49 protein-coding genes and 2 pseudogenes (1 of these 51 only partly in view) are annotated in these 56,467 nt (G+C 71.3%); 16 read left to right on the top strand and 35 right to left on the bottom strand.

What is annotated here, in order from left to right:
* From dxs to EAO72_RS10400, 15 genes are all read right to left on the bottom strand, one after another.
* Window positions 1-863, bottom strand: partial view of a 1-deoxy-D-xylulose-5-phosphate synthase gene (gene dxs / locus EAO72_RS10470; protein WP_148016980.1) — the beginning only. The gene continues 1,066 nt to the left of window position 1, outside the view; 863 of the gene's 1,929 nt are visible here — the first part of the coding sequence; it begins with the start codon at window positions 861-863; its stop codon lies off the left edge, out of view.
* 176 nt (window positions 864-1,039) lie between these two features.
* Complete coding sequence (gene hpnH / locus EAO72_RS10465) at window positions 1,040-2,059, bottom strand: adenosyl-hopene transferase HpnH (protein ID WP_148016979.1); 1,020 nt, start codon at window positions 2,057-2,059, stop codon at window positions 1,040-1,042.
* Window positions 2,060-2,064: 5 nt separating this feature from the next.
* The gene (locus tag EAO72_RS10460; RefSeq protein ID WP_148016978.1) at window positions 2,065-2,724 is read right to left on the bottom strand and encodes a phosphorylase family protein; all 660 of its coding nucleotides are present in this window, start codon (window positions 2,722-2,724) and stop codon (window positions 2,065-2,067) included.
* Entirely contained in the window at window positions 2,724-4,727 is a 2,004-nt protein-coding gene (gene shc, locus EAO72_RS10455; RefSeq protein ID WP_148016977.1) for a squalene--hopene cyclase, read from the bottom strand. Before shc ends, EAO72_RS10460 begins: the two co-directional genes overlap by 1 nt.
* Before the next feature lie 107 nt (window positions 4,728-4,834).
* Window positions 4,835-5,938 carry a polyprenyl synthetase family protein gene (locus tag EAO72_RS10450; protein ID WP_187285000.1) on the bottom strand — a complete coding sequence of 368 codons (1,104 nt, stop codon included), beginning with the start codon at window positions 5,936-5,938 and terminating at the stop codon, window positions 4,835-4,837.
* Window positions 5,935-7,323, bottom strand: a complete 1,389-nt coding sequence (gene hpnE, locus EAO72_RS10445; protein ID WP_148016976.1) for a hydroxysqualene dehydroxylase HpnE — start codon at window positions 7,321-7,323, stop codon at window positions 5,935-5,937. The genes EAO72_RS10450 and hpnE overlap by 4 nt, the downstream gene beginning before the upstream one ends.
* A 119-nt stretch (window positions 7,324-7,442) precedes the next feature.
* Window positions 7,443-8,363, bottom strand: a complete 921-nt coding sequence (gene hpnD / locus EAO72_RS10440) for a presqualene diphosphate synthase HpnD (RefSeq protein WP_187284999.1) — start codon at window positions 8,361-8,363, stop codon at window positions 7,443-7,445.
* A gap of 29 nt (window positions 8,364-8,392) precedes the next feature.
* Complete coding sequence (hpnC, locus tag EAO72_RS10435) at window positions 8,393-9,313, bottom strand: squalene synthase HpnC (RefSeq protein WP_148016974.1); 921 nt, start codon at window positions 9,311-9,313, stop codon at window positions 8,393-8,395.
* Window positions 9,314-9,759: 446 nt separating this feature from the next.
* A complete protein-coding gene (locus EAO72_RS10430; protein WP_148016973.1) occupies window positions 9,760-10,545 on the bottom strand; it encodes an ABC transporter ATP-binding protein in 786 nt (261 codons plus the stop codon).
* Window positions 10,538-11,467 (bottom strand): ABC transporter permease, encoded by a 930-nt coding sequence (locus EAO72_RS10425; RefSeq protein WP_148016972.1) that lies wholly within the window; start codon window positions 11,465-11,467, stop codon window positions 10,538-10,540. Before EAO72_RS10425 ends, EAO72_RS10430 begins: the two co-directional genes overlap by 8 nt.
* Before the next feature lie 107 nt (window positions 11,468-11,574).
* The gene (locus EAO72_RS10420; protein WP_187285015.1) at window positions 11,575-12,447 is read right to left on the bottom strand and encodes a glycosyltransferase family 2 protein; all 873 of its coding nucleotides are present in this window, start codon (window positions 12,445-12,447) and stop codon (window positions 11,575-11,577) included.
* A gap of 8 nt (window positions 12,448-12,455) precedes the next feature.
* The gene (locus EAO72_RS10415) at window positions 12,456-13,235 is read right to left on the bottom strand and encodes a CDP-alcohol phosphatidyltransferase family protein (RefSeq protein ID WP_148016970.1); all 780 of its coding nucleotides are present in this window, start codon (window positions 13,233-13,235) and stop codon (window positions 12,456-12,458) included.
* A complete protein-coding gene (locus EAO72_RS10410; RefSeq protein ID WP_148016969.1) occupies window positions 13,213-14,274 on the bottom strand; it encodes an iron-containing alcohol dehydrogenase family protein in 1,062 nt (353 codons plus the stop codon). Before EAO72_RS10410 ends, EAO72_RS10415 begins: the two co-directional genes overlap by 23 nt.
* A complete protein-coding gene (locus EAO72_RS10405) occupies window positions 14,262-14,999 on the bottom strand; it encodes a phosphocholine cytidylyltransferase family protein (protein WP_148016968.1) in 738 nt (245 codons plus the stop codon). The genes EAO72_RS10410 and EAO72_RS10405 overlap by 13 nt, the downstream gene beginning before the upstream one ends.
* The gene (locus EAO72_RS10400) at window positions 14,996-16,828 is read right to left on the bottom strand and encodes a DUF5941 domain-containing protein (RefSeq protein ID WP_148016967.1); all 1,833 of its coding nucleotides are present in this window, start codon (window positions 16,826-16,828) and stop codon (window positions 14,996-14,998) included. Before EAO72_RS10400 ends, EAO72_RS10405 begins: the two co-directional genes overlap by 4 nt.
* 374 nt (window positions 16,829-17,202) lie before the next feature.
* On the opposite strand from EAO72_RS10400, the gene galE reads away from it, so the two are divergent.
* The 4 genes from galE to idi all read left to right on the top strand — a co-directional run bounded on the left by galE (window position 17,203) and on the right by idi (window position 20,512).
* Window positions 17,203-18,216: a UDP-glucose 4-epimerase GalE gene (gene galE / locus EAO72_RS10395; RefSeq protein ID WP_148016966.1), complete on the top strand. Its 1,014-nt coding sequence runs from the start codon at window positions 17,203-17,205 to the stop codon at window positions 18,214-18,216.
* Between the two features lie 137 nt (window positions 18,217-18,353).
* The gene (locus tag EAO72_RS10390) at window positions 18,354-19,295 is read left to right on the top strand and encodes a cation diffusion facilitator family transporter (RefSeq protein WP_148016965.1); all 942 of its coding nucleotides are present in this window, start codon (window positions 18,354-18,356) and stop codon (window positions 19,293-19,295) included.
* A 70-nt stretch (window positions 19,296-19,365) separates the two neighbouring features.
* Window positions 19,366-19,770 carry a hypothetical protein gene (locus EAO72_RS10385; protein ID WP_261991406.1) on the top strand — a complete coding sequence of 135 codons (405 nt, stop codon included), beginning with the start codon at window positions 19,366-19,368 and terminating at the stop codon, window positions 19,768-19,770.
* Between the two features lie 148 nt (window positions 19,771-19,918).
* The gene (gene idi, locus EAO72_RS10380; protein WP_148016964.1) at window positions 19,919-20,512 is read left to right on the top strand and encodes an isopentenyl-diphosphate Delta-isomerase; all 594 of its coding nucleotides are present in this window, start codon (window positions 19,919-19,921) and stop codon (window positions 20,510-20,512) included.
* A gap of 24 nt (window positions 20,513-20,536) precedes the next feature.
* On the opposite strand, the gene EAO72_RS10375 is transcribed toward idi, so the two are convergent.
* The gene (locus EAO72_RS10375; protein ID WP_148016963.1) at window positions 20,537-20,992 is read right to left on the bottom strand and encodes an ATP-binding protein; all 456 of its coding nucleotides are present in this window, start codon (window positions 20,990-20,992) and stop codon (window positions 20,537-20,539) included.
* A 134-nt stretch (window positions 20,993-21,126) separates the two neighbouring features.
* The gene (locus EAO72_RS10370; protein ID WP_148016962.1) at window positions 21,127-21,756 is read right to left on the bottom strand and encodes an HdeD family acid-resistance protein; all 630 of its coding nucleotides are present in this window, start codon (window positions 21,754-21,756) and stop codon (window positions 21,127-21,129) included.
* Between the two features lie 80 nt (window positions 21,757-21,836).
* Here EAO72_RS10370 and EAO72_RS10365 point away from each other — a divergent pair, with 80 nt between their 5' ends.
* Window positions 21,837-22,595, top strand: coding sequence for an enoyl-CoA hydratase/isomerase family protein (locus tag EAO72_RS10365; RefSeq protein WP_148016961.1), 759 nt, complete (start codon window positions 21,837-21,839; stop codon window positions 22,593-22,595).
* Between the two features lie 34 nt (window positions 22,596-22,629).
* On the opposite strand, the gene EAO72_RS10360 is transcribed toward EAO72_RS10365, so the two are convergent.
* Window positions 22,630-23,268: a DJ-1/PfpI family protein gene (locus tag EAO72_RS10360; RefSeq protein WP_148016960.1), complete on the bottom strand. Its 639-nt coding sequence runs from the start codon at window positions 23,266-23,268 to the stop codon at window positions 22,630-22,632.
* Between the two features lie 135 nt (window positions 23,269-23,403).
* Window positions 23,404-24,357, bottom strand: a pseudogene (locus EAO72_RS10355) (GlxA family transcriptional regulator); the annotation flags it as partial.
* A gap of 133 nt (window positions 24,358-24,490) precedes the next feature.
* On the opposite strand from EAO72_RS10355, the gene EAO72_RS10350 reads away from it, so the two are divergent.
* Window positions 24,491-25,348 carry an SCO6745 family protein gene (locus EAO72_RS10350; RefSeq protein ID WP_148016958.1) on the top strand — a complete coding sequence of 286 codons (858 nt, stop codon included), beginning with the start codon at window positions 24,491-24,493 and terminating at the stop codon, window positions 25,346-25,348.
* Between the two features lie 155 nt (window positions 25,349-25,503).
* A complete protein-coding gene (locus EAO72_RS10345) occupies window positions 25,504-27,945 on the top strand; it encodes a Tex family protein (protein WP_148016957.1) in 2,442 nt (813 codons plus the stop codon).
* 160 nt (window positions 27,946-28,105) lie between these two features.
* Here the strand turns inward: EAO72_RS10345 and EAO72_RS10335 are convergent, their stop codons facing one another.
* Window positions 28,106-29,743, bottom strand: a complete 1,638-nt coding sequence (locus EAO72_RS10335; protein WP_148016955.1) for an ABC-F family ATP-binding cassette domain-containing protein — start codon at window positions 29,741-29,743, stop codon at window positions 28,106-28,108.
* Between the two features lie 66 nt (window positions 29,744-29,809).
* Window positions 29,810-30,030 (bottom strand): annotated as a pseudogene (locus EAO72_RS10330) (oxidoreductase); the annotation flags it as partial.
* Between the two features lie 66 nt (window positions 30,031-30,096).
* Here EAO72_RS10330 and EAO72_RS10325 point away from each other — a divergent pair.
* Complete coding sequence (locus tag EAO72_RS10325) at window positions 30,097-31,059, top strand: FAD-dependent oxidoreductase (protein ID WP_148016954.1); 963 nt, start codon at window positions 30,097-30,099, stop codon at window positions 31,057-31,059.
* A 97-nt stretch (window positions 31,060-31,156) separates the two neighbouring features.
* Here EAO72_RS10325 and EAO72_RS10320 read toward each other — a convergent pair whose 3' ends face one another.
* Together EAO72_RS10320 and EAO72_RS10315 are read right to left on the bottom strand one after the other, a co-directional pair.
* Window positions 31,157-32,902, bottom strand: a complete 1,746-nt coding sequence (locus tag EAO72_RS10320) for a BCCT family transporter (protein ID WP_187284998.1) — start codon at window positions 32,900-32,902, stop codon at window positions 31,157-31,159.
* 74 nt (window positions 32,903-32,976) lie between these two features.
* Window positions 32,977-34,293: a M14 family metallopeptidase gene (locus EAO72_RS10315; protein ID WP_148016953.1), complete on the bottom strand. Its 1,317-nt coding sequence runs from the start codon at window positions 34,291-34,293 to the stop codon at window positions 32,977-32,979.
* A 170-nt stretch (window positions 34,294-34,463) separates the two neighbouring features.
* On the opposite strand from EAO72_RS10315, the gene EAO72_RS10310 reads away from it, so the two are divergent.
* Together EAO72_RS10310 and EAO72_RS10305 are read left to right on the top strand one after the other, a co-directional pair.
* The gene (locus EAO72_RS10310; protein WP_148016952.1) at window positions 34,464-34,988 is read left to right on the top strand and encodes a GNAT family N-acetyltransferase; all 525 of its coding nucleotides are present in this window, start codon (window positions 34,464-34,466) and stop codon (window positions 34,986-34,988) included.
* Window positions 34,989-35,050: 62 nt separating this feature from the next.
* Entirely contained in the window at window positions 35,051-36,094 is a 1,044-nt protein-coding gene (locus tag EAO72_RS10305; RefSeq protein ID WP_148016951.1) for a LacI family DNA-binding transcriptional regulator, read from the top strand.
* A 71-nt stretch (window positions 36,095-36,165) separates the two neighbouring features.
* On the opposite strand, the gene EAO72_RS10300 is transcribed toward EAO72_RS10305, so the two are convergent.
* Window positions 36,166-37,056 (bottom strand): oxygenase MpaB family protein, encoded by an 891-nt coding sequence (locus EAO72_RS10300; protein ID WP_148016950.1) that lies wholly within the window; start codon window positions 37,054-37,056, stop codon window positions 36,166-36,168.
* A gap of 283 nt (window positions 37,057-37,339) precedes the next feature.
* Between EAO72_RS10300 and EAO72_RS10295 the strand changes: the two genes are divergently transcribed.
* Complete coding sequence (locus EAO72_RS10295) at window positions 37,340-38,314, top strand: oxygenase MpaB family protein (protein WP_261991405.1); 975 nt, start codon at window positions 37,340-37,342, stop codon at window positions 38,312-38,314.
* On the opposite strand, the gene EAO72_RS10290 is transcribed toward EAO72_RS10295, so the two are convergent.
* The 4 genes from EAO72_RS10290 to EAO72_RS10275 form a co-directional block, all read right to left on the bottom strand.
* Window positions 38,232-38,864, bottom strand: coding sequence for a TetR/AcrR family transcriptional regulator (locus tag EAO72_RS10290; protein ID WP_148016949.1), 633 nt, complete (start codon window positions 38,862-38,864; stop codon window positions 38,232-38,234). The two genes, EAO72_RS10295 and EAO72_RS10290, sit on opposite strands and share 83 nt — an antisense overlap.
* Window positions 38,865-39,002: 138 nt before the next feature.
* Window positions 39,003-41,696 (bottom strand): M4 family metallopeptidase, encoded by a 2,694-nt coding sequence (locus tag EAO72_RS10285; RefSeq protein ID WP_148016948.1) that lies wholly within the window; start codon window positions 41,694-41,696, stop codon window positions 39,003-39,005.
* Window positions 41,697-41,827: 131 nt separating this feature from the next.
* Window positions 41,828-42,925 (bottom strand): helix-turn-helix transcriptional regulator, encoded by a 1,098-nt coding sequence (locus EAO72_RS10280; RefSeq protein ID WP_148016947.1) that lies wholly within the window; start codon window positions 42,923-42,925, stop codon window positions 41,828-41,830.
* Window positions 42,926-42,992: 67 nt separating this feature from the next.
* Window positions 42,993-43,469, bottom strand: a complete 477-nt coding sequence (locus EAO72_RS10275; protein WP_148016946.1) for a macro domain-containing protein — start codon at window positions 43,467-43,469, stop codon at window positions 42,993-42,995.
* A gap of 127 nt (window positions 43,470-43,596) precedes the next feature.
* Between EAO72_RS10275 and EAO72_RS10270 the strand changes: the two genes are divergently transcribed.
* A complete protein-coding gene (locus tag EAO72_RS10270) occupies window positions 43,597-44,328 on the top strand; it encodes a MerR family transcriptional regulator (RefSeq protein WP_148016945.1) in 732 nt (243 codons plus the stop codon).
* 55 nt (window positions 44,329-44,383) lie between these two features.
* Here the strand turns inward: EAO72_RS10270 and EAO72_RS10265 are convergent, their stop codons facing one another.
* Genes EAO72_RS10265 through EAO72_RS10250 form a run of 4 tightly spaced genes read right to left on the bottom strand, consistent with a single transcriptional unit; the run spans window position 44,384 to window position 50,154 of the window.
* A complete protein-coding gene (locus EAO72_RS10265) occupies window positions 44,384-46,555 on the bottom strand; it encodes a 3-hydroxyacyl-CoA dehydrogenase NAD-binding domain-containing protein (protein ID WP_148016944.1) in 2,172 nt (723 codons plus the stop codon).
* Window positions 46,556-46,586: 31 nt separating this feature from the next.
* On the bottom strand, window positions 46,587-47,801 hold the full coding sequence (locus EAO72_RS10260) for an acetyl-CoA C-acetyltransferase (RefSeq protein WP_148016943.1): 1,215 nt from the start codon (window positions 47,799-47,801) through the stop codon (window positions 46,587-46,589).
* A gap of 50 nt (window positions 47,802-47,851) precedes the next feature.
* A complete protein-coding gene (locus EAO72_RS10255; RefSeq protein ID WP_148016942.1) occupies window positions 47,852-48,994 on the bottom strand; it encodes an acyl-CoA dehydrogenase family protein in 1,143 nt (380 codons plus the stop codon).
* Window positions 48,994-50,154: a CaiB/BaiF CoA transferase family protein gene (locus EAO72_RS10250; protein WP_148016941.1), complete on the bottom strand. Its 1,161-nt coding sequence runs from the start codon at window positions 50,152-50,154 to the stop codon at window positions 48,994-48,996. Before EAO72_RS10250 ends, EAO72_RS10255 begins: the two co-directional genes overlap by 1 nt.
* Before the next feature lie 205 nt (window positions 50,155-50,359).
* On the opposite strand from EAO72_RS10250, the gene EAO72_RS10245 reads away from it, so the two are divergent.
* Window positions 50,360-51,550: a saccharopine dehydrogenase family protein gene (locus EAO72_RS10245; protein ID WP_148016940.1), complete on the top strand. Its 1,191-nt coding sequence runs from the start codon at window positions 50,360-50,362 to the stop codon at window positions 51,548-51,550.
* Between the two features lie 23 nt (window positions 51,551-51,573).
* Here EAO72_RS10245 and mmpA read toward each other — a convergent pair whose 3' ends face one another.
* Both mmpA and EAO72_RS10240 read right to left on the bottom strand, forming a co-directional pair.
* Complete coding sequence (gene mmpA / locus EAO72_RS41890) at window positions 51,574-51,717, bottom strand: morphogenic membrane protein MmpA (protein ID WP_187284997.1); 144 nt, start codon at window positions 51,715-51,717, stop codon at window positions 51,574-51,576.
* Between the two features lie 48 nt (window positions 51,718-51,765).
* A complete protein-coding gene (locus EAO72_RS10240; protein ID WP_148016939.1) occupies window positions 51,766-52,476 on the bottom strand; it encodes an endonuclease V in 711 nt (236 codons plus the stop codon).
* A gap of 44 nt (window positions 52,477-52,520) precedes the next feature.
* On the opposite strand from EAO72_RS10240, the gene EAO72_RS10235 reads away from it, so the two are divergent.
* Window positions 52,521-52,814 carry a YciI family protein gene (locus tag EAO72_RS10235; protein ID WP_148016938.1) on the top strand — a complete coding sequence of 98 codons (294 nt, stop codon included), beginning with the start codon at window positions 52,521-52,523 and terminating at the stop codon, window positions 52,812-52,814.
* Window positions 52,815-52,821: 7 nt separating this feature from the next.
* On the opposite strand, the gene EAO72_RS10230 is transcribed toward EAO72_RS10235, so the two are convergent.
* A complete protein-coding gene (locus EAO72_RS10230; protein WP_261991404.1) occupies window positions 52,822-53,913 on the bottom strand; it encodes a WD40/YVTN/BNR-like repeat-containing protein in 1,092 nt (363 codons plus the stop codon).
* A 167-nt stretch (window positions 53,914-54,080) separates the two neighbouring features.
* Between EAO72_RS10230 and ssgD the strand changes: the two genes are divergently transcribed.
* Both ssgD and EAO72_RS10220 read left to right on the top strand, forming a co-directional pair.
* Entirely contained in the window at window positions 54,081-54,497 is a 417-nt protein-coding gene (gene ssgD, locus EAO72_RS10225) for a spore wall synthesis regulator SsgD (protein ID WP_148016937.1), read from the top strand.
* Window positions 54,498-54,799: 302 nt separating this feature from the next.
* Window positions 54,800-56,377 (top strand): ABC-F family ATP-binding cassette domain-containing protein, encoded by a 1,578-nt coding sequence (locus tag EAO72_RS10220; protein WP_187284996.1) that lies wholly within the window; start codon window positions 54,800-54,802, stop codon window positions 56,375-56,377.
* Window positions 56,378-56,467 lie beyond the last annotated feature (90 nt).

Here is a 56,467-nt window from a genome sequence, read left to right as displayed (position 1 = left end):
GCGGGGAGGTAGCCGCGGCCCTTCTCGGTGATGCAGTGCACGAGCACGGGGCCGTGGAAGCGTGTGGCGCGGCGGAGTGCGGACTCGACGGCAGCGGTGTCGTGGCCGTCGATCGGTCCGACGTACTTCAGGCCGAGGTCCTCGAACAGGCCCTGCGGGGCGAAGGTGTCCTTGAACCCCTTCTTTGCGCCGTGCAGCGACTCGTACAGCGGCTGCCCGATGACGGGTGTCTGCTGCAGGACGCCCTTGCCCCACGCAAGGAAGCGTTCGTATCCGTCGGTGGTCCGCAGCGTGGAGAGGTGGTTGGCGAGGCCGCCGATCGTCGGGGCGTAGGAGCGCTCGTTGTCGTTGACGACGATGATCAGCGGGCGGTCCCCGGCGGCGGCGATGTTGTTCAGCGCCTCCCAGGCCATCCCGCCGGTGAGCGCCCCGTCGCCGATGACCGCGACGACGTGGCCCGTGCGGCCGAGGAGTTCGTTCGCCTTGGCGAGACCGTCGGCCCATCCGAGCACGGTGGAGGCGTGCGAGTTCTCGATGACGTCGTGCTCGGACTCGGCGCGCGAGGGGTATCCGGAGAGGCCGCCCTTGCCGCGCAGCTTGGAGAAGTCCTGCCGCCCGGTGAGGAGCTTGTGGACGTAGCTCTGGTGGCCGGTGTCCCACAGGATCCGGTCCACGGGTGAGTCGAAGACCCGGTGCAGGGCGATGGAGAGCTCCACCACTCCGAGGTTGGGGCCGAGATGGCCACCGGTCCTGGCCACTGCCTGGACGAGGAACTTCCTGATGTCCTCGGCGAGTTCGCCGAGCTGCGGTTCGTTCAGTGCCTTGAGATCGTGTGGCCCCCGGATGGACTGCAGCAGCGTCATGCCCGGGCCCCCTCTCTGGTCCTGTTGTCGGCTCACGATGACGGCTGTGACCCCCGGTGCGCGTTCCCACCGGCTGCCGCCGGCCCGGCCCGGACGTGCCCCGCACGGGGCGGCGTCCGGGCCGGGCCCGCGGAACGGGGAGAGCCGGTGCGGCCGGCTCTCCCGCGGACCTCACGTCACCGGTTCCCGCCGATGGTCTCCCGCGCCGCGCGCAAGGACTCCTTGAGCGACCCCATGGTGGCGAGGACGGCGGTGGGCTCGTAGCCGCAGTGCGCCATGCAGTTGGCGCAGCGCGGGTCCTTGCCGCGGCCGTACTTGTCCCAGTCCGTCTCCTCGATGAGCTGCCGGTATGTCGGCACGTACCCGTCGCTCATGAGATAGCACGGCCGCTGCCAGCCGAACAGGGAGTAGTTCGGAATGGCCCAGGCCGTGCACGGGAAGTCCGCCTTGCCCTCCAGAAAGTCCAGGAAGAGCGGCGAGTGATTCAGGCGCCACCTGGCCCGGTTGCCGCCCGCGAAGGACTTCTTGAACAGCTCACGGGTCTGCTCGACGCCCAGGAAGTGCTCCTGGTCGGGTGCCTTCTCGTAGGCGTAGGCGGGCGAGATCATCATCTCGTCGACCTTCAGGTCGTCGTTGAGGAAGTTGAGGACCTCGATGATGGTCTGGGGCGTGTCGGTGTTGAAGAACGTGGAGTTGGTCGTGACGCGGAAGCCGCGCCGTTTGGCCTCCTTCATGGCCGCGACCGCCTCGTCGAACACCCCTTCCTTGGCAACCGATTCGTCGTGACGCTCGCGCAGGCCGTCGATGTGGACGGCGAACGCGAAGTAGGGCGAGGGGGTGAACTTCTCGAGCTTCTTGCGCATCAGCATCGCGTTGGTGCAGAGGAAGACGTACTTCTTCTTCGCCACCAACTGCCGGACGATCTCGTCGATCTGCGGATGCATCAGCGGCTCGCCGCCGGCGATGGAGACCATCGGGGCGCCCGATTCGAGCACGGCGCCGACGGCCTGGGCCACCGGCATGCGCTGCTTGAGGACTCCGGCCGGGTGCTGGATCTTCCCGCAGCCCTCGCAGGCGAGGTTGCAGGCGAACAACGGCTCCAGCTCGACAATCAACGGGAACTTCTCCCGCTTTCGGAGCTTCTGTTCAATGAGGTACGTCGCAACCTTGATGGACTGACGGAGCGGCATGGCCATCTAGCTCACCTCCTGGGGAGCAGCAAAGATCGGTGCCATTCATAGAAAGCCGGCAGGACGGCACGAAGAACACGGAAAGCCGATATTCCACCGCGGACCGTGCCGATGCGGACGAGCTCATGCTCCGGAGCGTCCACGACCACCCGTACGGCCGCAACCGGGCGTGGCCCGGACCGCAGGGCGATGCGCAGGGTCGCGGCGGACTCCATGTCCACAGCGATCGCTCCGGTGGCCCGCAGCTCGGCCCGCTCATGCCCTCGTACGACATGGTCGGAACCGGTCAGCGGACCGGTGTGGACGGTGCGTCCGGGTACGGCCCTGGCGAGTGCGTCGGCAAGGAGTTCCGTGCCGGTGCAGGCGTCCGACTGCCCGGCTGTCCGGGTCTCGTCGGCCACCACCAGGTCGCCCGGGTGCATACCGGGTGCGAGCCCGGCGCAGAACCCCGAGGCGATGACGGCGGCGCCGGACGCCCGGCTCTGGCCGAGCGCCCTCGCCACAGCCGTTTCGGCCGCCTTCGGCCCCATGCCCGTACGCAGTACGGTCACGGGGCCCGGGGCGGTGCCCGCCCTGGCCCTGCCGGTGCGCAGGGCCAGGTGCTCGATGCCCAGGGCGCAGGCGATGAGCAGCGGGGCGGTGGGGCCGGCCGGCCCCGGGGCATCGCCCATCAGGCCCCCTCGCGGACCGCCGTGCGGCCGGCGAACGGGTCGCCGTGCACGTACCGTCCGAGTGCGGTCAGGGGGAAGACCTGCCGGTAGAGGTGGTAGTTGATGGAGAAGTCCCAGGGGAAGCCGGTCCCGGTGAAGTACGGCTCGTCCCAGGAGCCGTCGGCCTGCTGGGTCTCGGCCAGCCAGGCGATGCCCCGCGAGACGGCCACGGTGTCGCGCCGGCCGGCCGCGAGGAGTGCCAGCAGGGCCCAGGCGGTCTGGGACGCCGTCGAGGCTCCGTGGCCGATCCACTTGTCCTCGTTGTAGGAGCGCAGGTCCTCGCCCCATCCGCCGTCGTCGTTCTGGACGGATTCCAGCCAGCCGACCGCACGCCGGATGGAGGGGTGCGAGGCGGGCAGTCCGGCGGCGACCAGGGCCGGCACCACCGACCCGGTCCCGTAGACGTAGTTGACGCCCCAGCGGCCGAACCAGCCGCCGGCCGCGTCCTGTTCGGCGAGGAGCCACTCGATGCCCCGCCGGGTCGCGGGGTGAGCGGAGTGGCCCTCGATGGCGAGCATCTCCACCACGTGCCCGGTGACGTCGGCGGAGGGCGGGTCGATGACCTCGCCGAAGTCGCAGAACGGCAGTCTGTTGGGGAACGCGCTGGTGTTGTCGGCGTCGAAGGCACCCCAGGCGCCGTTGCGGGACTGCATCCCTACGTTCCAGCGCACGCCGCGCTCGATGGCGGCCTCGATCCGCGCCGGCTCCGGGTGGCGGACCCGGCGCAGCGCGAGGACTACTTCCGCGGTGTCGTCGATATCGGGGTAGTTGTCGTTGTGGAACTCGAACGCCCAGCCGCCCGGGGCCAGTTGGGGTCTGCGTACCGACCAGTCGCCGGGCCGGTCGATCTCCTCGCCCAGCATCCAGTCGGCTGCCTTCACCAGCGCGGGGTGGTCGGCGGCGACCCCGGCGTCGGCGAGTGCGATGGTGGCGAGGCAGGTGTCCCAGACCGGGGACTGGCAGGCCTCGATCATGCGGGCGCCGTCCTCGCGCCAGACCGCGAACCGGTCGAGGGACTCGAGTCCGGCCCGCATCACCGGGTGGTCGAGGTCGTATCCGAGCAGATGGAGAGCGATGACGGAGTACACGGCGGGTGGCTGGATGCCGCCCCAGCAGCCGTCGTTCTCCTGGCGTTCGATGATCCACCGGGCGGCCGCGTTCATGGCGACCCGGCGCAGGCGGCGCGGGGCGAACCGGTGGTAGACGTGCAGCGCCTTGTCGAGGCGCTGGAAGATGCCGTCCCAGCTGGCTGCCGGGGCGGGTCGGCGGGTGGGGTTCGGTTCGTCCGGATCGGTGTGCAGCTCGTCCAGGGCGAAGGGCGCGGGCCGTACCGGCCGCTTCGCGGAGACGACGGTGAGCGGCACGATGGTCTGGCMGGCCCAGCAGCCGAAGTCGTAGATGTTGAGCGGGACCCACTTGGGAAAGAACATCAGCTCGGGCGGGAGCTCCGGCAGGTCGTCCCATTTCCACCAGCCGAAGAGGGCCAGCCAGATCCGGGTGAAGACGCGGCTCGCCGCGATCCCGCCCTGCTCCCTGACCCATCCCGCGGCGCGCGCCATGTGCGGTTCGTCCGGGCGGTCCCCCGCCAGACGCAGTGCGACGTACGCCTCGATGGTGGCGGAGAGATCTCCGGGGCCGCCGTGGAAGGTGGCCCAGGTGCCGTCGCCGAGCTGTTCGCCGCGGATGAAGCGGCCGGCCGCCCGGACCGTGGCGGGATCCTGAATTCCGAGGAACTGCCGGAGCAGGAGGTCCTCGGCGTCCATGGTGACGTTGGTGGCGAGGTCGCCCTTCCACCAGCCCTGCTCGTCCTGCCTGCCGAGGAGGTGCTCCACCGAGCGTTCCGCGGCCCGCCGCGCGGCGGCGAGAACGTCGTCCGCGGCGATGGTTGATTCGGTTGTCGGACTACTGGCCGAGGCTGCTCGGGGGTCCACAGCCCCGGAGCTTCCGTCGGTCGTCGCTGTCATGGCTTCCCCTTCGTGCAGTTGGTCCTCTGCTGTGCTGGGGTCTCCGTCGGCCGGCGCCCGTGACGGGCGCCGGCCGGCGACTGCGAGTCATATGGAGCAGATGGTCATCATCTCTTTCGTACGACGACGAAGTCCGCGAGCGCCGTGAGCTGCGCCCGCACGGTTTCCGGCATGTCCACACCATGCAGCGCCTCGATGGCGACCGCATGCTGACGACGGGCCTCCTGGGCGGTCCACTCGCGGCCGCCCGCCTCCTCGATGAGCGCCGCACGGGCGGCGAACTCCTCTTCGGAGAAGCTGTCGAAGTCATTGCTCTTCGCGTCGGCGGCGAGCAGTTCGCCCAGACGCTCCGAGGCCGGTCCGCCCGCGGCGAGCGCGGCGACGACCGGCAGGGACTTCTTGCGCTGGCGCAGATCGCTCCAGGTCTGCTTGCCGGTGGACTCCGGGTCGCCCCAGATCCCGAGCAGGTCGTCGACCGCCTGGAAGGCGAGGCCGAGGTGGTAGCCGTACGCCTCCAGGACGTCGGCGGTGCGGTCGTCGGCGCCGCCGAGCACCGCGCCGATGGAGCAGGCGCAGGCGAGCAGGGCGCCCGTCTTGTTGCCCTCCATCTCCAGGCACTCCTCGACGGTGACCCGCTCGCGGTGCTCGTAGGAGATGTCCTGGGCCTGACCGTCGATGAGCTTGCGGGTGGCCGTGGTCAGCCGGCGGGCCGCGCGGCCCGCCTCGACGGTGCCGAGCTCCAGCAGGATCTCGTTGGCCAGCGCGAACAACGCGTCGCCGACGAGGATCGCCTGGGCGGGGCCGTGCACCTTCCACACCGTGTCGCGGTGGCGCCGCTGCTCGTCGCCGTCCATCAGGTCGTCGTGCAGCAGCGAGAAGTTGTGCACGAGTTCGACGGCCACCGCGCCGGGGACGCCGGCCTCGGCGGCGGCGCCGGCCGCCTCCGCGGACAGCAGGGCCAGCGCCGGGCGGACGGCCTTGCCGCCGTCGCCGTCGGAGGGCCTGCCCTGGGCATCGATCCAGCCGAAGTGATACGCGGCCACGGTGTCCATGGGCGGTGCGAGCCGGTCAACGGCGGCCCGGAGCACCGGGGCGGAAAGGGCCCGTCCGCGCTCCAGAAGCGCGGTGACGTCCGTGGTGTCCGCCACGGTGTCGGAAGCCGGATTCGCCGGGGTCACTGACTCTCCTCTTGTTCCGGTGGTACTGCTCATGCCGCCTCCTGCAGCGGATGTTCGTGGGGGCGGCCGAGCGCCAGGAGCGCGGCGTCCGCGGCGCCGGAACCGCTGCGGACGGCGCCCTCCATGGTGGCGGGCCAGCCGGTGGCGGTCCATGCGCCGGCCAGGAAGAGGCCGGGGGCACGCGTGCGCGTGCCCGGCCGCAGCCGGCCGACGCCGGGCGCGGGTGCGAAGGTCGCCGTGCGCTCCCGGGTGACGAAGAAGTCCCTGATCCCGGCCCCCCGGGCGGCGGGCAGCAGCCGCTCCAGCTCGGGCAGGTAGCGTGCGCGGAGCTCGGCGACGGGCAGCTCGATCTCCTCGTGGGCGGCGGACTGGGACACCGCGAGGTACTGGCCGGGGCCGGTGAGGCCGGAAGCCTCGGTCCGGTCGAAGACCCACTGCACCGGCGAGCCGAGTGCGGCGAAGAACGGCTGCCTGAGCACCTTGCGGTCGTAGACCACGTGCACGTTCAGGATCGGTGAGGTGCCGATCTCCAGGAGCCGCTCCGGTGCGTCGAGCGCGCCCTCGGGCAGCAGGTCGTGGGCCTCGCGCTGCGGTACGGCCAGCACGACAGTGTCCGCCTCGATCCGTTCGGCGCCGGTGTCGACCACCCAGCGTCCGTCATCGGTACGGGTGAGCGCGCCGGCCTTCGTCCGCAGTTCGGTGCGGACGCCGGCGGAGTCCAGGGCCTTGCGGCTGAGGGTGTCGTGGACGTCCCCGAGCGGCACGGAGGCCCAGCCGATGTCGGCTGCTCCGGGCTCGGAGAGGAGGCCCGTCTTGAAGACCTTCGCGGCGAGCGCGAGCGAGGAGTTCGGTGCGGTGGCGTTGAGCGTGGCCACACCGACGAGGTCCCAGAGCGCCTCGACGGTACGGGGCGACTGGCCGTGCCGGGCGAGCCAGCTGCCGAAGTCGATGTCGTCGAGTGCGGGGTCGTCCGGGTCCAGCCGGCCGAGGGCCAGCGCGGCCCGCCCGACGCTCGCGCGCTCGGCGAGCGAGAGGTGCGGATAGGCGGCGAGTCCGGCGGCCAGGTGGAGCGGGACCGGGAGGCCGTTGCGGCGCAGCCGTCCGAGGCGGGGGCCCGCAAGCCGTCCCACATCGAGAACGGGCACGTCCAAACGGTTTTGCAGCGGCGCCAGCGCCGCCCCGTCGACCCGGTCCAGGAACCAGCGGTAGGCGGTGCAGCAGCGCAGATAGACATGCTGGCCGTTGTCGACCGTCAGCTCGCCGCGCCGGAAGGAGAAGGCGAGGCCGCCGAGCCGGGGCCGTCCTTCGAGCAGGGTCACGTCAAGCCCGGCGTCGGCCAGCCGCAGGGCCGCCGTCACACCGGCGAGCCCGCCCCCGACCACGACCGCGCGCGAGGAACGCAGGGCGTCGTCCGTCATGCGTCCCCCTCTCGCCAGGTCTCTTCAGTCAGGGACGCATGCGTACGGCAGAGGGTTGCCCGCCGCACGGAGTGATCATCCATGATGCACATGGTGCGCGAGATGTCCGTGTGAGGCATTCAGACACGCCCCCGGATCGTGCGGCGCGAGATGTGGCGCGCGTCGAGGCCCGACAGACCGCGCACCGCGACGTACGCCTTCTCGTGGCCCGGGAGCGAGACCCGGCCGCGCAGCACCGCCTCGGGGTCGCGCTCGATCCGGTCGAGGAGCCGCCGGTAGATACCGGCCATGGCCGCGACACAGGCGCCGCTGCGCCGGTCGAGCATCGGCAGCAGCCGGTAGCCCTCGGCGAACAGGGCGCGGGCGCGCCGGACCTCGAAGTGGACGAGCCCGGCGAAGTCGGAGCCGGGCGGCGGGGTGGCCCGGTGGAAGCCGGCGGAGCAGCCGAACTTGGCGAGGTCGTCGGCGGGCAGGTAGGTGCGCCCGTTGCCCGCGTCCTCGCGCACGTCGCGCAGGATGTTCGTCAGCTGGAGCGCGAGGCCGAGCGTGTCGGCGTACTCGGCGGCACGCTCGGTGCCCGGCGCGCCGGGTTCCGTACCGAAGACGCCCAGGCTGAGGCGGCCGATGGCGCCCGCGACGCACCGGCAGTAGGTCTTGAGGTCGTCCCACGTCTCGTAGGTCGCGCCCCGCACGTCCATCAGCACGCCGTCGATGAGCTCGTCGAGCCCTTCGAGCGGCAGCGGGAAGCGGCGGGCGGCGTCGGCGAGCGCGACGGCCACCGGGTCGGTGTCGTCCTCGTCGACCGCTCCGCCACGGATCCGGTCCAGCACCGCGCGGGTGCCCTCCAGCCGGACGCGCTTGGTCTCCGGCTCCAGCTCGCCGTCACCGATGTCGTCGACCCGCCGGGAGAAGGCGTACAGGGCCGACATGGCCTGCCGCTTCTCGGCGGGCAGCAGCCTGATGCCGTACGCGAAGTTACGCGCCTGCTGTCCGGTGACCGCCTCGCAGTAACTGTATGCGGCCTGTACCGGTGCCGACATGTACGTCGTCTGTCCCTCCACGGTCCGGCTCACCCCTCTCTACGCGCTCTTCGCAAAACAACTCCCACCTCGCGCAGCAGGCTGGGCTTGGTGGGTTTGGGGGGTCCGGGCAGTACGTCGAACCCGGCGGCCGCGATCGCGGTGAGGGCGGCACGCCCCCCTCCCACGAATCCGGCGAGAAGCAGCTTGAGCCTGCCGTGGACGCTACCCACCAGAGGGGTGCCTTCATTCAGCAGATCTGCGGCGCGTTCGGCCTCGTACGCGATCAGCGCCCGCACCGACGCGCCCCCGGACGGTGCCGCCAGGTCGGATTCGGTGACATGGAACCTCGCCATGTCGTCGGCCGGCAGATAGATCCGGTCCCGGCCGAGGTCCTCGGCGACGTCCTGGAGGTGCTCGACGATCTGCAGCGCGGTGCAGACGGCGTCGGAGCGGCGCAGGCGCTCGGGACTGGCGGTGCCGGTCAGCTGGAGGACCAGGCGGCCGACGGGGTTCGCGGAGAGCTCGCAGTACGCGAGGAGCTCCTCGTACGTCCCGTAGCGGCGGATCTTCTGGTCCTGCCGGTTGGCCTCGATGAGGCCGAGAAAGGGTTCGGGGGTCAGTGCGCGGCGCCGCACCGTGGGGCGCAGTGCCTGGAGGAGGGGGTGGTGCGGTGTCTCGCCGGTGACGGCGAAGATCCGGCGCAGGTCCGTCTCCAGCGCGTCGAGCATCGCGAGCCGGTCCTCGCCCTCGGCCGGGTCGAGACCGAGATGTCGGGCGTCGGCGCCGCCGGGGGCGAGATCGCCGTCACCGATGTCGTCGACGAGCCGGGCGAAGCCGTAGACGGCCATCAGGTCGTCGCGCCAGGCGCGTGGCAGGAAGAAGGGGGCCACCGGGAAGTTCTCGTCGGCGGCCTTGTCAAGGGTTCCGGGTACGGCGGAATCAAGCCGCGCCTGCGGGGTACGGGTCACTGCGGACCGCCCTGCGCGAGGACGGCGTGAGCACCTCGGAGCTGGAGATCTTCCGTCATAGCCGTCACATCTCCCGTTCTACACTGCCGACCCAAAACATCCCATTCCGGACACGCCGCCCGCTCTCCCGAGTGCGGAGGACGACGACGCGCCGTCCTCCCAGGCGGTATCGCCCCACTTGCCACGAATCAGCACCGGTACAGCTTACGTTGTACAACGCTCATCCATACGCCGGGGTGTGGGGCGCGCAACACCTGCGCGCTTCGCTCTGTCAACTTTCCCCTTGTGCAAGGAAATTGACGTCATCCGGCGGGAGGAGATCTTGCCGGGTGCCGTACGACGAGCCGTGGACGTCCGGGACGCGGCCGACGATCCGCAAGCAGCACAGCGGCCTCTGCCGGAAGGCTCCGGCAGAGGCCGCTCGGGTACGCGATGTCGGTGTCGCCCTACTTGCCCGTCTCGCGCTCGTACGCCTTCAGTACCTCGTCGGTCGGACCGTCCATCAGCAGTTCGCCCTTTTCCAGCCACAGCACCCGGTCGCAGGTGTCCCTGATCGACTTGTTGCTGTGGCTGACGAGGAAGACGGTCCCGGCCTCCTTGCGGAGCTCCCGGATGCGCGCCTCGGAGCGGATCTGGAACTTGCGGTCACCGGTCGCCAGCGCCTCGTCGATCATGAGGACGTCGTGGTTCTTGGCGGCGGCGATGGAGAAGCGCAGCCTGGCCGCCATACCGGAGGAGTACGTCCGCATGGGCAGGGTGATGAAGTCGCCCTTCTCGTTGATGCCGGAGAAGTCGACGATGCTCTGGTACCGCTCGCGGATCTCCTCGCGGCTCATTCCCATGGCGAGCCCGCCGAGCACGACGTTCCGCTCGCCCGTCAGGTCGCTCATCAGCGCCGCGTTCACGCCGAGCAGCGAGGGCTGCCCGTCCGTGTACACCTTGCCGCTCTCGGTCGGCAGCAGCCCGGCGATGGCCCGCAGCAGGGTGGACTTGCCGGAGCCGTTCGTACCGATGAGGCCGATCGCCTCGCCGCGGTAGGAGGTGAAGGAGACGCCGCGCACGGCATGCACCTTGCGGACACCCCGCTCCTCGCCCTTCCCGCGGCGCAGTATCCGGCTCAGTGCCGCGGTGGCGCCGCCCTTGCCACCGCCGCCGCCGTTGACGCGGTACACGATGTGCACGTCGTCGGCGATCACGGTGGGGATGCGCCCCGCGGTGTTGTGCTCAGCCACGGCCGTACCGCTCCTCTGCCTTCCAGAAGTACACAAAGCCCAGCACGCCCACCAGGAGCGCCCAGGCCAGACCCACCACCCACACATGCGCGGGCAGGTTCTCGGAGCCGTAACCGTCGATCATCGCGAACCGGATCAGGTCCATGTAGATGGCCGCCGGGTTGTACTGCAGCACATCGGCGATCCAGGCCGGCTTGTCGGCGAGCATCACCGGGATGGAGAACATCACGCCGGAGGCGTACATCCAGGTCCGCATCACAAAGGGCATGAGCTGGGCCAGGTCGGGCGTCTTGGCGCCGAGCCTCGCCATGATCAGCGCCAGTCCGGTGTTGAAGAAGAACTGCATGACCAGCGCGGGAATCACCAGCAGCCAGGACAGCCGCGGGTAACTGCCGAACCCCACGGTCACGGCGACCAGCACGATCATCGAGTACAGCAGCTGCTGGAGCTGCTGGAGCGAGAACGAGATGGGCAGCGAGGCCCGCGGGAAGTGCAGTGCCCGCACCAGGCCGAGGTTGCCGGAGATCGCACGGACCCCGGCCATCACCGAACTCTGGGTAAAGGTGAAGACGAAGACCCCGGTGACCAGGAAGGGAATGAAGACCTCCGGCTCCATGCCCCTCTTCGTACCGAGAATCAGGCCGAAGATGACGAAGTACACCGCGGCGTTCAGGAGCGGGGTGGCCACCTGCCACAACTGACCCAGCTTGGCCTGGCTGTACTGGGCGGTCAGCTTGGCCCGGGAGAACGCCATGATGAAGTGGCGTCGCCCGCGGAGCTGACGCACGTACTCGAAGAGCCCGGGCCGGGCGCCGCTGACCGTCAGGCCGTACTTCACGGCCAGATCGCCTGGGCTCAGGCCGTCATCGGCCGAGGGCGGGGTGCTCAGCGCAACAGCACCGTCATGGGTTGTGTCACTCACCAGATGAAACTCTCGTATTCAAAACGCGCGGCCAGTCGCGGGCGCGGCTCAGGGCGGACAGGTCCCGAAAGAAAATTTACGCCTCATGCTCCCAGAGGCGAACCGTCTCAGATCACCGGAGGCCGGCCGAGTCTGGTCAGCCGCCACACCGTACGCCACTTCATCGGGCGACGCGGTCCGCAGGGTGTCGACCAGCCTTCGCGGAAGCCGCCGAACCATGCCTTCAGCGCCGGGCCCGAGGGCCTGCGCAGCAGGGTCAGCAGCAGCCACACCCCGAGGTACACGGGGACCAGGGGCGCGGGCAGGTTGCGCCGCGCCAGCCAGACCCGGTTCCGGGCGACCATGCGGTGGTAGACGGCATGGCGGGACGGCGCGGTCGTGGGGTGGTTGAGGACCATGTCCGCGCGGTAGTCGATCAGCCAGCCGGCGTCCAGGGCACGCCAGGCGAGGTCGGTCTCCTCGTGCGCGTAGAAGAAGTCGCCCGGCAGCGGGCCGACCTCCGCGATGACCCGGGTGCGCACGGCGTTGGCGCCGCCGAGGAAGGTCGTCACCCGTGACGAGCGCATCGGGTCGGCGGCACGCAGCCGCGGCACATGACGGCGCTGGGTCTCGCCGGTGTCCGGGTCGGCGATCCGGAAGCTGATGATGCCGAGCTTCGGATCGGCCTCGAACGCCTGCCGGCACAGCTCGGCGGTGTCGGTGAGCGGCAGATGCCCGTCGTCGTCGAGGAAGAGCAGCGCGTCGACGTCGGCGCCGGACGGGCCGAAGGCCTCGATGCCCACGTTGCGGCCGCCGGGGATGCCCAGGTTCTCCGGCAGCTCGACGGTCCGCACGCCTGCGGGGACCTCCGGGACGGCGGAACCGTTGCCGACGACGACCACCTCGATGCGGTCGCCGTCCTGCTTGGCGACCGAGTCGAGCAGGGCGCGCAGCTCGGCCGGGCGGTTGCCCATCGTGATGATGACCGCGCCGAGTTTCATGGGGGAGCTCACTTCAGCCTGCTCGATGCCAGGACCGACACGAGGTGGAGGAGGGTCTGCAGCAGGGCGATGCCGGCCAGCACCGCGACCGCCAGGCGGCTGAAGAAGAGGTCGTCGCGGACCGCGTCCAGGACGGCCGCGACCAGAATGACCAGCGACGCCTCGACGCACAGGATCAGCCGGTGGAACTTGAGCGCACCGGCGGCCCGGCGGGCGAACGCCATGCCGGAGGAGCGCGGCTCGGAGGCGGACTCCTTGACCGGCGGCAGCCCGCCCTGGTGACGCGCGACTCCCACCAGGTCGGTCTCGGCCTTGATCAGGATGGCGCCCAGCGCGGCGAGCGTGCCCAGGAAGGCCCACAGCCAGTCGATCCGCCCGGTGCCCCACAGGTCCGCGGCGCGCAGGCCGAATCCGACCAGCACGGCGGCGTCACAGAGATAGGCACCGACCCGGTCCAGGTAGACCCCGCCGAGCGAGAACTGCTTCTTCCAGCGGGCGAGCTCGCCGTCGACACAGTCCAGCAGCAGGTAGAGCTGGACCATGAGGACACCGAGCAGCGCACCGGGGATGCCCGGCACGAGCAGGGCCGGAGCGGCGAGCACGCCGGCGACGGTCATCAGGTACGTCAGCTGGTTGGGCGTGACCTTGGTGTTCACCAGGTACCGGTCCACACGCAGCGAGACCTCGCGCATGTATATCCGGCCCGCCCAGTGTTCACCGCTGCGCCGGTCCTTGACGCCCGGGGGGTGAACGACAGGGCGGAGTTCAGCTACTGATGGTCTTGGCATAGTCGGCGTACGCGTCCCTGATCTGGTCGGTGGACAGGTTGAGGTGTTCCAGGACCGTGAAACGTCCCGGACGGGTCTGCGGGGCGTAGTCGACGGCCTGGACGAACTCGTCGACGGTGAAGCCGATCTCCTCGGGCACGACCGGGAGGCCGTGCCGGCGCAGGACCTCGGCGAAGAGGCCGGACTCCTCGCGGGCGCCGCGCAGGTGCATGGCGAAGGCGGCGCCGAGGCCGACCTGCTCGCCGTGGCTGGCGGCCCGCTTGGGGAAGAGCAGGTCGAAGGCGTGGCTGATCTCGTGGCAGGCGCCGGACGACGGGCGGGTGTCACCGCTGATCGAGATGGCGATGCCGGAGAGCACCAGCGACTCGGCCAGGACCGTGAGGAACTCGTCGTCGGCGACGGTGCCGGGGTGCCGCAGGACGGCTTCGCCGGCGGTACGGGCCATGGCGGCGGCCAGTCCGTCGATCTGCTCGTTGTTGACCTGGTGCGAGAGCTCCCAGTCGGCGATCGCGGAGATGTTGGAGATCGCGTCGCCGACGCCGGAGCGCACGAAGCGGTCCGGGGCCTGGCGGATCACCGAGAGGTCGATGACCATGGCGATCGGCATCGGGACCCCGTACGAGCCCCGGCCGTTGTCGTTGTCCAGGGTCGCGACGGGCGAGCAGAGACCGTCGTGGGCGAGGTTCGTGGCGACCGAGACGAGCGGCAGGCCGACCCGGGCCGCGGCGTACTTCGCCACATCGATGATCTTGCCGCCGCCGAGGCCGACCACGGCGTCGTAGCGCTTGCCCTTGATGTCGTCGGCCAGCTTCACGGCGGCGTCGATGTTGCCGCCGGCGACGCAGTACCAGTCGGCGCCCGGCAGGGCCGGGGCGAGTGTCTCGCGCAGGGCCTGCCCGGAGCCGCCGCTGATGGCGATCGCGAGCTTGCCGGACGCGGAGATCCGCTGGTCGACGAGGAGACCGGCCAGGTCGTCCATGGCGCCCCGGCTGATGTCGACGAAGACCGGGGAGGGGATCAGCCGGGTCAGTACTGGCATGCGATCTCCCTGCCCTTCGCGAGGTCGTCGTGGTTGTCGATCTCGACCCAGGTGACCTCGCCGATGGGGGCCACGTCGACGGTGAAGCCGCGGTTGACGAGCTCCTGGTAGCCGTCCTCGTAGTAGAGGTCCGGGTCGCGCTCGAAGGTGGCCTTGAGCGCGTCGGCGAGCTCCTCGGCGGCCTCGGCCTCGATGAGGGTGACGCCGATGTACTCGCCGGTGGCGGTGGCCGGGTCCATCAGCTTCGTGATCCGACGCACGCCCTTGTCGCCGTCGGTGATGACCTTCATCTCCTCGTCGGCGAGGTTCTTCACCGTGTCGAGGGCGAGGATGATCTTCTGGCCCTTGCCGCGCGCGTCCAGCAGGGTCCGCTCGACGGACACCGGGTGGACGGTGTCGCCGTTGGCGAGGATCACACCGCGCTTGAGGACCTCACGGGCGCACCACAGCGAGTAGGCGTTGTTCCACTCCTCGGCCTTGTCGTTGTCGACGAGGGTGAGCTTCAGGCCGTACTTCGCCTCCAGCTCCGCCTTGCGGTCGTAGACCGCTTCCTTGCGGTAGCCGACGACGATCGCGACCTCGGTGAGCCCGATCTCGGCGAAGTTGGCCAGCGTGAGGTCGAGGATCGTCTTCTCGCCGTCCACCGGCACGAGGGCCTTGGGGAGCGTGTCGGTGTAGGGGCGCAGGCGCCGTCCTGCGCCGGCTGCCAGTACGAGGCCGATCATGCGAGTTCTCCTTCGTCGTGAACGGCGGGCGCCCCGGAGGACACCCAGAAACGGATGGATTCCACGAGCACGACCAGGGCCACGGCGACCGCGAGGGCGGTGAGGGCCACGGTGAAGTCGGAGGCCCCCGTGAGTACGGCGGCGAGTACGGCCACCACCAGGGTCCGGCCCTCGTGACCGCCGATCGTGCGCACCAGCCACTGCGGCGGGGCGCCGGTGCCGCCTCGGATGCGGTACACCGTGTCGTAGTGATGGTAGGCGACCGCCGAAACCAGGCCGAAGGCCGCGGGAAGCGCACCGTCGATGTCGCTGCGCGCGGCCAGGATGAGGATCGTGCAGTACTCCGCCGCCCGGAAGACGGGAGGCACGAGCCAGTCGAGCGCGCCCTTGAGCGGGCGCGCGACGGCTATGCCGGAACAGATCGCGTAGAAGACGGCGGCGGCGATCATCTGCCGGCTGCCGAAGGGCTGCTGGAGCGCGGCGGCGATCAGCGCGCCGGTACCGACGACCGCCACCACCGGGGCGCTCCAGGCGCCGGGGATCCGGGGGCCGCGGGCCGCCACGAGTTCGGCGACCGGGCCGGAGTCGGCGAGGTCGGCGAGGGCCTGGGCGGCGCGGTCGGTGCGGCGGGCCTTACGGGTCAGGGAGCGCAGCAGCCGGCCGGCGGTGGTGTAGCAGGCGGCGAAGGCGCAGCCGACGAGGAGCGCGTAGAACACGATCCGCGGGGTGGTCAGCGCGGTCAGTACGGCGATCATCGCCCAGCGCTCACCGATCGGGAGCACGATCATCCGGCGCACCCAGACCGTCCAGCCGACGCTGTCGAGCTTGTCGGAGAGGGCGGCCGTGGGGCTGGAGTTCGCGACCGCGTCGTGGTTCGCCTCGTTGAACGAGAAGTCGATCACATGGCGGCAGGACTGGAGCACCATCGCGCCGAGCGCCAGCGCCCAGACGTCGTCACCACCGCGTGCCGCGCCGAGGGCGAGACCCGCGTAGTACGCGTACTCCTTGGCCCGGTCGAAGGTGGCGTCGAGCCAGGCGCCCATCGTCGAGTACTGCAGCGAGTAGCGGGCGAGCTGCCCGTCGGTGCAGTCCAGCACGAAGGAGAAGAGGAGGAGCAGCCCTGCGGCGACGTATCCGCCGCGGCTGCCGGTGGCGGCACAGCCGGCCGCGACCAGCGCGGTCAGCAGGGACGCGGTGGTGACCTGGTTCGGGGTGAAGCCGCGGCGCGCGCACCAGCGGGCGAGGTAGCGCGAGTACGGGCTGATGCAGTACGTGGTGAAGAAGCCGTCGCGGGCCTTCACGGCGCCGCGCAGCCGGACCGCCTCGTCGTCGACGGCGGCGACACCGGACCGCGCCGTGGCGCGTGCGGCCTCGTCCGCCGGAACGGTGGCGACGAGCGAGCCGAGCTCCGGGCGCTGGACCGCGGTGCCCTCGGCGTCCATCGTGGCGGCGAGCCGGCCGGGCACGGTGCGGTCGGTGACCGTGACGGTGGTGCCGGGCGGGCCTGCGGGAACTCCGGCGCCGACTGCCTCGGTGGTGGTGCGCAGGGCGCGGACCAGGGCGGGACGCGCCTCGGGCTGCGCGGTGAGCGCTCCGGGCACGGTGGCGGCGGGGAAGCGGGGGTCGGTCAGTCCGAGCCGTAGGGCGTGAACATGACCGACGAAGCGGGGGTCGACGAGGGCGACGCGGCTTTCGGCCGGCACCGCGGACAGCAACCGGGCCGCCTCGGTGACGTCGGCGGCGGTCTGTACGTCGAAGCCCAGTGACCTCAGATCGTCCTGGAGCGAGGATCCGGGTACCGGAGCACCTGTGAGAATGGCGGTCGACAGACGAACTCACTCCTTGGTGCTGACACGGGTCGGCGCGCGACAGTGCGGCCCTGAATACGGCCGGCGGCATGTCGGCAGAGGCTATCGGATGAACGGAAGCGGGAGTTCACTGCCCGTTTGTGCTCTGTTCCGGGAGGACCGGCATCATCCGGCCCCGTCCGCGATCATCATCGTCGATGGCCGCCCCGGCTGACAAAACGCGGCTCCTGCGTCACAGGAGGCGGGCATGCGACACCGGGTCGCGCGTCACGGCGGGCGGGGGCCTGCGGCGCGGGTCGCGCACCACAGGAGGAATGGGACGCGGGCCCCGCGTCGCGGCGGCCGGGGCATGCGGCGCGGGTCACGCCGTCGCCGGACCCTCTAACCTGGCCGCCATGACATGGCTGATCACCGGCGGAGCCGGATACATCGGGGCCCACGTGGTGCGGGCGATGAGGGAAGCCGGCGAGCGGGTGGTCGTGCTCGACGACCTCTCGACGGGCAACCCGGACCGGCTGGCGAAGGACGTCCCGCTGGTCCGTGGTTCGGCGGCGGACCGTGCGCTGCTGGACCGGGTGCTCGCGGAGCACGAGGTGACCGGTGTGGTGCATCTCGCAGCGAAGAAGCAGGTCGGCGAATCCGTCGAGAAGCCGCTTCTGTACTACCGGGAGAACGTCACCGGGCTGAACGTCCTCCTGGAGGCCGTCGCGGCCGCCGGGGTACGGCGCTTCCTGTTCTCGTCGTCGGCCGCCGTCTACGGCGTACCGGAAGCGGAGACGATCACCGAGGCGGCCCCCTGCGTCCCGATCAGTCCGTACGGCGAGACCAAGCTCGCCGGCGAATGGCTGGTGCGGGCGGCCGGGCAGGCCCATGGGCTGTCCACCGGCTGTCTGCGCTACTTCAACGTGGCGGGTGCCGCCGAGCCGCAGCTGGCGGACACGGGCGTCTTCAACGTGATCCCGATGTTCTTCGACCGGCTGACCCGCGGTGAGGCGCCGCGGATCTTCGGGGACGACTACGCCACCCCGGACGGCACCTGCGTCCGCGACTACATCCACGTGGCCGATCTGGCCGACGCGCATCTGGCCGTGGCCCGCCGGCTGGCCGCGCAGGACGGTCCCGGGGACCTGACCGTGAACATCGGCCGCGGCGAGGGCGTCTCGGTGCGCGAGCTCGCCGATCTGGTGGCGGAGGTCACCGGCCACGAGCTGAAGCCGGAGACCGAGCCGCGCCGCGCCGGGGACGCCGCGAAGGCGGTCGCCTCGTGCGAGCGGATGTCCGGGCAGCTGGGCTGGACGGCCCGGCGCGGGGTGCGCGAGATGGTCGAGTCGGCCTGGCAGGGCTGGCTGCTGCACCATCCCGGCAGCGTGGCCCGGCAGGAGGTCGAAAGGGCCGGTCCGCCGCTCTGACCTGCAAGCATTTCCGCAGGTCAGAGCAGTTGACAACGGTGTTCAGTGCCGGGTTGCCCGATACCCCCCACCCGTAGTTCACTGACAGGGCCCGGGCCGTTCGCGTCCGGGCCCGCAGACGACCGGGAGGCGTCCCCATGGGGGCAGGGCACGATCACGGACATGCGCACGGAGGGCCCGCGCCCACCGGCACGGCGGCCGCCGCGTACCAGGGGCGGCTGAGGGTCGCGCTGGGCATCACGCTCGCCGTGGCGGTCATGGAGGTCGTCGGAGGTGTGCTGTCGGGCTCCCTCGCGCTGATCGCCGACGCCGCCCACATGGCGACCGACGCCCTCGGTCTCGGCATGGCGCTGCTGGCGATCCACTTCGCGAACAAACCGGCCGGGCCGAACCGGACCTTCGGCTACGCCCGTGCGGAGATCCTCGCCGCGCTGGCCAACTGCGTCCTGCTGCTCGGGGTGGGCGGCTATCTGCTCTTCGAGGCGGTGGAGCGTTTCATCACCCCGGCCGAGACCCGGGGCGGGCTGACGATCGCCTTCGCCCTGGTCGGCCTCGTCGCGAACATGGTGTCGCTGTCGCTTCTGACGCGCGGGCAGAAGGACAGCCTCAACGTGCGCGGCGCCTATCTGGAGGTGCTGGCCGACGCCCTGGGCTCGGTGACCGTGCTGGTCTCGGCGGGCATCATCCTGGCGACGGGCTGGCAGGCGGCGGACCCGGTCGCCTCGCTGGTCATCGGGCTCATGATCGTCCCGCGCACGGTGAAGCTGCTCCGCGAGACGCTGAACGTCCTCCTGGAGTCGGCGCCGCCGGGGGTCGACATGGGCGAGGTGCGCGACCACATCACGGCACTGCCCGGGGTGCTGGACGTCCATGACCTGCACGCCTGGACGATCACCTCGGGCATGCCGGTCCTCTCCGCCCATGTGGTGGTGCATCAGGAGTTCCTCGACTCGATCGGGCACGAGAAACTCCTCCATGAGCTGCAGGGCTGCCTCGGCGACCACTTCGACGTCGAGCACTGCACGTTCCAGCTGGAGCCGAGCGGCCACGCCGAGCACGAGGCGAAGCTCTGCCACTGACCCGGGGCCGGCCGGACCCGCGGTGTAGGGTTTTCGCAGCGATGTACGAATCACTCAAGGGCTGCCCACGTTGACCGACGACGACCACTCCCTGGACGACTCGCCACCCTCTGTCCCGCATGACGGCGATCCGGTGTGTCCGTCCGCCGAAGCCCGCTGGAGCCCCCGTCCCGAGACCGCTGCGGACGGCGCGGCCGTGCACGCGCCCTGGGCCGCCGCGTTCCCGACGGAGTCCGAAGCCGGCCTGGCCGGCGTACGGGCCCTGCGCGATGCCGCGCGCTTGCGCGGGGAGTCACGGGTCCTGGTGCCCGGTCGTCGCGAGTCCTGCCCGGAGTCCGGTTTCGCGCCCGCCCCGCGGTACGGAATCCGGCCAGGTTTCGAGGTGTCCCACGAGGCGATGACGGCCCTGGTCCTCGATGGTTCCGCAGCCGTCGCGCGGGGCAGGACCGAGTATCCGGCGGCGTCCGGGGTCTGACACGCCGTCCGGGGCCCGGCGTGCCGGGGCGGTGCGGCGGGGCCGGACATGCCAGCACCGAAGTGCGGACAAGCCGCTTTTGTACGGCAGACTTGAGCAGACTCGACGGGACCGGCGCTCGGGGCCGAGTCCATAGCGAAGGATGGGTATGCCGACCACACCAGCCACCGCGGCGAACAACTCGTCGAACGGCGCAGCAGAAGCGATCATGCTCGAACTGGTCGACGAGAACGGCACCACCATCGGCACGGCGGAGAAGCTCGCCGCCCACCAGGCACCGGGGCAACTCCACCGGGCGTTCTCCGTGTTCCTCTTCGACGAGCAGGGCCGGCTGTTGCTCCAGCGCCGCGCACTCGGCAAGTACCACTCCCCCGGTGTCTGGTCCAACACCTGCTGCGGCCACCCCTATCCGGGTGAGGCGCCCTTCGCCGCCGCCGCCCGGCGGACGTACGAGGAGCTGGGCGTCTCGCCCTCGCTGCTGGCCGAGGCGGGCACGGTGCGCTACAACCACCCGGATCCCGCGTCGGGTCTGGTCGAGCAGGAGTTCAACCACCTCTTCGTGGGCATGGCCCAGGAGCAGCTGCGGCCGGATCCCGAGGAGGTGGGCGAGACGGCCTTCGTGACGGCCGGGGAGCTGGCCGAGCGGCATGCCCGGGCACCCTTCTCCGCCTGGTTCATGACGGTGCTGGACGCCGCCCGTCCGGCGATCCGGGAGCTGACCGGACCGGCTGCGGGCTGGTAGGCGCGACCCGCCGGCGCGGAGGGGTCACAGCCGTGTGCTGAGCGGCAGGGCCGCCCAGATGACCTTTCCGCCGCCCGCGGTGTGCTCCACGTCGCAGGTGCCGCCCGCTTCCCGGGTGATCTCACGGACGAGCAGGAGCCCGCGCCCGCCGGTCTGCGCGTAGTCCGTCTCCAGGGCCGTCGGCCGGTAGGGGTGGTTGTCCTCGACGGACACCCTGATCCACTCGGCGCCCACGGCGACCTCGACCGCGAGCTCCGGCGAGAGCAGTGCGGCGTGCTTGACCGCGTTGGTCGCCAGTTCGGAGACGATGAGCAGCAGACCCTGGGCGATGTCGTCGTCCACGGGGACGCCCTGGCGCTTCAGCAGGTCGCGTACGGCGTGCCGGGCCTGGGGTACGGAGACGTCCGTGGCCGGGGCGGTGAACCGCCAGACCCCTTCGTACGACACGGGCCGGGCGGGGACACTCCCGCGGCTCTCCATTGTCCGGTACCCGCTCTCCACTCGGTGGTGACTGCACGTCGAGTACAGGGTGCGGGGCGTAGTCGGCTCGGTCCGTACCACTGAACAGAAGTCGACTTCAATCGACGGAACTTGACCGAATGAGCGCAGGTCCGTCAGCTTTCGGACCGCTTCTGCTCTTCCTCCGCGAGGCCGTCCGCGTCGGCGCCGGGTGCCATCTGGGCCGAGACCATCGACACGATCCGCCGGCCGCCGACACCGATCGCGATGAGCCCCAGCCCGTCGAAGAGCAGCGCGAGCGAGAAGAAGCAGCCGAGGACGTAGAGGCTGCTGTGCGGCCAGTCGAAGAGGACCAGCAGCCCGAGCAGCAGTCCGAACGCGCCCTGCAGCAGCGTCCACCCGAACTGGGGTCCGCGCACCACGACGCTGCCCACCAGGCGGAACACTCCGCCCGTGAGGAACAGCAGGGCGGCGAACATGGTCAGTGCCTCGGCGGTGCCGTGGGGGTGGCGGATGACGACGACCCCGGCGGCGATGTTCAGCGCGGCGACCACGACGCCCAGCCAGAAGTAACTGGTTCCGCGCGACTGGATCGCGTGGAGCAGCCCGACCAGGCCGCCGATGAGCAGCAGCCAGCCGAAGAGGATCATCGAGGTGAGCGTGGCGACGCCCGTGTAGACGAGACCGACCAGGCCAGCGACGACGAGCAGGATGCCGAGCAGGGCCAGACCGCTGAAACCGCGGTGGAGCTTCCTGCCCTCTTCGACGGGATCGGGATCGGCCACCGGACACTCCTCAGGGTGCGTACCTGCTTCGCGACCCCTTCTTGATCATAGGTTCGAACGGCATGGATAGCATCCGGCGTATGGACCGTACGGAACCCCGGCTGGAGCACACCGTCGCGGACGGCGTCGCCACCGTCGTCATCAGCAACCCCGCCAAGCGCAACGCGATGACGGCCGCGATGTGGCAGGCGCTTCCCGTGCTGCTCGACGGGCTGGCCACCGACCCGTCGGTGCACGCCCTGGTGCTGACCGGCGCCGGGGACACCTTCTGCGCCGGCGCGGACATCTCCTCGCTCCGCGACCCCTCGGGCGCGCCGCAGGGTCTCGCCGTGGAGGCGGAGGAGGCGCTGGCCGCCTTCCCCCGGCCGACGCTCGCCGCGGTGCGCGGCTACTGCGTGGGCGGGGGCAGCCAGCTGGCGGCCGCCTGCGATCTGCGGTTCGCGCAGGAGGGGGCGTCGTTCGGCGTCACCCCGGCGAAGCTGGGCATCGTCTACCCCGCCTCGTCGACACGGCGGCTGGTCGCGCTCACCGGGCCGGCGACCGCCAAGCACCTGTTGTTCTCCGGGGAGCTGATCGGGACGGACCGGGCGCTGCGGACCGGCCTGGTGGACGAGGTGCTGCCCGCCGGCGAGCTGGACAAGCGGGTCGAGGCGTACGTACGGACGCTGGTGTCCCGTTCACGGCTGACCCAGGCGGCGGCGAAGGAGTTCGCCGCCGGGCGCGTGGACCGGGACGCGTACTGGGCGGAGCAGGCGCGCGGCAGCGGCGACACCGCGGAGGGGGTCGCCGCCTTCCTGGAACGCCGCACGCCCCGCTTCACCTGGCCGGCCGGAGCGTAGGGCCCGCTGCCCGGGCTACTGCCTTCTGCGCGGGCTACTCGAGGATGAAGCGGCTTTTGGCCCGCCACTGCTCGACCATGGCGGCCGGGGCCTTCTCGGGTGATCCCGCGTCGTAGGGCGGCTGCGGGTCGTACTCCGCGAGCAGCTGCACGGCCTGCGCGTACTCGTCACCGGCGATCCGGCCGAGCAGGGTGAGGCCCATGTCGATGCCCGAGGAGACGCCCGCGGCGGTGACGTACTTGCCGTCCGTGACCACGCGTTCGCCGGTCGGCTCCACGCCGTACTCCTTCAGCGTGTCCCGCGCGAGCCAGTGCGAGGTCGCGCGCCGTCCCGTCAGCAGTCCCGCCGCCGCGAGCAGCAGTGATCCGGTGCAGACGGAGGTCGTCCAGGTACTGGTGGCGTCCGCCCGGCGCAGCCAGCCGAGGAGGGCCTCGTTGTCCATCTGGGCGCTCTGCCCGGGGCCACCGGGGACGATCACCAGGTCGGGTGCCGGGACGTCGGCCAGTGTCCGGTCGGCGACCAGCGCCAGGCTGCCGCCGCTGTCGTTGCGCACCGCGCCGGCCGACTCCGCGACGAACACGGTCTCGGCGCCGGGCGCCCGGCTCAGGATCTCGTACGGTCCTACGGCGTCCAGCGCCGTGAAGCGGTCGAAGAGGACGATCGCGATCTGCATGGGTGACTGCCTGCCTTCCGGTCAGTGTCGAGGAGTTCGGTCTGGGGCAGGACCGTGGGGTCCGTCTGGATCTGGAGCGAGCGGATGCCCGGGGTCAGGCCGGGTGCGCTGCTTCGTGGTGGTGGCGGGGCCGCCCGCCGGGCGGGAGCTGAACCGCCGCCGGTATTCGGCGGGTCCGGTGCCCAGCGCCTTGAGGAACGCCCGGCGCATCGCCTCGGGGGTTCCGTAGCCGCAGGTGTGCGCGATCCCGGTGACTCCGTCAGTGGTGTCCTCCAGGAGCCGGCGGGCCTGTTCGAGGCGCACGCGGTCGACGTACCGGCCGGGCGTCATGCCGGTCTCCGCCTGGAACGCGCGGGCGAAATGGCGCGGCGAGAGCCGGGCGCGGGCGGCGAGGGATTCGACGGAGAGGTCCTCGCCGGGGTGTTCGGTGATCCAGTGCTGGACGGCGCGCAGCGGTTCGCGGCGGGCCGTCTGGGCGGTGAGCTGGGCGCTGAACTGGGACTGGTTGCCGGGTCTGCGCAGAAAGACCACCAGGTGGCGGGCGACCGTGAGGGCCACCTCCCGGCCGTGGTCCTCCTCGACGAGGGCGAGCGCGAGGTCGATGCCCGCGGTGACCCCGGCGGACGTGGCGAGCCGCCCGTCGCGTACGAAGATCGGCTCGGGGTCGACCTCGACGGCCGGGTAGGTACGCGCCAGGTGATCACAGACGTTCCAGTGCGTGGTCACCCGGTGCCCGTCCAGCTGTCCGGCCGCGGCGAGGAGCAGGGCGCCGCTGCAGACGGAGACGAGCCGTTCGGGCCGCGGGCCGCGCGCACGCAGCCAGCCGATGAGGTCAGGGGCGGGTTCCCGGGTGCCCTCGCCGCCCGGGACGAGGAGGGTGTGGGGCGTCACGGCGTCGGCGAGGCTGCCGTCGGGGACCAGGACGAGGCCGCTCGACGAGCGCACCGGCGCGCCGTCCAGCGAGGCGGTGCGCAGCTCGTACGCGACCTCCGGGAACCGGGAGGCACCGGCGAAGACCTCCAGGGGCCCGGTGACATCGAGGCTCTGGACGCCGTCGAAGAGGACGACGAGGACGGATCGCTGCTTCATGTCCGCCATCCTGGGCAGCCTGGCGGAAGGCCGCAATGACGGGCAGCCCACCTTTCCTGCCATCCCGGGATGCGGCGTGATTCACCGGGCCCCAGGGTTCCGGCACGTACCGACCAGTCGGTAACGTGCGGGGATGAGTACTCTTCCGCCCCGTGCCGGACGCCGCTGCCACAACGCCCTCAACCCGCTGCACTCCGCGCTCTACTTCTCCCCCGACCTCGGCAAGGAGCTCGGCGGGATCGGGATCGACGATCCCTCCGCCGCCTACTTCGCCTCGCGTGCCGCCGCCATGGGCGCGGTCGGCCCGGGGACGGTCACCGCCACCTTCTACAACTTCAACCACGAGCTCGTGGCCAGGCACGTGCCCGCCGTCTGGGAGATCGCCTCGCCGGAGGCGGTCCTGTCGGCGCGGCTGCGGGCCGCCGACTCGACGCTGCGCCGGCTGCTCGGCGAGGAGGTCATCGCCTCCCCCGAGATGGCCGAGGCGGCCGGGCTGGCCCTGCGCGCCACCGAGGGCTGCACGCGACACGCCCGGCCGCTCTACGCGGCGCACGCCGACCTCCCGGTGCCGCCGCAGCCGCACCTGGCGTACTGGCACGCCGCGACGCTCCTGCGCGAGCACCGCGGCGACGCGCATCTCGCCGCTCTCCTCGGGGCCTCGCTCGACCCGATGGAGGCCCTGGTCAGCCACACGGCCACCGGCAAGGGCATGGCGCCGCGCTGGATCCTGGCCAGCCGCGGCTGGCGGCGCACCGACTGGGAGGACGCGTCCGCGCGACTGCGCGAGCGTGGGCTGCTCACCGCCGAGGGTGAACTGACGGAAGAGGGCACCGCACTGCGGTCAGGCCTGGAGGAGGCCACGGACCGGATGGACGTGGCACCGTACGAGCATCTCGGCGGCGCGGGCGTGGCCCGGCTGACGGAGCTGGGGCGCGGATTCCTCGGCATCGCCCTGGCCGCGGGCGCGTTCCCGGCGGACGCGACCGGCTGACCTGCCGGAAAACGGCGGCCGGTAACTGGGGTGGCCGGGCGACACGGCACGCGGCCACGCGGCACAATGCAGGCGAGTGGCTCCGGTGCCCGCCCGAACGGGCGGCCCCGGGCCCGACCAGCACAGCCAGCAGGAGAAGGCGAGTCGGTAGAACCGTGACGACGTCCATCGAAGGCAGGATCGCCGAGGAGCTCGGCGTACGCGAGCGACAGGTGAAGGCGGCCGTCGAGCTGCTCGACGGCGGATCGACCGTGCCGTTCATCGCGCGCTACCGCAAGGAAGCGACCGAGATGCTCGACGATGCGCAGCTGCGCACGCTGGAGGAGCGGCTCAGGTATCTGCGGGAGCTGGAGGAGCGCCGGGCGGCGATCCTCGAATCCGTACGGGAGCAGGGCAAGCTCGACGAGGCCCTGGAGGCGCAGATCCGGGCCGCCGACACGAAGGCGCGGCTGGAGGACATCTACCTGCCGTTCAAGCCGAAGCGGCGGACCAAGGCCCAGATCGCCCGCGAGGCCGGTCTCGAACCGCTCGCCTCGGGCCTGCTCGACGACCCGTCGGCGGATCCGCTCACCGCGGCCGCGGCCTTCGTCGACGCGGACAAGGGAGTCGCGGACGCCGCGGCGGCCCTGGAGGGGGCCCGCGCCATCCTCACCGAGCGCTTCTCGGAGGACGCCGACCTGATCGGCGACCTGCGGGAGCGCATGTGGACGCGCGGGCGGCTGACGGCGAAGGTGCGGGACGGCAAGGAGGAGGCGGGCGCCAAGTTCGCGGACTACTTCGACTTCGCCGAGCCGTTTACCGCGCTGCCCTCGCACCGGGTGCTGGCGATGCTCCGCGGCGAGAAGGAGGATGTCCTCGACCTGGTCCTGGAGCCGGAGGAGCCGTCCGACACGCCCGGCCCGTCCGGTTACGAGAACATGGTGGCCCGGCGCTTCGGGGTGAACGACCGCGGGCGCCCCGGCGACAAGTGGCTCGGTGACACGGTGCGCTGGGCCTGGCGGACCCGGATCCTCGTCCACCTCGGGATCGATCTGCGGCTGCGGCTGCGCACCGCGGCGGAGGACGAGGCGGTACGCGTCTTCGCGTCCAACCTGCGCGATCTGCTGCTGGCCGCTCCGGCCGGCACACGGGCAACGCTGGGGCTCGACCCCGGCTTCCGTACGGGAGTGAAGGTCGCCGTCGTCGACGCGACCGGCAAGGTCGTCGCGACCGATGTCATCTACCCGCACGTCCCGGCCAACAAGTGGGACCAGTCGCTCGCCAGGCTGGAGCAGCTGGCGAAGGCGCACGATGTCGATCTGATCGCGATCGGCAACGGCACCGCATCGCGCGAGACGGACAAGCTCGCCGGTGAACTGTGCGAGAAGCACCCGGAGTTGAAGCTGACCAAGGTGATGGTGTCGGAGGCGGGCGCCTCCGTGTACTCGGCCTCGGCCTTCGCCTCGCAGGAACTCCCGGACATGGACGTGTCGTTGCGCGGCGCCGTCTCGATCGCCCGCCGCCTCCAGGACCCGCTCGCCGAGCTGGTGAAGATCGACCCGAAGTCCATCGGGGTCGGGCAGTACCAGCACGACCTGTCCGAGGTGAAGCTGTCGCGGTCGCTGGACGCGGTCGTCGAGGACTGTGTGAACGGGGTCGGGGTCGACGTCAACACCGCGTCGGCGCCGCTGCTTTCACGGGTCTCCGGCATCGGTTCGGGGCTCGCGGAGAACATCGTGGCGCACCGCGACGCCAACGGCCCGTTCCGCTCCCGCAAGGGCCTCAAGGACGTGGCGAGGCTGGGCCCGAAGGCGTACGAGCAGTGCGCGGGCTTCCTGCGGATCCGGGGTGACGACCCGCTGGACGCGTCCAGCGTGCACCCGGAGGCGTACCCGGTGGTCCGGGCGATGGTGAAGCGGACGGGGAGCGACGTCGCCTCGCTGATCGGCAACACGGGTGTGCTGCGGACACTGCGGGCGGACGACTACGTGGACGAGAAGTTCGGGCTGCCGACCGTCACCGACATCATCAAGGAGCTGGAGAAGCCGGGGCGCGACCCTCGTCCGGCCTTCAAGACGGCGACCTTCAAGGAAGGCGTCGAGAAGATCGGCGACCTGGCCTCCGGAATGGTGCTGGAGGGCGTCGTGACGAACGTCGCGGCGTTCGGGGCGTTCGTCGACGTCGGCGTGCACCAGGACGGTCTGGTGCATGTGTCGGCGATGTCGAGGACCTTCGTGAAGGACCCGCGGGATGTCGTGAAGCCGGGTGACATCGTGAGGGTCAAGGTCATGGAGGTCGACATCCCGCGGAAGCGGATCTCGTTGACGCTGCGGCTGGACGACGAGGCGGGGCCCGGGGCGGGTGCGGGGTCCGGTGCCGGCGCCGGTGAGCGCGGCGGGCGTCCGCCGCGGCAGCGACAGGGGCAGGGCGCTTCGGGTGCGCGTGGCGGTCAGGGCGGCGCTCAGGGCGGCCAGGGGCGTGACCGGCGCGGTGGCGGGGGCGGTAACGGGGGCGGCGCCCGTCAGGCGCCGGCCGCGGCTCCGGCCAACGGGGCGATGGCCGACGCGTTGCGGCGGGCGGGACTGCTGAAGCCCGAGCAGGGTGGCAGGAAGCGGTAGCCCTGGCGGGGGTGGGTGGGGTGGGTGCGCCTGCGGCGGGCTTGTTCCCCGCCCCTTCCCGTAACCGGGGCTCCGCCCCGGACCCCGCTCCTCAAACGCCGGAGGGGCTGAAGGCGCCCGAGGGGCCGGGGAGCATGCACGCGGAGGAAGGGCGTAGCGGTCAGATCTCCGTCAGGCGGCCGCCCGCCACCTCGACGCGGCGTGTCGTGCGGACCGCCTCCAGCATCCGGCGGTCGTGCGTGACCAGCAGCAGCGTCCCCGTGTAGGAGTCCAGCGCCGACTCCAGCTGTTCGATCGCGGGCAGGTCCAGGTGGTTCGTGGGCTCGTCCAGCACCAGGAGGTTGACGCCGCGGCCCTGGAGGAGCGCGAGCCCCGCGCGGGTGCGTTCGCCCGGGGAGAGCGTGGTCGCCGGGCGCATCACATGGTCGGCGCGCAGACCGAACTTGGCGAGCAGCGTACGGACTTCGGCGGGTTCCGTGTCCGGAACGGCGGCGCAGAACGCCTCCAGCAGCGACTCCGAGCCGTGGAACAGCTTCCGTGCCTGGTCGACCTCGCCGACCACCACACCCGAGCCCAGGCTCGCGTGCCCCGAGTCCAGCGGGAGGCGCCCGAGCAGGGCGGCGAGCAGCGTCGACTTGCCGGCCCCGTTGGCGCCGGTGATGGCGACCCGGTCCGCCCAGTCGATCTGAAGCGAGGCGGGACCGAAGGCGAAGTCGCCGAGGACGACCCGGGCCTCGCGCAGGGTGGCGACGACGGAGCCGGAGCGGGGCGCGGAGGCGATCTCCATCCGCAGCTCCCATTCCTTGCGCGGCTCGTCCACGACGTCGAGGCGCTCGATCATGCGCTGGGTCTGCCGGGCCTTCGCGGCCTGCTTCTCGCTCGACTCGCTGCGGAACTTGCGGGCCATCTTGTCCGAGTCGCCGGCCTTGCGACGGGCGTTCCTGACGCCCTTGTCCATCCAGGAACGCTGCATCAGGGCCCGGCCCTCGAGCGCCGAGCGCTTGTCCGCGTACTCCTCGAACTCCTCACGCGCGTGCCTGCGGGCCCGGTCGCGCTCCTCCAGGTAGGCCGCGTAGCCACCGCCGTACAGGTTGATCTGCTGCTGGGCGAGGTCGAGTTCGAGGACCTTGGTGACCGTGCGCATCAGGAACTCGCGGTCGTGGCTGATGACGACCGTGCCGGCGCGCAGCCCGGAGACGTACCGCTCCAGCCGTTCCAGACCGCCCAGGTCGAGGTCGTTGGTGGGCTCGTCGAGCAGGAAGACGTCGTAGCGGGACAGCAGGAGCGAGGCGAGTCCGGCGCGGGCGGCCTGGCCGCCGGAGAGCGCGGTCATCGGCAGGTCGAGCCCCACGGTGAGGCCGAGGTCGGCCGCGATCTCCTCGGCCCGCTCGTCCAGGTCGGCGCCGCCGAGTGCGAGCCAGCGCTCCAGCGACTCGGAGTACGCGTCGTCCGCTCCGGGCGCCCCGTCCACGAGGGCCTGGGTGGCGGTATCCATCGCGGCCTGGGCGTCGGCGACGCCGGTGCGGCGCGCCAGGAACGCGCGCACGGTCTCGTCGGGGCGGCGCTCCGGCTCCTGCGGCAGGTGGCCGACCGTGGCGGTGGGCGGGGAGAGCCGCAGCTCGCCCTCCTCCGGCTGGTCGAGCCCGGCGAGGAGTCGCAGCAGCGACGATTTTCCGGCGCCGTTGACTCCGACGAGACCGATCACGTCACCGGGCGCGACCACGAGGTCGAGCTCGGCGAAGAGAGTGCGGTCGCCGTGTCCGGCGGCGAGGTCCTTGGCGACGAGAGTGGCAGTCATCAGGGTGCCGATCCTAATCGGCCGCCGGACCGCCCCGGGCGCTCAGGCCCGCCGGTGGCTCACGGGGGCTCCGAGGAGCAGGCGGCCCGCATGGGTGGTGAAGGCCGCCGGTGGTACGTCGGAGGCGAGCGGGGAGACGGCGTCGAGGGTGGGAGACGGAACGGCAGCGGGCGGCCGTCGACGAGGAAGTCCATGACCAGCCGGTGCGCCTGGTGGTCACGGTGGGCCAGAACGCCGGCGGCCCGCATGGCGGGTGCCAGGACGGAGATCGCGTACGGGGCGGACATGACCCGGGTTTGCCGAGCGGAGACCCTGCCGAGCAGGCGAGGAAGGAGTTCCGTTAGCGTCCGGCCATGAGCGGATACCGAGCCGGCGGGAACGGCGGGGCGGCAGTGTCGGATGTGATCGTGGTGGGCGGTGGGGTCAGTGGCCTCACCACGGCGATGGTGCTCGCGGAACGCGGTGACCGGGTTCGGGTCTGGTCCGCGGCGCCGGCGGCGGACAGCACGTCGGCGGTCGCGGGCGCTCTCTGGTGGCCCTACCGGATCGAGCCGCGGGACCGGGTGGGCGACTGGTCGCTGGCCTCGCTCCGGTGGTACCAGGAGCTGGCCGCCCGTCCGCGGGAGACCGGTGTGCGGCTCGTCGAGGGCCTGCACCGGGGCGAGCGGCTCGCCGGGCTCGGGCCGTGGGCGGGACAGCTGAAGGGTGCGGTGGAGACCGCCGAGGGGCTGCGGTGCCGGCTGCCGCTGATCGACATGCCGGTCCATCTGGCGTGGCTGGAGGAGCGGGTCGGGGCGGCCGGCGGCTCGGTGGAGCGGCGCGCCGTCACCTCGTTCGACGAGTCGGCGGCGGAGGCGGCGACGGTGGTCAACTGCACGGGGCTCGGCGCCCGGGAGCTGGTCCCGGACGCCGGGATGCGGCCGGTGCGCGGTCAGTTGGTGCTGGTGGAGAATCCGGGGATCGAGGAGTGGTTCACCGAGGCTGATCCGGCGTCGAGCGAGACGACGTACTTCTTCCCGCAGCCGGGCCGGCTGGTGCTCGGTGGCACGGCGGGCACCGATGACTGGAGCACGGTGCCCGATCCCCGTACGGCGCGGGAGATCGTGGCCCGGTGCGCCCGGGTCCGCCCGGAGATCGCCCGGGCGCGGGTCCTCGGGCACCGGGTGGGCCTGCGGCCGGCCCGGGACGCGGGGGTGCGGATCGAGGCGGAGCCGCTGCCCGGCGGCGGGCGTCTGGTGCACAACTACGGGCACGGGGGCGCGGGTGTGACGGTGGCCCTGGGGTGCGCGCGGGCGGCGGCCCAACTGGTGGGCTGAGCCGCCGCGTACGGATCATGGGCCGAGGACGAGCCGCCGCGTACCCGGCGTGGACCGGGGACACGTCGCGCCGCCGCGTACCGGCAGAGCCTCCCGGTCAGCTGTCCGCGGCCGTCGAGCCGCCGGGCTTGTCATGGTGCTCGGTGGTGATCTGGCTGCCGCCGGGGCCGATCCGGATCTCGAAGTCACCGTCGTACTTGGCGTGCCCCTCGATGACCGCGGACTCGACGGCTTCCACACCGAACTCGCGGCGCACGATCAGCGGGTCCTCGCGGAGGTCCCGCATCAGCGCCACGCACATGCCGATCATCACGAGGGTGAAGGGCGCCGCCACCAGAATGGTCAGGTTCTGCAGGCCTTCCAGCGCGTTGCCCTTGCCGTTGCCGATGAGCAGCATGATCGCCGCCACGGCGCCGGTGACGACGCCCCAGAAGATCACGACCCACTTGGCCGGTTCGAGGATGCCCTTCTGGGAGAGGGTGCCCATCACGATGGAGGCGGCGTCCGCGCCCGAGACGAAGAAGATGCCGACCAGCACCATCACCAGGACGCTCATCACCGTGGCGATCGGGAACTGGTCCAGTACGCCGAAGAGCTGGGCCTCCGGGGTGCCCGCCCCGCTCAGCCTGCCGGCCTCCTGAAGCTTGATCGCGGTTCCGCCGAAGACCGCGAACCAGACCAGGCTCACGGTGCTGGGCACCAGGATGACGCCACCGATGAACTGGCGGATGGTCCGGCCCCGGCTGATCCGGGCGATGAACATGCCGACGAAGGGCGTCCAGGAGATCCACCAGGCCCAGTAGAAGACCGTCCAGCTGCCCAGCCACTCGGCCACCTTGCCCTCGCCGGTCGCCTCGGTGCGTCCGATGAGCTGGGGCAGATCACCGAGGTAGGCGCCGAGCGAGGTGGGCAGCAGATCCAGCACGATGATCGTCGGACCCGCGATGAACACGAAGACGGCGAGGATCAGGGCGAGCACCATGTTGATGTTGGACAGCCATTGGATGCCCTTCTCCACGCCGGAGATGGCCGAGGCGACGAAGGCGACCGTCAGCACGGCGATGATCAGGACCAGCAGCCCGGTGCCCGTCTTCTCCTGCCAGTTCAGCTCCTGGAATCCGCTGCCGATCTGGAGAGCACCCAGGCCCAGCGAGGCGGCCGAGCCGAAGAGGGTCGCGAAGATGGCGAGGATGTCGATCAGGCGGCCGAAACCGCCGTGGGCGTGGCGGGGACCGATGAGCGGTTCGAAGACCGCGCTGATCGTCTGCCGCCTGCGACGCCGGAAGGTGCTGTACGCGATGGCCAGCCCGACCACCGCGTAGATCGCCCAGGGATGGAGTGTCCAGTGGAAGAGGGTGGTGGCCATCGCCGTTTGCATCGCCTCGGCGGCGTCGGCGGGGTGGGTGCCGGGCGGCGGGTCCGTGAAGTGCGCCAGCGGCTCGCTGACCCCGTAGAACATCAGGCCGATGCCCATGCCGGCGCTGAACATCATCGCGACCCAGGACACGGTCCTGAATTCCGGCCCCTCACCCTCCTGGCCGAGGGTGATGTTTCCGTACCTGCTGATGGCGAGCCAGAGGGCGAAGACCACGAATCCGCTGGCGGCCAGCATGAAGGCCCAACCACCGTTGTGAAGGAGCCCGTTGAGCAAGGTATCGGACACGTCCTCCAGGGAGTCGGTGGCGGTGGCTCCCCAGACCACGAAGGCCAGGGTGAGGGCCGCGGTGACTCCGAACACCACCCGGTCGGTCGTGGGGCGCCGGCCCTGGGCCGGATCGCCGGGCAGATCCGCCGTCACCGACAGATCCCCCCTGCCGCCCGTTCTCTGATCGTCCTGCGACACGAATGGCACCTTTCACGGAAGCTGAAATTTCGCTCTCCGTAGGCAGTACCACACGCGGTGTGCATCTCCCGGGATCAACAAGCGGTATCGGCTTGACCGTTTGTGAGGTGATATGTCGCCCTCCGGTCCAGGAGGAGTGGAATCAGCCTCCGGGCGGGCTGCCGCAGGGTCACATACACACCGTCACCGTCGGGCCGGGACGTGACGCCGTGCAGGGCCAGTTCGTCCATCACGTCGGCGTAGCGGTCAGCCGTGAGCCGGTAACCGCAGGGCGGGTCGGCGAGGATCTCGTCGGGCCCCGCCGCCTCGTTGTCCGCTCCCCCGAGGAACACCGGTCCCCGGTCGGCGAACCCTGCCGCGCGCGACCGTGCGGTGGCGGCGCGGATGCGGTCGTGCTCGGCGTCGGCGTAGGCGAAGAGCGCGCCGAGCGCGACGCGTTGGGACCGGACGCGACGGCGCTGCCCGACGGCGGGATCGGCGCGTTCGGCGCCGGAGAGCGCGTCCGCGCGGGATTCGACCAGCAGGCCGAGCGCGTGCTTGAGGGCCGTCGTGTTGCGCAGAATGCGTTCCTGCCCGTCGCCTGCGGTCTGTTCGAGCGGGCCGCCGGTCAGTGGGTCGGTCCGTACTCCGTACCGGCCGCTGCTGAATCGCGCGTCCAGGAGGGCCGGACGCACATAGCGTTCGACCAGACGCTCGGACGCGTCGTGCACCCGTTCGTCTGCGTTGAGGTTGCGGGGCCAGAGGACGTAGAGGTCCTTGTCGTAGTACGGCGGGGTGGCGCTGTACTCGTGGAGGTCCTCGACGACTTCGGGGGTGCGGTCCCTGATGACGGCGGCGATGGCGCGGGCCTCGGCGGTCCGCAGGGCGATGTGGTCGCGGTTGATGTCCAGTCCGTCGGCGTTGCCACGCGTTCCGGCGGCCAGGCCGTCCGGGTTGGCGGTGGGCAGGACGAGGATCTCGGTACGGGAGAGGAAGGCGCGGGTCGCCGGGTCCGTGGCGTAGGCGAGGTCGCGGATCGTCGTCAGGCACGCCTCGCGGCCGGCGGGTTCGTCGCCGTGCTGGCTGCAGACCAGCAGCACGGTGAGGGTGGCCCCGCGGCCGCCGCCGATCCGGACGAGGCGCAGGGGCCGCCCCTGCCCGGTCGTGCCGATCCGGTCCACGGCGACCCGGTCGCTGTGGCGGTCGGCGGCGGCGAGCAGCGAACGTTCCTCGTCGGAGCTGGTCCACCGGGCACCGGCGGCCGACTCGAAACCGGTACGGGGCGGGGTGTGCGCCGCCTCGGAGGGCGCGGTGACCAGGGCGACGGCGAGCGCGGCGACGACGGCCGTCGAAGTGAGGCCACGGACGCGACCGGAACGCCTGCGGGGGCGGTTCGGCCCCGGCCGGGTCATCGGTCCGTTCGCCGGGCCGCGCGCCGTACGCGTATCGGCATGCGCGGAACGTACCCCGTAGGGTGCCTCGCGCGACAGACCCGCGCGGGGTCCGGTCGGCGGCCGGTTCACGGGAGGGCGTCCGCGACCGTGTCCACGACGTTTCTCTCGCGGGATGACAGACTGCCCGGATGATCGAGGACCTTCCCGCAGGCCTGGTGGCCCGGCACCTTGCCGAGGACGACCATCTCCGCGTACTCGCCGTACTGGACTCGTGGTGGGGCGGGCTGAAGGGGGAAGCGGGCGCGACGGAACGCGCGTTGCTGCTGCCCCGGCTGTACTTCCAGCACTTCACGAGCACCGGTTTCCTGGTCGAACGTGACGGTGGCGAGGTGGCCGCCTTCCTGGTCGGCTTCCTGTCCCAGAGCGAACCCGAGTCGGCGTATGTGCACTTCGCCGGCATCGACCCGGCCCTGCACGGACAAGGTGTGGGCCGGGCCCTCTACGGAGCCTTCTTCGCGCTCGCCCGGTCCCACGGGCGCCGTTACGTGCACTGCGTCACCAGCCCGGAGAACACCGCGTCACAGGCGTTCCACACCCGGCTCGGCTTCACGGCCTCCGCCGTGAAACCGGACTACGACGGCCCCGGGCTCGACCGGGTGGCGTTCACCATCGACCTCTCCGCCGGCCCGGTGGCCACGCCCCGGCCGGTCTAAGGTGACGAGGTTCGCGCTCACCGCCGTTCCCCGCCTCTTCCCGCGCCTCCCAGGAGCGTCCCTTGCCCGGTCCGAACCCCGGCCCCCCTCATGACACGCGCCCCACGCTGGAGGGGGTGGCGGCCCGTGCCGGAGTCTCCCGGGCCACCGCCTCACGGGTGGTGAACGGCGGTGCCGGGGTGCGGCAGCCGCTTGCGGACCGGGTCCGCAAGGCGGTCGAGGAGCTCGGCTACATTCCGAACCACGCGGCCCGGACCCTGGTGACGCGGCGCAACGGTGCGGTCGCCGTCATCATCGACGAACCCGAGGCCCGGATCTTCTCCGACCCCTTCTTCTCCCAGCACATCCGCGGCATCAGCCGCGAACTGGGTCTGCACGATGCCCAGTTGGTGCTGCTACTGGTGGAGGGCAGCGGGGACTTCGAGCGGGTCACCCGCTACCTGGCCGGCGGCCATGTCGATGGAGTACTCGCCTTCTCGCTGCACACCGACGACGAACTGCCCTCGGTCATCCGCCGGTTCCGGGTACCCACCGTCTACGGCGGCCGCCCGGGACGGCCGGGCGCGGCATCCGAGCTCGCGGTCCCCTACGTGGACTGCGACAACCGCGGCGGTGCCCGTGAGGCCGTGCGCCATCTGGTCTCGCTCGGCCGCCGGACCATCGCGCACATCGCGGGCCCGCGCGACCAGACGTCGGCGCTCGACCGGATCGACGGCTACACCGACGTGCTGCCCGACGCCGACCCCGCCCTCGTCGCGGACGGCGACTTCACCACCGAGGGCGGCGCGCGGGCGATGGCCCAACTGCTGGATCGGCGGCCCGGACTGGACGCCGTCTTCGCCGCCAACGACCTCATGGCCTCCGGCGCGCTGAGGGTGCTGCGCGAGCACGGCCGCCGGGTGCCGCGGGATGTGGCCCTGGTGGGGTTCGACGATCTGGAGTCGGTCGCCGAGGCCACCGATCCCCCGCTGACGACGGTCCGTCAGGATGTGGAAGGCATGGGGCGGTTGATGGTCCGGCTTCTCATGGAGCGGCTCAACGACGGGCACAGCGACGCCGATTCGGTCATCATCCCGACCGAACTGATCCGCCGCGCCTCCGCGTGACGCGCGCTGCCGTGTGCCCGAGGCGCCCTGTGCCCGAGGATCCCTGCGCCCGATGAGCGGGACCGGCCGGCTCAGCCTGACCGGCGGCCGCCGCGTCGCACCGCTTCCCGGTGGGCCGCCCGCGCCCGCCGCGCCCGCGGCAGATACCGCAGCCTCTCCGGGAGCACCGGCACGACCGCCCGCACCACCGCGCAGAACCTCCGCAGCCTGCGCTCCTGGGCGTCCGTCCACTCCAGGCCGATCGCCTCGCGCGCGTCCGGCGGCATCAGCCCGACGGTGAGGAAGCCGCGGAACCGGGCCAGTGGCGGAAGCAGCACCGGCCACAGGGCCCGCAGTAGCAGCCGGAGAGCCAACGGGCCCCGGTCCGGGGGCGGCACCGGGGCGCCGGGGTCGACGAGTTCCCCGACGACGGCGGTCCGCTCGATCTCGTCGGCGAGCATGCCGCGGTAGTAGGGCCAGAACTCCTCGATCGTCTGCGGCATGTCCCGGTCGTGGATCCCGAGCACGCGGCCCACCTGGAGCCACTCCCGGTACAGGGCCCGTTCCTGGTCACGGCCGAGCGGCCGCAGCAGGTACCGCGCCCCGTGCCGGTACACGGGGAACCCGGTCGCGTGGACCCATGCGTAGTTCGCCGGTGACAGGGCGTGGTAGGGGCGGCCGCGGGTGTCGGCGCCCTGGATCGTGCGGTGCAGCCGGCGGAGCCTGCGTCCTTCCTCCGCGGCCTCCTCTCCCCCGTACACCCAGAGCTGGAGCGAGCTCAGCGAACGTTCCCCGCGGCCCCACGGGTCCGTACGGAACACGGAGTGCTCGTCGACGCCCGCGCCGACCGCGGGGTGGGCGACCTGGAGGGTGAGGGCGGCCGGCAGCATCAGCAGGGCCCGGATGTCACCGGACAGGCTCCACAGCACACCTCCGGGCGGGGGCGGTACCGGATCCGCGCCCTGGGCGCTCTCGCTGCTCATGTGGTGCTCCCGACGGTCGGCGGGCGCGCGGTCCGGCGCCCGGCCCCTGCGTGATCCAGTATGCGAGCCCGTCCGGGTCCCTGCGCACCGGCCCCGTGGAACGCCCGCCGTCGGCCGTGTTGACGGGGCCGCTGAAACAAGTCAATAGTATTTGTAACTTTGACTCCCTCGACCGAACGGGCCATCACATTCCTTGGACATCAAGGGAGTTGGTCCGTGCGACAGCGACACCACAAGGCAGCGGTCCCCGCAGGGAGTCGGCAGAAGGAGAGGAGAGCACACCATGGGCCGATACAGCCGCCTGCACGAGATACGCCGGATGGATCCGGCACGCGACTACGCCGAGATCCTTCGGCTGATCTCCCAGTACGAGTTCCCCTGGGACTACCGGCAGGGCGTGAGCGTCGCCTTCCTCCGGGACTACGGCGTCCCCCGGATCTCCGTGCTCCTCGACCGGACCCAGGAGTTCGAACGGGCCGGCCAGAAGCGGTACGACGACACGGTGCTGATCGGGTACGAGATGGCGGCCGACGGCTTCGACTCGGAGCGCGGGCGCGCGGCCGCGCGGCATCTGAACCGGATCCACGGGAAGTACAGCATCCCGAACGAGGACTTCCGCTATGTCCTCGCGACCACCGTCGTGGGGCCGAAGCGCTGGATCGACCGGTTCGGCTGGCGCCCCCTGTGCCCGCAGGAGATCCAGGCACTGGTGGAGACCGGCCGCAAGATGGCGGCGGTCATGGGGATCGAGGGAGCGCCCGACACGTACGAGGGGTTCGAGGCGCTCCTCGACTCGTACGAGGAGCGGATGTTCGCGTACGACCCGGCGAACCGGCGGGTCGCCAACGCCACGTTCCGCGTCATGGCGAGCTGGTATCCGCGACCGTTACGGCCCCTGGTGGCGAGATTCTCGCTGGCGTTGCTCGACGAGCCGCTGCTGAAGGCTCTGGGCTTCCGGCCGCAGCCGAGGTGGGCACGGACCTCGGCCTCGGCGGCCCTGCGCCTGCGCGCCCGGTGCGTACGCCGGCTGCCGGCCCGGCCACGCCGCCTGCCCTCGCGCCCGCAGCCCCGTTCGTACCCCTTCGGCTGGCGGCTCGACGACCTCGGGCCGCACTGGGCGCGCAACCGCCCCCTGGAGCCGCTGCCCGACGAGACCGGCGGGACCCCCGACGGCTCTAGCCGGCAGCGAGCAGCGGCACCAGATAACGGCGGGCGAACTCCCGCACCTGAGTGTCGTCGTCGAGCTGGAAACAGCTGACGGGGCTGAGGAGGAAGGAGACAGTGATCCGCACCATCAGTTCGGCCACCGGGGTCGGATCGGTCGCCGGCCGGCCCTCCGCCCGCCGGGCCTCACGCAGCCGGTCGGCCAGGTACGCGCGGATGGCGAGGAAGGCCGGGCCGCTCTCCAGGGTCAGGAAGGGCAGCATGGTCTCGGGTTCCAGCCGCAGCAGACCACCGATGAGCGGATGCTCGCGGATGTGGCGCAGAACCGCGGTGAAGCCCTCGACGAGCCGGTCCTCCGTCGTCGGCAGCGCGGCCACCGCGTCATCCACCTCCACCAGGAAGCGGCGGTACTCGCGCAGCAGGCAGGCGGAGACGAGGCTGTCCTTGTTGCCGATCCGCCGGTACACGGTCACCCGTGAGACCTTGGCGCGCTTGGCGACGTCGTCGACGGTGGAGCGGCGCAGCCCGAAGGTCATGAACTGCTCGCGTGCGGCGTCCAGGATCTGCTCGCTCAGCGCGTCGGAAGGCGGCGGCGCGCTGAGCGCCACGGCCAGCCGTGTCCCGTCGGTGCTCCGTGCCGTCATGGGCCCTCCCCCGTTCCGCGGCTTCCACCCCACCATAGGAGTCGATACAGAGTGATCCTGCCCGTAACCCTGTAACAACGCGTGCGGGGCGCCCACCGGASTCCGGTGGGCGCCCCGCCGGGGGAAGGTGCGGTCCGGCTACTCGCAGGTCCCGGCGAACGTCGCGCGGGTGACCACGTCGGTGTCCGCGGCGGTGGTGTCCAGCCAGGCGACGCGCTGGCCGTCACCGAGGGACGGGGCCAGCTGGGCGCCGGAGGAGCAGGAGACGCGGCTGAAGCTGTCGAGTCCGGCGAGCACGTCGGCCGTCCTGGCGACCTTCGCCTTGCCCGGTCCGCTCCACGAACCGAGGGCGGCCCAGATGTCGTACGTGGAGTACGCGAAGTAGGTGTCGTTGACCGAGAACTGGGCCATGTACGTCCCCGACGGGAGGCGCAGCTTCGCCGCCGTGGACAGATCGTCGAGCGGCGCGGACATGAACGTCGTGCTCGGGATCAGGAAGCCACCGGTCTCGCGCCAGAAGACGCGCTCCGAGGTGAGCTGGATGTCCGAGATGTAGTTGAAGAGGAAGCCGGCGATCCGCTTGGACTGCGTGGTGCCCTTCGCGATGTCGTAGACGTAAAGGTACGTGTCGTCGACGCCGGCCCAGGCGATCCGTCCGTGCTTCATCGCGAGGCGGGAGGCCCTGGTTCCGGCCTCGGGCGTCACGTTGACGGTGGTGCCGTCGGCGCGGCGGAGCAGGACGTCCTGCTCACCGTCGGCCGTGGTGCTGATGTAGGCGAGGGTGCCGTTGTCGGTCACCGGCTCGGTCTCGTCCGCGTCGGGGCGGTCGGCCAGCTTCTTGATCGCGCCCTGGCCCTTGTCGCCGGCCCCGTAGACACCGATGCCGTCCGCGGTGATGCGGGTGAAGACGATGCGGTCGTCGTCCAGGGACGGATCGAGCAGGTAGGCGTCCTTCTGGGCCAGCTCGCGCACCGGCTTCTTGTCGAAGCGGCCCACGGTGATACCGAAGGCCGCGCTGCCCTGGTCCCAGGCGATGGCGTCGCCGTGGCCGATCGCGTAGACGTCGCCGTTGATCTGTGCGGCCTGCTCGTCGACGGACCCGGCGTAGACCTCGTAGGCGGGCAGGACTCCGGCGCCGATGGTGGTGCCGTCGTGCGTGCCGCTGCTGTGTTCCCAGCCGTTCTCGATGCCGTGGGCGTCGAAGGCCGCGGCGACGGCGGCGAGATCGGCCTTCGAGACGTTCAGGGACTTCGCGGCGAGGGTGACCGCGTTGCGCATGTCGGTGAAGCCGGACAGCGGGGTGAGGTAGTTCTGCGCCGCCCGGTAGACGATCCGGTCGGCGAGCTCGCTGTCGATGTTCTTGCGCATGTCCCACAGCGCGCCGCCGACGATGGTCGAGTTGTAGTGCACTCCGCCGTTGTCGATGTCGAGCGTGATGGGCTGGTAGTCCTTCTGCGCGCTGCGTCCGTCGTTCAGGTCGCGCAGGGCGCACTCCTCCAGCGGCTTGGTGCCGTTGCAGAGGTACTCGCCGATGAGGCCGGACGTCGGGTCGCTCATCGCGATGCCCTTGTCGGCGGTCTCCATGGCGTTGCCGAAGTAGTCGGATATCGCCTCGTTGAGCGCGCCCGACTGGTTGAGGTAGACGAGGCCGGCGGAGTGCTCGGTGACGCCGTGCGTCATCTCGTGGCCGACGACGTCCAGGCCGACGGAGAGCGGTACGCCGTCCATGTGGCCGTAGACCATCTTGGAGCCGTCCCAGAAGGCGTTGGCGTAGTCCTTGCCGCCCGACGAGACGTTGACGACGGAGTAGATCGTGCCGCCCTTGCCGTCGACGCCGTCCCGGCCGATCCGGTCCTTGTAGTACTCGTAGACCTTCGCGGCGTTCAGGTGCGCGTCCACCGCGCCCGACGAGGTGTTCGCGCCGTCGAAGCGCTCGCTCGCCGATGTGCCCAGGGGGATGTCGTCGGTGACCGCGCCGCCGGCGACGAGGCTGTAGTTCTTGCGCTGGGCGTCGTACGTGCGGATCTGGCCGCCGGTCAGCGGGTACATGGCGCGCGTCGAGTCGACGAGCGTGTACGAGCCTTCCGCCTCCTTGTTGACGTCGAGCTTCGCCTCGCTGCCGTCGACGCGCACGCCGGTGGCCTCGGCGGGCGACGCGTCGGCGGCGTCGATGTTGTTGTACGAGAGGGCGATGCCGCCCACGCGGGCGTCGACGTACACCTCCTGGCGCACGGGGCTGCCGTTCGCCCTGCCGCCGGTCACGGTGAAGTGCCAGGCGAGCCTGCCGCCCCGAGCGTCGGGCAGCACGGACAGACCGTGCGCCTCGGTCCGCGCGTCCCGCACGTCGGACAGGCGGCGGTCGAGGGTGAACATCCGATGCTTCGCGGTGGCTTCGCTCACCGTGGGCGTAGTGGAGACCGTGAGGTCGGTGTAGAGCGTGCCGGTGGCGGAGGTGACCTGCTGGCCGCCGTCGGACGCCGTCGTCTGCACCGCGTACTCGGCGCCGAAGACGGGGACACCGTCGTGCTTCTGCTGGAAGCGCACCGAGGACTGCTTGCCGTCCTTGGTCGTCCTCACCGTGCCCAGATCGTCCACCGGGACCTTGTACGTGTCCTCGTGCGCCTTCAGGTGGGCCCGGGCGGCCTGGGCCGGGGTTCCTTCCCTGGGGGCCTTGTCCAGGCCCTGGGTCATCGCGGGGGCGACACCTGCCGGGCCCGCCGCCGGGGCCGTCGCGATGTCGTCCGCCCAGGCCGGCGCGGCCATCAGCGCCGCGCCGGTCGCGGTGGCGACCACCCCGGCCGCCAGGATCCGCAGCACACTCGTTCGTCTCACAGGACCTCCCCATCGCACCTGCGCCTGAGCCGTTGGGGCGGCTCGGGCGTTGACGTGCTGATCGTTCGCCATGGGGCCCCGCCTGAACAAGAGTTGGCACTGGCGCGAAAGTGCCGTGGCGTAATTACGCCTCAGGAATGGGCTTCTGAGGCCGAGTTGTCCGATGTTTCGGACAGCCATCCCGCCCGGGCCGCATACCAGCCGAGCTGGAACCGGGTCGCCGCGCCCACCTCGTCCATCAGCGCGTGCAACCGACGCTGCACGGTGCGATGCCCCATCCCCAGCTGGCGGGCTATGGCCGCATCGGTCAGGCCGACGTGGAGAAGGGCCACGATCTGCCGGTCGATGGCCGCGACGGGGGACTCGGCATCGTCCTCGGCACCGGGCGGGGCCAGCCGTCGTCCCTTCTCGAAGTGCGCCTCGAAGAGCGAGACCAGGGCCGTGAGCAGACCGGTCCGATGGACGACGAGTGCGACGGGCTCGCTCTCGCGGTCCGGGTCCAGGGGCAGCAGGGCGATGCGGCGGTCCACGATGACGAGTTTGGTCGGCAGCCGGTCCGTGACGGAGATGTGCTGCCCCTGGGCCACACACGCGCCCACCACGGCCGCGGTCGCCGGATGCTCCAGCCACGCACGCTCGACGACGCTGCGCACGGTGACCCCGCGGCGCATCATCTCCGCGTCCGCCTCTTCGTGGTTGTCCTCGAAGCTGAGCAGTGCGGGCATGTGTCTGGCCGGCACGAAGGTGCACACCTCGCTCCTGGCCTGACGCTGCATGGTCACGAGACGTCGCCGGACCGCCGCAGGGCCGGACAGCACCTCCACCGGCGCCCCGGCACCGTACATCTGCGCGGAGCGGTGGCGCTCGGAGAGGTCTCCAACGAGCGATTCGACCCGGTGCAGGGCGGAACGCCGTGACTCCAGGAGCGGCCCCAGCGCAAGGACCGGCGGAGCGGCCCGGTAGCGGGCGCTCCCGCCGGAATCCGGCAGGTCGGCGCTGGCAAGCCCTCGTTCGACGAGCGAGTCGAGGGCGTCGGCCACCGCCGCCTCGTCCAACGGACCCGCGAGCGCGCCCGGTTCGCAGTCCGGGCGGTCCACGAGCAGACGGTAGACCGCGTCCTCGTCCGGTCCGAGTCCCAGCAGGGTCAGCAGTGACGCGTCCACCTGACCGCGCGACCCTTCGGCCTCGGCCCGGCCGGGCTCCCCGCCCCGCGCCTCGGCACCCGCCATGCCCCACCCCTTCCGGCCCGCCGCGTTGACGGCGTCAGGCTATCCGGCGTGATCCGGGGCGACGGCCTCAGCCGAAGTCGTACACCGTCACGGGTATGCCCCGTCCGGCCAGCCGCTTCTGGACCAGGGGCTCGATCCGGGGCCATGTCCCGCCCGCCAGCCCGCAGCCGATCCGTGGCATGTGCACCGAGGCCCCCAGTTCGGCCGCCCGGTCCGCCACCGTCCCCAGCGCGCGGTCGATCGCCTCGTAGCGCACGGGGACCCCGCTGCTCCCCGTGCGTATTCCACGCTGGCCCACGGCGTTCGCCACCCAGACGTACGGACTGACCTGCACGAACTGCACTGCGCCGAGGCCGAAGTCGTTGCCCGCGCGCTCCCGGTGCCATCGGCGGTACGCCGCTTCGGGTTCCGGCCAGCGGCGCGAGAGGGCCAGGACGAAACCCTTGCCCCAGCCGCCGAGGTCATTGCAGACATGGACGATCACCTTGACGCCCTTGCCGTGGGGAGAGGTCGCGTCGCCTTGTACGTAAGTGATCTCGGACATGGGAGCACGCTAGGCGGGACCACTGAGATCCGGTCTCTTTCACATCATTGGTGAGACAGCAATACTGTTGCACCGGAGGGCGCATGCACCCGGCAGCCCATCCGCAGGCGGACAACGAGGAGCAGACATGGCGACCGAGGGCGAGGAGCCGAAGCTCACCGTCGACGAACTGGCGGCGCGCGCCGGGGTGACCGTACGCACGGTGCGCTTCTACAGCACCCGTGGACTGCTGCCTCCGCCCGTCATCGGGCCGCGCCGCGTCGGGCACTACGGGCACGAGCACCTCTCCCGCCTGGCGCTCATCGAGGAGCTCCAGCACCAGGGCATGACGCTCGCCGCGATCGAACGCTATCTGGAGCAGCTGCCGCCCGATCTGAGCGCCCACGATCTGGCCATCCACCGGGCCCTGGTGGCATCGTGGGCGCCCGATTCGGCGGAGGAGGCGACCCGCGCGGAGCTGGAACGCCGCTCGGGGCGGACGCTGTCGCAGGAGGACATCGACCGCCTGGCCGCGATGGGGGTGCTGGAGCGGTCCGGAGCGGACGACGGTGCCTACCGGCTGGACCCCGGGCTGCTGCGCCTCGGCGTGGAGCTGCTCGACGTACCGATCGCGCACGAGACGATCCTCGCCGCCCGTACCGTCCTGCTGGAACACACCCGCTCGGTCGCGCACGAGCTCAGCCGGCTCTTCCGGGACGAGGTGTGGGGTCCTTACCGGGAGCGGGAGTCGGATCCGGAACACCTCAAAGCGATGAAGTCGCTGTCCGCGCACATGCAGCCGCTGGTGCTGCAGGCGCTCGTGACCGCGTTCCAGCGCTCGCTCAAGGAGGAGCTGCGGGCCGCCTTCGCGGCCGAGTAGCGGCCCGAGGGGCCGCACCCGAGTGCGGCTGCGGGTGCGGCCCCTCGCGACGCGGTCAGTCGTGGAAGGTCTCGCCCTTCTCCGCCTTCTCCACGAGCAGCGCGGGCGGCAGGAACCGGTCGCCGTACCGCTCGGCGAGCTCCCGGGCGCGCGCTGCGAAGCCGGGCAGGCCGCCTTCGTAGCCGTTGATGTACTGGAGCACGCCGCCGGTCCACGCCGGGAAGCCGATGCCCATGATGGAGCCGATGTTGGCGTCGGCGACGGTGATCAGGACGTTCTCCTCCAGGCAGCGGACGCTGTCCAGGGCCTCGGAGAAGAGCATCCGCTCCTGCATGTCGGTGAACGAGATGTCCGCGTCCGGCTTCGCGAAGTGCTCGCGCAGGCCGGGCCACAGGCGGGTGCGCTTCCCGTTCTCGTCGTACTCGTAGAAGCCCGCTCCGCCACTGCGGCCGGGGCGGCCGAACTCGTCGACCATCCGGTCGATGACCGCGTCCGAGGGGTGGGCGGCCCAGCTGCCGCCCGCCTCCTCCACGGCCTTGCGGGTCTCGTTGCGGATCTTGCGGGGCAGGGTGAGCGTCAGCTCGTCCATCAGGGAGAGGACCTTGGCCGGATAACCCGCCTGGGCGGCCGCCTGCTCGACGGAGGCCGGCTCGACGCCCTCGCCGACCATGGCGACGCCCTCGTTGATGAACTGCCCGATGACGCGCGAGGTGAAGAAGCCGCGCGAGTCGTTGACGACGATCGGCGTCTTCTTGATCCGGCGGACCAGGTCGAAGGCGCGGGCCAGTGCCTCGTCGCCGGTCTTCTCACCCTTGATGATCTCGACGAGCGGCATCTTGTCGACGGGCGAGAAGAAGTGCAGCCCGATGAAGTCGGCGGGGCGCGAGACCCCTTCGGCCAGCACGGTGATGGGCAGCGTGGAGGTGTTGGAGCAGAGCAGCGCGTCGGGCTCGATGACGTCCTGGATCTCCTGGAAGACCTTGTGCTTGAGCGCGGTGTCCTCGAACACGGCCTCGATGACGGCGTCGCAGCCGGCGAGGTCGGCCGGGTCGCCGGTCGGGGTGATGCGGGCGAGCAGTTCGTCGCGCTTCGCCTCGGTCGTACGGCCCCGGGACAGCGCCTTGTCGAGCAGCTTCTCGCTGTACGCCTTGCCCTTGGCGGCGGCCTCGGTGGAGACGTCCTTGAGGACGACGTCGATGCCGGCCCGGGCGCAGGAGTACGCGATGCCCGCGCCCATCATCCCGGCGCCGAGAACGGCGACCTTGCGGACCTGGCGCTCCTCGATGCCCTTGGGGCGGCTGGCGCCGGAGTTGACGGCCTGGAGGTCGAAGAAGAACGCCTGGATCATGTTCTTCGAGACCTGGCCGGTGACCAGCTCGGTGAAGTAGCGGGCCTCGATGGTGAGCGCGGTCTCGAAGTCGACCTGCGAGCCCTCGACGGCCGCGGCCAGGATGTTGCGCGGCGCGGGCATGGGCGCACCGGCGAGCTGCTTCTTCAGGTTGGCCGGGAAGGCCGGCAGGTTGGCGGCGAACTTGGGGTTCGACGGGGTGCCGCCGGGGATCCGGTAGCCCTTGACGTCCCAGGGCTGCTGGGACTCGGGGTGGGCGTCGATGAAGGCGCGGGCCCTGGCCAGCATTTCCTCGCGGGTGGCGGCGACCTCGTGGACCAGACCGTTCTCCAGGGCGCGCGCGGGCGTGTACTGGGTGCCCTGGAGGAGGACCTTGAGCAGCGCGTCGGCGATGCCCATGAGGCGTACGGTGCGGGTGACGCCGCCGCCGGCGGGCAGCAGGCCGAGGGTGACCTCGGGCAGGCCGATGCGGGAGCCGGGGGCGTCCAGGGCGATGCGGTGGTGGGCGGCGAGGGCGATCTCGTAACCACCGCCGAGGGCCGCGCCGTTGATGGCGGCGACGACGGGCTTGCCGAGGGTCTCGATGCGGCGCAGCGACCGCTTGATCGCCCTGCCGGCGTCGAACGCGGCCTGCGCGTTCTCGGGGCCGATCCTGATCATGTCCTTGAGGTCGCCGCCCGCGAAGAAGGTCTTCTTGGCGGAGGCGTAGATGATGCCCCGGATGGAGTCCTTCTCGGCCTCGGCCCGGTCGGCGACGGCCTCGATGGAGTCCCGGAAGGCCTGGTTCATCGTGTTGGCGGACTGGTCGGGGTCGTCGAGGACGAGGGTGACGACGCCGGTCTCGTCCTGTTCCCAGCGGATGGTCGTGCTCTCGGTCATGTGTCTGTCTTCTCCGTAGGAAGGGGGACGGTCAGAGACGCTCGATGACGGTGGCGACGCCCATACCGCCGCCCACGCAGAGGGTGGCGAGGCCGTAGCGCTGGTCGCGCCGCTCCAGTTCGTCGATGAGGGTGCCGAGGATCATCGCGCCGGTGGCGCCGAGCGGGTGGCCGAGCGCGATCGCGCCGCCGTTGACGTTGATCTTGTCGAGGGAGAGCCCCATGTCGCGGGCGAAGCGCAGGACGACCCCGGCGAAGGCCTCGTTGATCTCGACGAGGTCGATGTCGTCGATGGTCAGTCCGGCCTTGGCGAGCGCCTTGCGGGTGGCGGGCGCGGGTCCGGTGAGCATGATGGTGGGCTCGGAGCCGGAGACGGCGGCGGAGACGATCCGGGCGCGCGGGGTGAGGCCGTAGCGCTCGCCGATCTCCTTCGAGCCGATCGCGACCAGGGCCGCGCCGTCGACGATGCCGGAGGAGTTGCCCGCGTGGTGGACGTGGTCGATCTTCTCCACCCAGTGGTACTTCTGCAGCGCCACCGCGTCGAACCCGCCCATCTCGCCGATCGCGGCGAACGACGGCTTGAGCGCGGCGAGGGAGTCGGCGGTGGTGCCGGGACGCATGTGCTCGTCGTGGTCGAGGACGACGAGACCGTTGCGGTCCTTGACGGGGACGACGGACCGCGCGAAGCGGTTGTCCTTCCACGCCTCGGCGGCCCGTTCCTGGGACAGGGCGGCGAACTCGTCGACGKCGCGGCGCGAGAAGCCCTCGATGGTCGCGATGAGGTCGGCGCCGACGCCCTGCGGCGCGAAGCCGGTCTCGTAGTTCGTCATCGGGTCCATCGCCCAGGCCCCGCCGTCCGAGCCCATCGGGACGCGGGACATGGACTCCACGCCACCCGCGAGGATGAGGTCCTCCCAGCCCGAACGGACCTTGGCGGCCGCCAGGTTGACGGCCTCCAGGCCCGAGGCACAGAAGCGGTTCTCCTGGACACCGGCGACGGTGTCGGGCAGGCCCGCCGCGATGGCGGCGATGCGCGCGATGTCGGAGCCCTGGTCGCCGAGCGGGCTGACCACGCCGAGGACAATGTCGTCGATCGCCGCCGGGTCCAGGCCCGGGAAGCGGTCGCGGAGCTCGTGGATCAGGCCGACGACGAGGTCGATCGGCTTGGTGCCGTGCAGGGCCCCGTTGGCCTTGCCGCGGCCGCGCGGGGTGCGGATCGCGTCGTAGACGAATGCTTCGGTACTCAAGACAGCTGCCTTTCGAGGGTGGTTGCGCAACAGGGGTGCCGGGGGCCCGGTCAGGCGAGCAGCGAGCGGCCGATGATCTCCTTCATGATCTCGGTCGTGCCGCCGTAGATGGTCTGGATCCGGCCGTCGGTGAAGGCCCTGGCCACCGGGAACTCCGCCATGTAGCCGTATCCGCCGTGCAGTTGGAGGCAGCGGTCGGCGACACGCTTCTGCAGTTCGGTCGCCCACCACTTCGCCATGGAGGCGTGTACGGCGTCGAGCGTCCCGTCCGAGTGGTCGACGATGCACCGGTCGAGGAAGGCGCGCGTGACGGCGCACTCGGTGGCCATCTCGGCGATCTCGAAGCGGATGTGCTGGAGCTTGGAGAGCGGCCGTCCGAAGGCCTCGCGCTCCTTGACGTAGGTGGTGGTGATCTCCAGGAGGTGCTCGGCGGCGGCGATCCCGGCGACGGCTATGCCCATCCGTTCCTGGGCCAGGTTGGTCATCAGGTGGATGAAGGCGCCGTCGAGTTCGCCGAGGAGGTTGTCCTTGGGTACGCGGACGTCGTGGAAGAACAACTCCGCCGTGTCCTGGGACTTCTGGCCGATCTTGTCGAGGTTGCGGCCGCGCTCGAAGCCCTCGGCTCCGCGTTCCACGACGATCAGCGAGAGGCCCTTCGCGCCGCCGTCCGGGGTGGTCTTCGCGACGACGACCACCAGGTCGGCGAGGATGCCGTTGGAGATGAACGTCTTGGAGCCGTTGAGCAGCCAGTAGTCGCCCTTGTCCTCGGCGGTGGTGCGGATGCCCTGGAGGTCGGAGCCGGCGCCGGGTTCGGTCATCGCGATGGCGGTGATGATCTCGCCGCTGCAGAAGCCGGGCAGCCAGCGCCGCTTCTGCTCCTCGGTCGCCAGGCCGGTCAGATAGGGGCCGATGATGTCGTTGTGCAGCCCGAGCGCGAGGCCGGGGGTGCCGGCCCGGGTGAACTCCTCCGCGAGGACGGCGCTGTAGCGGAAGTCGGTGTTCCCGCCACCCCCGTACTCCTCGGGTACGGCGAGGCCGAGCAGCCCCTGCCGTCCGGCGGCGCGCCAGGCCCCGCGCGAGACGATGCCGTCCTTCTCCCACTGCTCGTAGTGCGGGAGGACCTCCTTGGACAGGAAGGTGCGGACCGTCTCGCGGAACGCTTCGTGCTCCTCGGTGAAGATCTGCCGCTGCATCAGTCGGTCGTGTCCTTCCGGGTGTCGCGCAGGGCCGGTACGCCCCAGTCGGCGGCGACGGCCTCGGTGTCCGCGCCCGGCAGGGCCGGTCCGCTGTGCACCGAGGAGGGCGTGGCCGAGAACCGGGGGGCGGGCGCGGGCTGGGTGAGTCCGCCGTGTTCGACGAAGGTGGAGCGGGCGGCCAGGTGCGGGTGGCGGGGTGCTTCGCGCAGGGACAGGACCGGGGCCACGCAGGCGTCCGAGCCCTCGAAGACCTCGGTCCACTCGGCGCGGGTCCGGGTACGGAACCGGGCCGCGACGACCTCGCGCAACTCGCCCCAGCGTGCGAGGTCGCCCCGGTCGGGGGCCGTGTCCCCCAGGCCGAGGAGTTCGGTGAACTCGGCGTAGAACCGCTTCTCGAGCGGGCCGACGGCCATGTACGCGCCGTCGGCGGTCTCGTACGAGCCGTAGAAGGGGCAGCCGCCGTCCAGCAGGTTGGAGCCGCGCCGGTCCTGCCAGCCGCCGGCCTGCAGCATGCCCTGGATCATCATGGTGAGGTGAGCGGTGCCGTCGACGATCGCCGCGTCGACGACCTGTCCGCTGCCGCCGGGCGTCCGGGCGTGCTGGAGGGCGGCGAGGACGCCGACGACGAGGTAGAGCGAACCGCCCGCGTAGTCGCCGAGCAGGTTGGCGGGGACGGCGGGCGGCTCCTCCGGCTTGCCGATCATGGAGAGAGCGCCGGTGACGGCGATGTAGGCGATGTCGTGCCCGGCCCGTTCGGCGAGCGGGCCGTCCTGGCCCCAGCCGGTCATCCGTCCGTAGACGAGCTGCGGATTGCGGGCCAGGCAGGCGTCCGGGCCCACGCCCAGGCGTTCGGCGACGCCGGGCCGGTACCCCTCGATCAGGACGTCGGCGCGCTCGGCCAGGTCCAGGACGGTGTCCGGACCGGCCGGGTCCTTGAGGTCGACGAGAACGGAGCGCTTGTTGCGGTTGGTGAGGTCGCCGGCCGGATCGATGCCGAGGCCGGCCCCGCCGGGCCGGTCGACGCGGACCACGTCGGCGCCGAGATCGGCCAGGAGCATCGCGGCGAACGGGCCGGGCCCGATGCCTGCCAGCTCGACCACGCGCACCCCGGCCAGCGGGCCGCGCGGCCCGTGCGAGCCGTTCCCTGTCGTTGCCATCGAGCCCCCAGCGGTATGACACAACTGATGTAACATCGATGATGCTAAGAACGCACCGCGCCCCGCACAACCCCTTGGAGCGAGCAAGCGCTTAGTTTCTCTCCCCGGGATCCTCTCGCACGAAGCCTCCCCTCCCGCGCAGCGCCACGTACGGCTCCGCTACCCTCTGCCTGCTACATCGGCGCCGGCCCCTGCGGAGGCACTCGTGAACAGGCAGAACGGGGCATCACGCCCCTATGACGTGGTCCTCTTCGGCGCTACCGGTTTCGTGGGTGAACTCACCGCCGGGTATCTGGCGGCCCATGCCCCGGACGGCTGCCGCTGGGCCCTGGCCGGCCGCAACCGCGCGAAACTCGAGCACCTGCGCAACCGGCTCACCGCGCTCCATCCGCACTGCGCGGATCTGCCGCTGCTGCACGCCGACGCCGACGACGCGGAGGCGCTGCGCGAACTGGCCGAGTCCACCCATGTGGTGGCCACGACCGTCGGCCCGTACGTCTGGTACGGGGAGAAGCTGGTCGCGGCCTGCGCGGAGGCGGGAACGGACTACACGGATCTCACGGGCGAGCCGGAGTTCGCCGACCGGATGTATCTGGAGCACGACGCCCGGGCGCGCGAGACCGGGGCCCGGATCGTGCACGCCTGCGGCTTCGACTCGGTACCGCACGATCTGGGCGCGTACTTCACCGTGCTGCAACTGCCCGAGGACGTCCCGCTCCGCATCGACGGTTTCGTCCGCTCCAACGCCGTCTTCTCCGGCGGTACGTTCGCCTCCGCGCTCACCGCGATGGGCCGTGGCCCGCAGACACTCAGCGCCGCCAGGGAGCGCCGGCTGCACGAGCCCCGGCTGGTCGCCCGCCGCGCCGCCGCCCCGCTCAGCGGGCCGCGCTTCAGCGGGGAGACCGGCACCTGGGCGCTTCCGCTGCCGACCCTCGACGCGCAGATCGTCCGGCGCTCGGCGCGGGCGCTCCCCCGCTACGGCCCCGACTTCCGCTACCGGCACTACGCCTCGGTCAGACATCTGCCGGTGGCCCTGGGCGGCACGGCGGCCCTGGGCGCCCTGCTCGGCGCGGCCCAGCTGCCGGCCGTACGGAACTGGCTGATGGACCGCTACGAGCCCGGGTCAGGCCCCGACGAGGAGCGCCGCCGCCGGAGCTGGTTCACCGTCCGGTTCGTCGGCGAGGGCGGGGGCCGCCGCGTCTTCACCGAGGTGTCGGGCGGCGATCCGGGCTACGACGAGACGGCGAAGATGCTGGCGGAGTCGGCGCTGTGTCTGGCGCTGGACGAGCTCCCGCCGTCCTCGGGCCAGGTCACCACGGCGGTCGCCATGGGAGACGCCCTGCTGGAGCGGCTGCGCGGGGCGGGTCTGCGCTTCCGGGTGGCGGCCGTGCGCTGACGGCGCCACCGGGCGGACAGGGCTCAGAAGATCCAGGAGGCCAGGGTGTAGAGCATCGCCCCGGCCCAGACGAAGCCGACCGCGCCCCCGATCAGCATGCCCACCGCCACACGGCGCTGAGCAGGGTGAAGGGGTGCGGTTCGAGCGGTTGAGCGAGATGCGTTCATGTGTCCAGACTGCCGACCATGATCGGCGGGCGCTATCCGTACGGATACTCAGACGCCCGGACCCCGTGCCCGCGCCGGCCCTCGGCCGGTGGCTTCCCGGAGCGCCCGCCGGCACAGCGCGTCGGCCCTGCGGGTCGTCTCCGGCTGGCGGAAACCACGGGCCAATGACAGCGTGTGGGCGCAGGCGTTGTCCAGGCCGATACGGTGCCCGACCGAGACGTACACCGGTTTCGTGCCGTCCTGGGTGCGCAGCGCCTGCCCCACCACCTCGCCCCCGTCCAGCAGCGGTGACCGGTCGCCGCGGTGGGGGCCCGGCTGTTCGTACGAGAAGGTGAACGGGTTCTTCGCGACGCCGATGACCGGGAGCCCGGTGAGCACGCCCAGATGGCTGGCGAGGCCGAAGCGGCGGGGGTGCGCCTGTCCGTAGCCGTCGCAGACGACGAGCCCCGGGTCGACGGACAGGGATTCGAGCACGGCCAGCACGGTGGGGATCTCGCGGAAGGCGAGCAGTCCCGGGATGTACGGGAAGGTGACCTGCCCGGTGGCGGTGGACTCCGCCACCACCTCCAGCGTGGCCGCGTCCAGGACGACGGCCGCCGCCACGACGACATCGCGCGCGTCGTCGTAGGCGACGTCGACGCCCGTCACCCGGCCGGTGCCCGGCGCCGGACCTTCCTCGTCGAGCACCACCCGGGTGCGCAGGGTGTCCTGGAGGGCGCGCGCCTCGGCCTCGTCGGCGGGTATCCGCAGTGTCGTCATGATGCCGGTCAGTGTAGGCGGGCCGCTCCCGTAGCCTTCGGGTCATGTTCGTTCTCGATCTTTCGTACACCGCCCCACTGGACCGCATCGACGCGCTGATGGAGGCTCACGTCGCCTGGCTCGACGCCCGTTACGCGGCCGGGGTGTTCATCGCCTCCGGCCGCAAGAACCCCCGCGAGGGCGGGGTGATTCTCGCGGTCGGAAACGACCGGGCCGCGATCGAACGGCTCGTGGCCGCCGACCCCTTCGTCGTGCACGGCGTATGCGCGTACCGGATCACGGAGTTCATCGCGACGAAGACGTCGGACGCGCTCACCCCCTATCGTCAGCAGGTGTAGGAGCCCTTCAGCGGACGAACGCGCGTGCGGCCCGCCCCTTCTCGCCGGCCGCCCAGCAACTCCCGTCCGCGGTGCAGTCGACCGTGTCGTACGAGCCGGTGTCCACCGTGCGCCAGGTGCGGCCGCCGTCCGTGGTGAGGTCGGTGCCGGCCGGGCCGACCGCGAGTGCGGCCGAGCGGCTGTGCGGCAGCCAGGCGACTCCGGAACGGTAGGCGGGCGGCGGCGTACGGGACGGCTGCCAGCTGTGGCCCCCGTCGACGGTCACCGCCGAGGCGCGGGGCGACTCCTGGCCGGCGCGGTAGTCACCGCCGACCGCGATGCCATGGGTCCGGTCCCGGAAGGCGAGGCCGAACACGCCGCGGGCCGGGTCGCCGGCCGGGATCGGCGACGCCGTCGCGGTCCAGGTCAGTCCGCGGTCGCCCGAGTGCAGGATCCGGGCGGTCGCCGCCCCGCCGGTCGCCAGCCAGACGTCCTTGGGGCCGGAGCTGACCAGGCACTGTCCACTGGCCGCGAAGCCCGCCTCGCCGGGCTGTGCCGCCGGCATGCCGGCGCTGGGCAGCACGTTCCAGCTGCGGCCCCCGTCGGCGGTGGACAGGATGCGGAACCGCCCGTCCACGGGGTCGCTCATCGCGAGGCCGTGGCGGCTGTCGAAGAAGGTGAGGCAGTCGTAGAAGGCGCGTGCGTCGGTGTTGCGGAACGACTCGGTCCAGGTGGCGCCGCCGTCCTCCGTACGCAGGACCCGGGAGGCCTCTCCCTCGCCGATGGCCAGGGCCACCGCCCGCCGGGCGTCGAAGGCCTCGATGTCACGGAACTCCAGCGCCTCGTCGGCCGCGCCGGGCGGCGAGACGTCGCGCCAGTTCCTGCCGCCGTCGGTGGTGCGCAGCACGGTTCCTTGCGAGCCCGCGAGCCACGCCGTACGGCTGCTGACGGCGGCGAGGCCCCGGAAGCGGGCGTCGGTGCCCGTGTCGGTGGGTGTCCAGGCGGGACGGTGCCGTTCGCCCGGTGCCGCCTCGGCGGCGGGTGCGGCCAGCGCGGCCGCCAGCGCGGCCCCGCACAGTCCCAGTGACATCAGTCGTCGCGTCTTCCCCATGGGCTTCATGGCGCTGGAAGCTAATCCACGGGCCGGGCCCCGTCCAGGGTGCATCGCCGGAAAACGGGCACACGTGCAGGCGGCGGTGTGCGGTGACGTAACTCACGCCGTGCTCCGATGCACGGATCGAGGGGTTCCGTCGTCTGTACAAGAGGCGTCGCGAGAGGGAGCAGGTCGTGTCCACCGTAATCGAACAGTCCGTTCAGGCCCGCATGGTCGCATCCGCGCCCCGGATGGAAACGCTTCCCGCGGTACTGAGCTACGACCGCACGGACCCCTTCGCCGTCCGCATGGCGTTCCCCGCGCCGGCGACGCTGGAGGGAACCGAGGTGTCCTGGGAGTTCTCCCGGGAACTGCTGTCGGCGGGGATGGAGGCGTCGGCGGGGGTCGGGGACGTACGCGTCAGGCCCTTCGGGTACGACCGCACCGTGCTGGAGTTCCACGCCGCCGAGGGCATCGCCATGGTGCACGTGCGCACGGCGGAGCTGCGCCGGTTCCTGCGGCGCGCCCAGGAACTCGTCCCCGCCGGGGAGGAGCACCGCTTCCTGGATCTGGACGGGAGTCTGGCGCACCTGCTCGGCGGTTCCCGCTGACCCGTCGCCCCGGGGCCCGTTAATTCGCTTGCCGCGCCCCGGAGACCGCCGTACCTTCGTTGATGTCCTTGTTGTCGCCGATAGGAGTAGGACGTTGCTCGTCTGAGGTCTTGAGACACCGTGCCGTACGCCGTGTCATGTCCGCACATGTCCGCGTGCCCGAGTGTGACCTCAGCTCTTCGAGCCGTCCTCCGCGACCAGGGCCTTTCCTCTTCTTGTCTTCCGGAATCTCTTCCGTGGAAAGCCAGTGACCGGTGTCTCGCCCCGTTGCCCCTGTCCTTCCTCGCAACCGGGAGTTCCTTGTGTCTACCCCCCTCACCCACATCACCTGCTCGTCGCTGTCCTTCGCCTGGCCCGACGGCAGTCCGGTGCTCGACGACTTCCACCTCACCGTGGGCCCCGGCCGTACCGGACTCATCGGGCTCAACGGCTCGGGCAAGTCGACCCTGCTGCGGCTGATCGCCGGTGAACTCACTCCCGTCGAGGGCCACATCAAGGCGGCGGGCGAGGTCGGTTACCTGCCGCAGAACCTGGTCCTGGACACCGCGCTGCGCGTCGACGCCGCCCTCGGCATCGACAAGACCCGTGCGGCGCTGCACGCCATCGAGGCGGGCGACGTCACCGAGGAGCGGTTCGCCGCCGTCGGTGACGACTGGGACGTGGAGGAGCGGGCGCTCGCCACGCTCGACCAGCTCGGCCTCGGCCACATCGGTCTCGACCGCACGATCGGTGAGATGTCGGGCGGCGAATGCGTGCTGCTGCGCCTGGCGGCGCTGCTGCTGGCCCGGCCTGACGTACTGCTGCTGGACGAACCGACGAACAACCTGGATCTTCACGCACGTGGCCGCCTCTACGCGGCGGTCGACTCGTGGAACGGCGTCCTCGTCGTCGTCAGTCACGACCGGGAGCTTCTGGAGCGTGTCGACCAGATCGCCGATCTGCGGGAGGGCACGGTCACCTGGTACGGCGGGAACCTCTCGGCGTACGAGGAGGCGCTCGCCGTGGAGCAGGAGGCCGCCGAGCGCATGGTGCGGGTCGCCGAGGCCGATGTGCACCGTCAGAAGCGCGAACTCGCCGAGGCCCAGGTCAAACTGGCGCGGCGCAAGCGCTACGGGCAGAAGATGTACGAGAACAAGCGGGAACCGAAGATCGTCATGGGTGCCCGCAAGCGCTCGGCCCAGGAGTCGGCCGGCAAGCACCGCATCATGCACGCGGAGAAGCTGGCCGAGGCGAAGGAACGCCTCGACGACGCTGTCGAAGCGGTGCGGGACGATGCCGAGATCAGGGTCGAACTGCCGCACACCAAGGTCCATCCGGGCCAGGGCGTGCTGCTGCTGAACGATCTGGAGCTCGCCCACGGGGCACGGGTGCGGGGCTCGTTCGAGGTACGCGGTCCGGAGCGCATCGCGCTGGTGGGACGCAACGGAGCGGGCAAGACCACGCTGCTGCGGACCCTGGCCGCTGATCTGGCACCGGTGTCCGGTGAGGCGTCGGTGCAGGTGCCGATGCGCTTCCTGCCCCAGCGGCTGGATGTGCTGGACGACGAGTTGAGTGTGGTGGAGAACGTGGCGCGGTTCGCACCGGATGCCACGGACAACCGGATCAGGGCGCGACTGGCCCATTTCCTGTTCAGGGGCGCCCGGGCCGACCGGGCTGCCGGGACGCTGTCGGGCGGCGAACGGTTCCGCGCCGCTCTGGCCTCGCTGCTGCTGGCCGAACCGGCACCTCAGCTGCTGATGCTGGACGAGCCGACGAACAATCTGGACCTGTCGAGCGTGCGCCGGCTGACGGCGGCACTCGACGCGTACGAGGGGGCGTTGATCGTGGCGAGCCACGACGTTCCGTTCCTCGAATCACTCGGGACCGCCGCGCCGACATAGGTGAACGACTGTCCGGCTCCGGGGAAACCGCCTGCGGCGAAGGGGATCGCCCGGACGGTGATCCGGCTGCGCTCGGACTGGTCGAGAATG

Origin of the sequence: Streptomyces sp. OR43 (assembly GCF_008042275.1) — a bacterium.
Taxonomy (GTDB): domain Bacteria; phylum Actinomycetota; class Actinomycetes; order Streptomycetales; family Streptomycetaceae; genus Streptomyces.
The sequence above is the reverse complement of the archived record's forward strand: the minus strand, read 5'-3'. Positions and strand labels throughout refer to the sequence as shown.

Bases quoted from the DNA above. Each gene is read 5' to 3' on its own strand.
- hpnE (WP_148016976.1), bottom strand. From the start codon at position 7,323: ATGACGGACGACGCCCTGCGTTCCTCGCGCGCGGTCGTGGTCGGGGGC.
- EAO72_RS10270 (WP_148016945.1), top strand. From the start codon at position 43,597: ATGGCGACCGAGGGCGAGGAGCCGAAGCTCACCGTCGACGAACTGGCG.
- EAO72_RS10410 (WP_148016969.1), bottom strand. From the start codon at position 14,274: ATGCCAGTACTGACCCGGCTGATCCCCTCCCCGGTCTTCGTCGACATC.
- EAO72_RS10280 (WP_148016947.1), bottom strand. From the start codon at position 42,925: ATGGCGGGTGCCGAGGCGCGGGGCGGGGAGCCCGGCCGGGCCGAGGCC.
- EAO72_RS10325 (WP_148016954.1), top strand. From the start codon at position 30,097: ATGAGCGGATACCGAGCCGGCGGGAACGGCGGGGCGGCAGTGTCGGAT.
- EAO72_RS10235 (WP_148016938.1), top strand. From the start codon at position 52,521: ATGTTCGTTCTCGATCTTTCGTACACCGCCCCACTGGACCGCATCGAC.
- EAO72_RS10290 (WP_148016949.1), bottom strand. From the start codon at position 38,864: ATGACGGCACGGAGCACCGACGGGACACGGCTGGCCGTGGCGCTCAGC.
- EAO72_RS10310 (WP_148016952.1), top strand. From the start codon at position 34,464: ATGATCGAGGACCTTCCCGCAGGCCTGGTGGCCCGGCACCTTGCCGAG.
- EAO72_RS10390 (WP_148016965.1), top strand. From the start codon at position 18,354: ATGGGGGCAGGGCACGATCACGGACATGCGCACGGAGGGCCCGCGCCC.
- EAO72_RS10300 (WP_148016950.1), bottom strand. From the start codon at position 37,056: ATGAGCAGCGAGAGCGCCCAGGGCGCGGATCCGGTACCGCCCCCGCCC.
- EAO72_RS10360 (WP_148016960.1), bottom strand. From the start codon at position 23,268: ATGCAGATCGCGATCGTCCTCTTCGACCGCTTCACGGCGCTGGACGCC.
- EAO72_RS10335 (WP_148016955.1), bottom strand. From the start codon at position 29,743: ATGACTGCCACTCTCGTCGCCAAGGACCTCGCCGCCGGACACGGCGAC.
- hpnH (WP_148016979.1), bottom strand. From the start codon at position 2,059: ATGGCCATGCCGCTCCGTCAGTCCATCAAGGTTGCGACGTACCTCATT.
- galE (WP_148016966.1), top strand. From the start codon at position 17,203: ATGACATGGCTGATCACCGGCGGAGCCGGATACATCGGGGCCCACGTG.
- EAO72_RS10275 (WP_148016946.1), bottom strand. From the start codon at position 43,469: ATGTCCGAGATCACTTACGTACAAGGCGACGCGACCTCTCCCCACGGC.
- EAO72_RS10415 (WP_148016970.1), bottom strand. From the start codon at position 13,235: ATGCCAAGACCATCAGTAGCTGAACTCCGCCCTGTCGTTCACCCCCCG.
- EAO72_RS10265 (WP_148016944.1), bottom strand. From the start codon at position 46,555: ATGACCGAGAGCACGACCATCCGCTGGGAACAGGACGAGACCGGCGTC.
- EAO72_RS10450 (WP_187285000.1), bottom strand. From the start codon at position 5,938: ATGAGCAGTACCACCGGAACAAGAGGAGAGTCAGTGACCCCGGCGAAT.
- EAO72_RS10420 (WP_187285015.1), bottom strand. From the start codon at position 12,447: ATGAAACTCGGCGCGGTCATCATCACGATGGGCAACCGCCCGGCCGAG.
- EAO72_RS10460 (WP_148016978.1), bottom strand. From the start codon at position 2,724: ATGGGCGATGCCCCGGGGCCGGCCGGCCCCACCGCCCCGCTGCTCATC.
- EAO72_RS10240 (WP_148016939.1), bottom strand. From the start codon at position 52,476: ATGACGACACTGCGGATACCCGCCGACGAGGCCGAGGCGCGCGCCCTC.
- mmpA (WP_187284997.1), bottom strand. From the start codon at position 51,717: ATGAACGCATCTCGCTCAACCGCTCGAACCGCACCCCTTCACCCTGCT.
- EAO72_RS10250 (WP_148016941.1), bottom strand. From the start codon at position 50,154: ATGGCAACGACAGGGAACGGCTCGCACGGGCCGCGCGGCCCGCTGGCC.
- EAO72_RS10255 (WP_148016942.1), bottom strand. From the start codon at position 48,994: ATGCAGCGGCAGATCTTCACCGAGGAGCACGAAGCGTTCCGCGAGACG.
- EAO72_RS10365 (WP_148016961.1), top strand. From the start codon at position 21,837: ATGGACCGTACGGAACCCCGGCTGGAGCACACCGTCGCGGACGGCGTC.
- EAO72_RS10315 (WP_148016953.1), bottom strand. From the start codon at position 34,293: ATGACCCGGCCGGGGCCGAACCGCCCCCGCAGGCGTTCCGGTCGCGTC.
- EAO72_RS10375 (WP_148016963.1), bottom strand. From the start codon at position 20,992: ATGGAGAGCCGCGGGAGTGTCCCCGCCCGGCCCGTGTCGTACGAAGGG.
- idi (WP_148016964.1), top strand. From the start codon at position 19,919: ATGCCGACCACACCAGCCACCGCGGCGAACAACTCGTCGAACGGCGCA.
- EAO72_RS10405 (WP_148016968.1), bottom strand. From the start codon at position 14,999: ATGATCGGCCTCGTACTGGCAGCCGGCGCAGGACGGCGCCTGCGCCCC.
- EAO72_RS10230 (WP_261991404.1), bottom strand. From the start codon at position 53,913: ATGAAGCCCATGGGGAAGACGCGACGACTGATGTCACTGGGACTGTGC.
- EAO72_RS10295 (WP_261991405.1), top strand. From the start codon at position 37,340: ATGGGCCGATACAGCCGCCTGCACGAGATACGCCGGATGGATCCGGCA.
- hpnD (WP_187284999.1), bottom strand. From the start codon at position 8,363: ATGTCGGCACCGGTACAGGCCGCATACAGTTACTGCGAGGCGGTCACC.
- EAO72_RS10350 (WP_148016958.1), top strand. From the start codon at position 24,491: ATGAGTACTCTTCCGCCCCGTGCCGGACGCCGCTGCCACAACGCCCTC.